General features: G+C 31.5%; 50 protein-coding genes and 1 pseudogene. 41 read left to right on the top strand and 10 right to left on the bottom strand.

The window, feature by feature from the left end; translation table 11 throughout:
- The first annotated feature begins 182 nt into the window (after window positions 1-182).
- The 5 genes from LGK97_RS15910 to LGK97_RS15890 all read left to right on the top strand — a co-directional run bounded on the left by LGK97_RS15910 (window position 183) and on the right by LGK97_RS15890 (window position 5,411).
- Window positions 183-1,244: an FAD:protein FMN transferase gene (locus tag LGK97_RS15910; RefSeq protein ID WP_226260735.1), complete on the top strand. Its 1,062-nt coding sequence runs from the start codon at window positions 183-185 to the stop codon at window positions 1,242-1,244.
- Between the two features lie 85 nt (window positions 1,245-1,329).
- Complete coding sequence (locus tag LGK97_RS15905) at window positions 1,330-2,202, top strand: tRNA 2-thiocytidine biosynthesis TtcA family protein (RefSeq protein ID WP_226260734.1); 873 nt, start codon at window positions 1,330-1,332, stop codon at window positions 2,200-2,202.
- Window positions 2,203-2,289: 87 nt separating this feature from the next.
- The gene (locus LGK97_RS15900; RefSeq protein WP_226260733.1) at window positions 2,290-3,450 is read left to right on the top strand and encodes an efflux RND transporter periplasmic adaptor subunit; all 1,161 of its coding nucleotides are present in this window, start codon (window positions 2,290-2,292) and stop codon (window positions 3,448-3,450) included.
- A 44-nt stretch (window positions 3,451-3,494) separates the two neighbouring features.
- Window positions 3,495-4,187: an ABC transporter ATP-binding protein gene (locus LGK97_RS15895; RefSeq protein ID WP_226260732.1), complete on the top strand. Its 693-nt coding sequence runs from the start codon at window positions 3,495-3,497 to the stop codon at window positions 4,185-4,187.
- 12 nt (window positions 4,188-4,199) lie between these two features.
- A complete protein-coding gene (locus LGK97_RS15890) occupies window positions 4,200-5,411 on the top strand; it encodes an ABC transporter permease (RefSeq protein ID WP_226260731.1) in 1,212 nt (403 codons plus the stop codon).
- A gap of 34 nt (window positions 5,412-5,445) precedes the next feature.
- Here the strand turns inward: LGK97_RS15890 and LGK97_RS15885 are convergent, their stop codons facing one another.
- Entirely contained in the window at window positions 5,446-5,718 is a 273-nt protein-coding gene (locus LGK97_RS15885) for a hypothetical protein (protein ID WP_226260730.1), read from the bottom strand.
- Window positions 5,719-6,035: 317 nt separating this feature from the next.
- Here LGK97_RS15885 and LGK97_RS15880 point away from each other — a divergent pair, with 317 nt between their 5' ends.
- Together LGK97_RS15880 and LGK97_RS15875 are read left to right on the top strand one after the other, a co-directional pair.
- Window positions 6,036-7,415, top strand: a complete 1,380-nt coding sequence (locus LGK97_RS15880) for a TRAP transporter permease (protein WP_226260729.1) — start codon at window positions 6,036-6,038, stop codon at window positions 7,413-7,415.
- A 50-nt stretch (window positions 7,416-7,465) separates the two neighbouring features.
- Complete coding sequence (locus LGK97_RS15875; protein WP_226260728.1) at window positions 7,466-7,804, top strand: arsenate reductase family protein; 339 nt, start codon at window positions 7,466-7,468, stop codon at window positions 7,802-7,804.
- 93 nt (window positions 7,805-7,897) lie between these two features.
- Here the strand turns inward: LGK97_RS15875 and LGK97_RS15870 are convergent, their stop codons facing one another.
- Window positions 7,898-8,446 carry a biotin transporter BioY gene (locus tag LGK97_RS15870; RefSeq protein WP_226260727.1) on the bottom strand — a complete coding sequence of 183 codons (549 nt, stop codon included), beginning with the start codon at window positions 8,444-8,446 and terminating at the stop codon, window positions 7,898-7,900.
- 319 nt (window positions 8,447-8,765) lie between these two features.
- Here LGK97_RS15870 and menA point away from each other — a divergent pair, with 319 nt between their 5' ends.
- From menA to LGK97_RS15830, 8 genes are all read left to right on the top strand, one after another.
- Window positions 8,766-9,713 carry a 1,4-dihydroxy-2-naphthoate polyprenyltransferase gene (menA, locus tag LGK97_RS15865; protein ID WP_226260726.1) on the top strand — a complete coding sequence of 316 codons (948 nt, stop codon included), beginning with the start codon at window positions 8,766-8,768 and terminating at the stop codon, window positions 9,711-9,713.
- A 228-nt stretch (window positions 9,714-9,941) separates the two neighbouring features.
- Window positions 9,942-10,877, top strand: a complete 936-nt coding sequence (gene rbsK, locus LGK97_RS15860; protein WP_226260725.1) for a ribokinase — start codon at window positions 9,942-9,944, stop codon at window positions 10,875-10,877.
- Window positions 10,878-10,911: 34 nt separating this feature from the next.
- Window positions 10,912-11,307, top strand: a complete 396-nt coding sequence (gene rbsD, locus LGK97_RS15855; RefSeq protein ID WP_226260724.1) for a D-ribose pyranase — start codon at window positions 10,912-10,914, stop codon at window positions 11,305-11,307.
- 170 nt (window positions 11,308-11,477) lie between these two features.
- Window positions 11,478-12,983, top strand: coding sequence for a sugar ABC transporter ATP-binding protein (locus tag LGK97_RS15850; RefSeq protein ID WP_226260723.1), 1,506 nt, complete (start codon window positions 11,478-11,480; stop codon window positions 12,981-12,983).
- A 73-nt stretch (window positions 12,984-13,056) separates the two neighbouring features.
- Window positions 13,057-13,986, top strand: a complete 930-nt coding sequence (locus LGK97_RS15845) for an ABC transporter permease subunit (RefSeq protein WP_226260722.1) — start codon at window positions 13,057-13,059, stop codon at window positions 13,984-13,986.
- Between the two features lie 20 nt (window positions 13,987-14,006).
- Window positions 14,007-14,915 carry a ribose ABC transporter substrate-binding protein RbsB gene (rbsB, locus tag LGK97_RS15840; RefSeq protein ID WP_226260721.1) on the top strand — a complete coding sequence of 303 codons (909 nt, stop codon included), beginning with the start codon at window positions 14,007-14,009 and terminating at the stop codon, window positions 14,913-14,915.
- 228 nt (window positions 14,916-15,143) lie between these two features.
- Window positions 15,144-16,142, top strand: coding sequence for a LacI family DNA-binding transcriptional regulator (locus LGK97_RS15835; RefSeq protein ID WP_226260720.1), 999 nt, complete (start codon window positions 15,144-15,146; stop codon window positions 16,140-16,142).
- A gap of 192 nt (window positions 16,143-16,334) precedes the next feature.
- Window positions 16,335-17,009 carry a CPBP family intramembrane glutamic endopeptidase gene (locus tag LGK97_RS15830; RefSeq protein ID WP_226260719.1) on the top strand — a complete coding sequence of 225 codons (675 nt, stop codon included), beginning with the start codon at window positions 16,335-16,337 and terminating at the stop codon, window positions 17,007-17,009.
- A gap of 59 nt (window positions 17,010-17,068) precedes the next feature.
- Here LGK97_RS15830 and LGK97_RS15825 read toward each other — a convergent pair whose 3' ends face one another.
- The 6 genes from LGK97_RS15825 to LGK97_RS15800 all read right to left on the bottom strand — a co-directional run bounded on the left by LGK97_RS15825 (window position 17,069) and on the right by LGK97_RS15800 (window position 25,030).
- Window positions 17,069-17,281, bottom strand: coding sequence for a helix-turn-helix domain-containing protein (locus LGK97_RS15825; RefSeq protein WP_226260718.1), 213 nt, complete (start codon window positions 17,279-17,281; stop codon window positions 17,069-17,071).
- A 146-nt stretch (window positions 17,282-17,427) separates the two neighbouring features.
- The gene (locus LGK97_RS15820; protein WP_319001576.1) at window positions 17,428-19,227 is read right to left on the bottom strand and encodes an ABC transporter ATP-binding protein; all 1,800 of its coding nucleotides are present in this window, start codon (window positions 19,225-19,227) and stop codon (window positions 17,428-17,430) included.
- On the bottom strand, window positions 19,166-20,920 hold the full coding sequence (locus tag LGK97_RS15815; RefSeq protein ID WP_226260717.1) for an ABC transporter ATP-binding protein: 1,755 nt from the start codon (window positions 20,918-20,920) through the stop codon (window positions 19,166-19,168). The genes LGK97_RS15820 and LGK97_RS15815 overlap by 62 nt, the downstream gene beginning before the upstream one ends.
- Window positions 20,921-21,068: 148 nt before the next feature.
- On the bottom strand, window positions 21,069-22,088 hold the full coding sequence (locus tag LGK97_RS15810) for a LacI family DNA-binding transcriptional regulator (protein ID WP_226260716.1): 1,020 nt from the start codon (window positions 22,086-22,088) through the stop codon (window positions 21,069-21,071).
- Window positions 22,089-22,295: 207 nt separating this feature from the next.
- Window positions 22,296-23,600, bottom strand: coding sequence for a metallopeptidase TldD-related protein (locus LGK97_RS15805; protein ID WP_226260715.1), 1,305 nt, complete (start codon window positions 23,598-23,600; stop codon window positions 22,296-22,298).
- Window positions 23,600-25,030: a TldD/PmbA family protein gene (locus LGK97_RS15800; RefSeq protein ID WP_226260714.1), complete on the bottom strand. Its 1,431-nt coding sequence runs from the start codon at window positions 25,028-25,030 to the stop codon at window positions 23,600-23,602. The genes LGK97_RS15805 and LGK97_RS15800 overlap by 1 nt, the downstream gene beginning before the upstream one ends.
- A 354-nt stretch (window positions 25,031-25,384) precedes the next feature.
- Here LGK97_RS15800 and LGK97_RS15795 point away from each other — a divergent pair, with 354 nt between their 5' ends.
- The 10 genes from LGK97_RS15795 (at window position 25,385) to LGK97_RS15750 (ending at window position 34,878) form a co-directional block, all read left to right on the top strand.
- On the top strand, window positions 25,385-26,779 hold the full coding sequence (locus LGK97_RS15795) for a radical SAM protein (RefSeq protein WP_226260713.1): 1,395 nt from the start codon (window positions 25,385-25,387) through the stop codon (window positions 26,777-26,779).
- Entirely contained in the window at window positions 26,766-27,368 is a 603-nt protein-coding gene (locus tag LGK97_RS19970; protein WP_226260712.1) for a methyltransferase family protein, read from the top strand. Before LGK97_RS15795 ends, LGK97_RS19970 begins: the two co-directional genes overlap by 14 nt.
- A gap of 16 nt (window positions 27,369-27,384) precedes the next feature.
- Complete coding sequence (locus LGK97_RS15785; RefSeq protein WP_226260711.1) at window positions 27,385-27,852, top strand: DUF4395 family protein; 468 nt, start codon at window positions 27,385-27,387, stop codon at window positions 27,850-27,852.
- Between the two features lie 16 nt (window positions 27,853-27,868).
- Entirely contained in the window at window positions 27,869-28,681 is an 813-nt protein-coding gene (locus LGK97_RS15780) for a prolipoprotein diacylglyceryl transferase (protein ID WP_226260710.1), read from the top strand.
- A gap of 26 nt (window positions 28,682-28,707) precedes the next feature.
- Entirely contained in the window at window positions 28,708-29,022 is a 315-nt protein-coding gene (locus LGK97_RS15775) for a hypothetical protein (RefSeq protein ID WP_226260709.1), read from the top strand.
- A gap of 36 nt (window positions 29,023-29,058) precedes the next feature.
- Window positions 29,059-29,802, top strand: a complete 744-nt coding sequence (locus LGK97_RS15770) for a flavodoxin family protein (RefSeq protein WP_226260708.1) — start codon at window positions 29,059-29,061, stop codon at window positions 29,800-29,802.
- A gap of 457 nt (window positions 29,803-30,259) precedes the next feature.
- Window positions 30,260-31,147: a hypothetical protein gene (locus LGK97_RS15765; RefSeq protein ID WP_226260707.1), complete on the top strand. Its 888-nt coding sequence runs from the start codon at window positions 30,260-30,262 to the stop codon at window positions 31,145-31,147.
- A 208-nt stretch (window positions 31,148-31,355) separates the two neighbouring features.
- Entirely contained in the window at window positions 31,356-32,408 is a 1,053-nt protein-coding gene (locus tag LGK97_RS15760) for a site-specific integrase (protein ID WP_319001575.1), read from the top strand.
- A 150-nt stretch (window positions 32,409-32,558) separates the two neighbouring features.
- Window positions 32,559-33,557, top strand: a complete 999-nt coding sequence (locus LGK97_RS15755) for a hypothetical protein (protein WP_226260706.1) — start codon at window positions 32,559-32,561, stop codon at window positions 33,555-33,557.
- Between the two features lie 280 nt (window positions 33,558-33,837).
- Window positions 33,838-34,878 (top strand): DUF5700 domain-containing putative Zn-dependent protease, encoded by a 1,041-nt coding sequence (locus LGK97_RS15750; protein WP_226260705.1) that lies wholly within the window; start codon window positions 33,838-33,840, stop codon window positions 34,876-34,878.
- A 214-nt stretch (window positions 34,879-35,092) separates the two neighbouring features.
- Here the strand turns inward: LGK97_RS15750 and LGK97_RS15745 are convergent, their stop codons facing one another.
- Together LGK97_RS15745 and LGK97_RS15740 are read right to left on the bottom strand one after the other, a co-directional pair.
- Window positions 35,093-35,398 (bottom strand): type II toxin-antitoxin system RelE/ParE family toxin, encoded by a 306-nt coding sequence (locus tag LGK97_RS15745; protein WP_226260704.1) that lies wholly within the window; start codon window positions 35,396-35,398, stop codon window positions 35,093-35,095.
- Window positions 35,391-35,657, bottom strand: coding sequence for a type II toxin-antitoxin system Phd/YefM family antitoxin (locus LGK97_RS15740; RefSeq protein WP_226260703.1), 267 nt, complete (start codon window positions 35,655-35,657; stop codon window positions 35,391-35,393). The genes LGK97_RS15745 and LGK97_RS15740 overlap by 8 nt, the downstream gene beginning before the upstream one ends.
- 370 nt (window positions 35,658-36,027) lie before the next feature.
- Here LGK97_RS15740 and LGK97_RS15735 point away from each other — a divergent pair, with 370 nt between their 5' ends.
- The 16 genes and pseudogenes from LGK97_RS15735 (at window position 36,028) to LGK97_RS15660 (ending at window position 53,178) form a co-directional block, all read left to right on the top strand.
- Window positions 36,028-36,852 (top strand): GNAT family N-acetyltransferase, encoded by an 825-nt coding sequence (locus tag LGK97_RS15735; protein WP_226260702.1) that lies wholly within the window; start codon window positions 36,028-36,030, stop codon window positions 36,850-36,852.
- Window positions 36,853-37,289: 437 nt separating this feature from the next.
- On the top strand, window positions 37,290-37,880 hold the full coding sequence (locus LGK97_RS15730) for a hypothetical protein (RefSeq protein WP_226260701.1): 591 nt from the start codon (window positions 37,290-37,292) through the stop codon (window positions 37,878-37,880).
- Between the two features lie 528 nt (window positions 37,881-38,408).
- Window positions 38,409-38,918 carry a 2'-5' RNA ligase family protein gene (locus tag LGK97_RS15725; protein ID WP_226260700.1) on the top strand — a complete coding sequence of 170 codons (510 nt, stop codon included), beginning with the start codon at window positions 38,409-38,411 and terminating at the stop codon, window positions 38,916-38,918.
- A gap of 491 nt (window positions 38,919-39,409) precedes the next feature.
- Window positions 39,410-40,264 (top strand): alpha/beta hydrolase, encoded by an 855-nt coding sequence (locus LGK97_RS15720; RefSeq protein ID WP_226260699.1) that lies wholly within the window; start codon window positions 39,410-39,412, stop codon window positions 40,262-40,264.
- A gap of 122 nt (window positions 40,265-40,386) precedes the next feature.
- Window positions 40,387-40,857, top strand: coding sequence for a GNAT family N-acetyltransferase (locus tag LGK97_RS15715; RefSeq protein ID WP_226260698.1), 471 nt, complete (start codon window positions 40,387-40,389; stop codon window positions 40,855-40,857).
- Between the two features lie 403 nt (window positions 40,858-41,260).
- On the top strand, window positions 41,261-42,109 hold the full coding sequence (locus LGK97_RS15710; protein ID WP_226260697.1) for a tyrosine-type recombinase/integrase: 849 nt from the start codon (window positions 41,261-41,263) through the stop codon (window positions 42,107-42,109).
- Entirely contained in the window at window positions 42,102-42,638 is a 537-nt protein-coding gene (locus tag LGK97_RS15705; RefSeq protein WP_226260696.1) for a transposase zinc-binding domain-containing protein, read from the top strand. The genes LGK97_RS15710 and LGK97_RS15705 overlap by 8 nt, the downstream gene beginning before the upstream one ends.
- Before the next feature lie 64 nt (window positions 42,639-42,702).
- Window positions 42,703-43,944, top strand: coding sequence for a site-specific integrase (locus LGK97_RS15700; protein WP_226260695.1), 1,242 nt, complete (start codon window positions 42,703-42,705; stop codon window positions 43,942-43,944).
- Window positions 43,941-44,906, top strand: a complete 966-nt coding sequence (locus LGK97_RS15695; RefSeq protein WP_226260694.1) for a tyrosine-type recombinase/integrase — start codon at window positions 43,941-43,943, stop codon at window positions 44,904-44,906. The genes LGK97_RS15700 and LGK97_RS15695 overlap by 4 nt, the downstream gene beginning before the upstream one ends.
- Complete coding sequence (locus tag LGK97_RS15690; protein WP_226260693.1) at window positions 44,906-45,958, top strand: tyrosine-type recombinase/integrase; 1,053 nt, start codon at window positions 44,906-44,908, stop codon at window positions 45,956-45,958. The genes LGK97_RS15695 and LGK97_RS15690 overlap by 1 nt, the downstream gene beginning before the upstream one ends.
- Before the next feature lie 152 nt (window positions 45,959-46,110).
- Window positions 46,111-46,609: pseudogene (locus tag LGK97_RS15685) on the top strand (transposase); the annotation flags it as partial.
- Window positions 46,610-47,309: 700 nt separating this feature from the next.
- A complete protein-coding gene (locus LGK97_RS15680; RefSeq protein ID WP_226260691.1) occupies window positions 47,310-47,624 on the top strand; it encodes a DUF3795 domain-containing protein in 315 nt (104 codons plus the stop codon).
- A gap of 532 nt (window positions 47,625-48,156) precedes the next feature.
- Complete coding sequence (locus LGK97_RS15675) at window positions 48,157-48,297, top strand: hypothetical protein (RefSeq protein WP_226260690.1); 141 nt, start codon at window positions 48,157-48,159, stop codon at window positions 48,295-48,297.
- Window positions 48,298-48,563: 266 nt separating this feature from the next.
- Window positions 48,564-50,432, top strand: a complete 1,869-nt coding sequence (gene ltrA / locus LGK97_RS15670; RefSeq protein WP_226260689.1) for a group II intron reverse transcriptase/maturase — start codon at window positions 48,564-48,566, stop codon at window positions 50,430-50,432.
- A gap of 316 nt (window positions 50,433-50,748) precedes the next feature.
- Window positions 50,749-51,348: an HD domain-containing protein gene (locus tag LGK97_RS15665; RefSeq protein ID WP_226260688.1), complete on the top strand. Its 600-nt coding sequence runs from the start codon at window positions 50,749-50,751 to the stop codon at window positions 51,346-51,348.
- 933 nt (window positions 51,349-52,281) lie between these two features.
- Window positions 52,282-53,178, top strand: a complete 897-nt coding sequence (locus LGK97_RS15660; protein ID WP_226260687.1) for a reverse transcriptase domain-containing protein — start codon at window positions 52,282-52,284, stop codon at window positions 53,176-53,178.
- Window positions 53,179-53,238: the final 60 nt, after the last annotated feature.

Genomic DNA, 53,238 nt, shown 5'->3' with positions numbered 1-53,238 from the left:
GAAAAATATTTATGATTAGGTAAATCTTATTGAACCGCCAAGTACCGAACGGTATGCTTGGTGGTGTGAGAGGTCGCTGAATAAATTAATTATTCAGCTCCTACTCGATTGATTACTATTGACATACCTTTATATTACACAACAAATATAATTAACTAAATGAAAAAAAGAGGGAGATAATTATGTTTTTTTTATCAAAAAGTAAAAAAATCAAAATAATAACAATATGTACTTTGCTTGCAATAACAGTATCTGGTTGCTCTAAAAAGGTTGCAGAACCAATAAAGCCAGTAGAGCCAATTTCAAGTACTGAGTTCTTAATGGGAACTGTTTGTTCTATTAAAATCTATGATAAATCTTCTACAGAAGTACTTGATAAAGCCTTTAAAAGGATTGCTGAAGTTGAGGATATAATGAGTATTAATAAAGGTAGTAGTCAGGTTATAGATATTAATAATGCATCTGGAGTAAATCCAGTTAAAATTTCTGATGAAACAATGGCAGTTCTAAAGGAAGGTTTAAAATTTGCAGGATTAACAGAGGGGAAAATGGATATAACAATAGGACCTCTTGTAAAGTTATGGGGCATTGGTACCGAAGGTGCAAAAGTACCTTCAAAAGAAGAAATTGAAGGAAAAAAAGCTTTAATAGGTTACAAAAATTTAATGCTAGACGAAAAAAATAAAACAGCATTTCTTAAAAACAAAGGAATGATAATAGATTTAGGTGCCGTAGCTAAAGGGTACACCGCAGATGAGGTAGCTAAGGTTTTGAAAGAAAATGGAGTTGAACATGCTATAATAAATCTTGGGGGTAACGTATTTGCTATGGGTAGCAATGTTACGGGTGCACCATGGAAGATAGGAATTCAAGACCCTTTTACCCAAAGAGGTGATATCATCGGATTAATTGAAGTTGAAAATAAATCTGTTGTTACTTCAGGTATTTATGAAAGATACTTTGAAAAGGATGGCAAGAAATATCACCATATTCTAAGTACTAGCACGGGTTATCCTTGTGATAATTCTATTGCAGGAGTATCAATCGTAAGTGAAAAATCAATTGATGGAGATGCGCTTTCTACTAGTGTATTTTCATTAGGAATTGAAGAGGGAATGAAGTTTATAAATACTATGCCTGGGATAGAGGCTATTTTTATAACTAAAGATAAAGAATTATATATTACTCCAGGTTTAAAAGGCAACTTTAAACTAACGGATTCACAATTTACTTTAAAAAATTAAAAATTTAAGAGCAATATAACATACCTATAGTAAGCTATACTTTTAGGTGTGTTATAATGCGCTAATGCAAATGAGGTGCAAGTTTATGAGTAGTATTGCAGGAGAAGGTTGCGAAATTTTAGTGCCATTTAATGAAAGAAAGCCACTAGCAGAAATTGAGCGCAGTCTTATTAAGACCTATAGAAAACCTATTTGGACAAAATTTATTAAAGCTATAAAGGATTATAAGCTAGTTTGCGAAGGTGATAAAATCGCTGTAGCTATTTCGGGTGGTAAAGATAGCCTAATAATGGCTAAATTATTTCAAGAGTTACAACGTTACAGTAAAGTTAATTTTGAATTAGAGTATATTGCAATGGATCCTGGTTATCATGATAATATAAAGGAACTACTAATTGATAATTGTAAACATTTGAATATTCCCGTTAAAATATTTGAGTCGCGTGTTTTTGATATTATTGATACTATAGCACAGGACTATCCTTGTTATATGTGTGCAAAAATGCGTCGTGGGGCCTTATATGCAAAGGCACAAGAACTTGGCTGCAATAAACTTGCCCTTGGGCACCATTTTAATGATGTTGTTGAAACAACTATGTTAAATGTTCTTTGCTCTGGAAATTTTAAGACAATGCTTCCCAAATTAAAAGCACAAAATTTCAAGGATATGGAATTAATTCGACCTCTTTACTATGTTGAAGAGCAATATATTGAAAACTTCACTCAAAATAGTGGAATCTGGCCATTAAATTGTGCTTGCATGGTTGCAGCTAAAAAAATAGGAAACAAGCGTCATGAAGTTAAAGCTTTAATAGATGAGCTTAGAAAAACATTTAGCGATGTTGATAAGTCTATTTTTAGATCATCACAAAATGTAAATATGGATTCAATTTTGGGTTGGAAAAAAGATGGAAAAGACTTCTCCTATTTAGATTTTTACAATGAAAATGAAAATTAAAAGGTAGCAGTAGAAAGATTTTTACACTCTACTGCTACCTTTTTAGTTTTTATGTATACTAACAGAAAGATATAAGGAGGAATAGTTTTGAAAAAGAAGGTAATAATATCCAGTTTAATTATAGTAGGTGTTTTAAGCGGTGCTTTCTTTATAAGTGAAAAAAAGAATAATAATAAAATTACAACTGTTAAAACTTCAATAGTACAGCTTGGAGAGCTTAAATCCTATATATCAACTACAGCAACAGTGAAGTCTAAAAATAGCAAGATGTATTATGGCCTTCAAGCTAAAATAAAAAAAGTTAATGTAACAGTAGGTGATAATGTTAAAATAGGAGATATATTAGTAACTTATGAAGAACAGGATTTAGGTTCAACTGTAAGCCAAGCACAAATTCAGTATGATAATGCAGTACTCTCTAAAAAAGATTTATATAATCAAAATGAGAGTATAAAAAATAAGATTACAGATTTAGGCAACGAAATTGTAATACTTGAGAAAAGTATAAATCCAGCAGATAAAGCAAAAGCTGAAACTCTAAGGCAACAAAAGAATGCATTATCACCGATTTCAAATGAAAAGTTAAAACAAGCAGACAATGCAGTAAAACTTTCAGAAATATCGTTAAGTTCTGCCAAACAAAGAGTAGCTGAAAACAAGAGTACCATTATTGCTGAGAATGCTGGGGTTGTAACAGATTTGAATGCAATTGAAGGATCAATAGGAAGTGGAATGCAGGCAGTGGTAGTAGTTCAAGACCTAGTAAACTTAAAAGCAACTGCATCACTTGGTAAATATGATGCTACAAAGGTTAAAATTGGTCAGGAAGTAACTATTAAAAGTGGAAATAACATCTATAAGGGAAGTGTTTTATTTATAGACCCTGCTGCGAAGAAAATGGTAGGAGTAACCGGAAGTGAAACCACCCTAGGAGTAGAAATATTAATTACAGACAATGCTCCAGCTTTAAAGATAGATTTTGATGTGGATATAGATATATTAGTGGAAAAGGTTGCAAATGCAGTTAAGATACCTTCCGAAGCATTAAAAGTGGAAAAGGGAGGAAAAAACTTAGTATACACTATTGAAGGAAATATCGTACATGAAAAAAATGTAAGTATTGGAGCGCAATCAGATACTGAAGTTCAAATAATTCAGGGAGTTAAAAGTGGCGAAAAAGTTATATTGAATCCTTCCACTTTAATAAAGGAAGGTATAAGAGTTAAAGAGGCATTAGCGAAAGATTAAGAATACTTGTTATGTGGCTTATAGGGATTCAAGGAGGAAGGCAAATGTTAGAGGTAAAAAATTTGATAAAAACATATAAAACTGGAGATTTTGAATTTACAGCTCTCAATAATATCAGTCTTAAAATTAAAAAGGGTGAATTTACAGCAATAATGGGGGCTTCTGGTTCAGGTAAATCTACTTTAATGAATATACTTGGATGCCTTGATAAAATGAATAGCGGCGAATACATTTTAAACGGACAAGATATTTCAATTCTAAATGATAGAGAACTTGCCTATATTAGAAACAAGGAAATAGGCTTCGTATTTCAGTCATTTAATCTTATTCCAAGAATTAGCTTGCTCGATAATGTACAACTCCCAATGATGTACGCTGGAATACCCGCTAAAGAGAGAAAAGAGAAGGCGCTTTTTGCACTTGAAAAGGTAGGTCTTTCTGATAGAATAAAGCATTTGCCAAATGAGATATCTGGTGGGCAAAAGCAAAGAGCTGCAATAGCGAGGGCAATAGTGAATGCTCCAGCGGTAATCATGGCTGATGAACCTACAGGGAACCTTGATTCTAAATCTTCAGAAGATATAATAAAGATATTTCAAGATTTGAATAATGAAGGTGCCACCATACTTATGGTAACTCACGAAAATGATATTGCATCTCATACAAATAGAATAGTAAGATTTAGAGATGGTGAAATTATATCTGATTCATTAGTTAAGAATAGGATTGTCTTATAAAGGAGCGAGAGTATGAATATATTTGAAAGTGTAAAATCAGCCTTATCAAGTATAAGGGCCAATAAAATGAGAGCCTTTCTTACCATGCTTGGAATAATAATTGGTATAAGTTCAGTTATAACAATTGTATCCCTTGGTCAAGGAGGACAATCAACTATCACAAGTGAATTTGAAAAACTTGGGTCAGCCTCCGTTACAGTTAAGGTAAGTGGCTCTGAAGCTCAATCAACGGATTACATTACATTAGAAGACGTTAAACAAATAAAACAGAAGTTAGAGAGCATTAAATATGCAAGTCCTTCTTATCAACTTCAAGGGGCTGTTATTTCTGAAAAGAGAAGTAAAAATGCTTTTATGAGAGGTGGCTCTCCCGATCTTGCCTATATAAATAATACAGAAATTCTTTTTGGAAGGTATTTTAATGAAAAGGAATATGAACAGGGAATAGCTGTAGGAATAATTGATGAAAGCGATGCACTTACTTTATTTGGGTATTCTGATGTAGTTGGTGAGAGTATTAAGATAGGCCAGGGAACTTTAATGAAAAAGATGACTATTGTGGGTGTGGAAAAAGGAATATCATCTCCTTTTGGCAATGGTAGAAATTCTGGAAAACCAATTATAGTAACTGCGCCAATAACTTTCTTAAGTACATTGCAATCCAATGAATTTAAAGTGAGTTCAATGACAGTTGTTGCTACTTCACAAGAAAATAGCGAAGCTGTTGGAAATGGTACAATAAAAATGTTGGAAGCAAGGCACAATAACAGAGGTAAGGAAATTTACTCTGCAGATAATGCATTAGCTATGCTTGAACAAATTAACAGCGTTCTTGGAATATTTACAGCATTTATAAGTGCTGTTGCAGCCATATCACTGTTAGTTGGGGGTATAGGTGTAATGAACATAATGCTTGTGTCAGTTACAGAAAGAACAAGAGAAATAGGGATAAGAAAGGCAGTGGGAGCAACGACTACGGTAATAATGATGCAATTTTTAATTGAATCAGTTATTTTATCCTCAATCGGAGGTATAATTGGAATGATTTTAGGGATTGTTGGCGCAGAAATAATAGGTGTTTTTGCAGGAATAGAACCAATTATTTCTTGGACATCTATAATTGGTTCTATTTTATTCTCTTCTGCAGTAGGAGTATTCTTTGGAATATACCCAGCTAAGAAAGCAGCGGAACTCGATCCAATTGATGCGCTTAGATATGAATAAACTTACTAAATATTAAAAATAGTGCACATCAGCACTATTTTTTTTGCGGTTTCAATTCTTCTATCATAAACTTATCAAAGGAAATTTCCTCTATAAAGTTATTTTCATCGAAGCTAGTTTTATGCCTTTTATTATATTCGTTAACGTTAGATTTTAGCCAGTATGGTGTTGAAATATCAAATTTATAACATAACTCTGTTATACAGGCATTTAAGTTTTTTTGGTAGCTACCCTGATTTTCAGACACTGATACTTCGTCCTTAATAATTCTATTATCGACGATTAACTTCCCCCAAATTTTTAACATAGTAACCTCCCTAATTGATTTTATATGTAGATAATAGTTTTAATATTTCAGCACCGAAGGTGATGATTGAACTTAGAATATATCATTGCTTTGCGAAATATTTTTTGTTAGTCATAAGTCTATCATAAATCATAGTTAAAGTCATTTAATATATTAGAGGGATTTTAGAAATAACTTTCATAATGCATGTTATTAATTTTTTAGTTAATAATAAAACTCATAGTATTAATTAACATGCAATGTTTTTAAAGAGTAATCTAATTCATATAACAAATACTGTTGGTATTATGTTATATGGATTTGGGGGTGAAAAGCGTATGATAAGTTTAGGGCTAATACATTACGTGTATATCATAATTATTTTAATAATTATTTTAATAATTGCACTAAAGAAAGATGTAATCCTTCCATGCATTTTAGGCATTGGGATAATAGGTTATGTGTATACAGGAAATATTCTAATGGCAGTTCAAACAATCTATAAGTCAATAGTGGTTTCCGGAAAAGAGTTCATGGAGGTAGTTGTAGTTATTGCTCTAGTCAATGCAATGTCTAGTGCATTAACGCAAATAGGAGCAGACCAGCTAATTATAAAACCTATTAAAAGATTAATGATAAACAAAACTATGTCCTTTTTTGTGCTAGGTATTACTATGACCTTGACTTCCTGGTTTGTTTGGCCTACGCCAGCAGTGGTTTTTATAGGTGCTTTAATGGTTCCTGCAGCTATAGAATCTGGGTTGCCACCAGTATGGGCTGCGGTAGTTTTATGTATATTCGGTAATGGGGCAGCCTTATCTAGCGATTTCGTTCTTCAAGCAGCACCATCAATAACTGCTAAGACTGCTAATCTGCCTAGTCCACTTGGAATTATTAATGAAAGCATTCCCTTTTGGGCGGTGATGAGTATAGTTACTATAACTACAGCATTTATACTTATGAAGAAAGATAAATATTCAGAAGTTGGGAATTACATTGAAAACGCTGAGAAATTAGATTCCACGAAACTTATGGCGAACCCATCAATAGGACCAAAAGCAATTGCAATAGTTACTCCTTTAGTGTTTATAATTGATATCATATTAATAAGAAAATTTTTATTAAAGGGATCAGAATCTACAGCTTTAATAGGTGGAACCGCAGCAATTATAATGATAATTTCATCAATAACTCACGCTGGCATTAAATCATCTTTAGGGTATGTTACTAAATACATCAAAAGTGGCTTTGTTTTTGGTATAAGTATATTTTCTCCAATTATAATCATAGGTGCTTTCTTTTTTCTTGGAAGTGAAGCTACTGCAAAGGGTATTCTAGGAACTAACGCTAGTGGCATCTTGAGTGATATAGGCATATATGTGGCAAACAAAATACCATTATCTAAATACTCTGTGGTAGGTATACAAACAGCAGTGAGCACGCTTCTCGGACTAAGTGGTTCGGGCTTCGCAGGGCTTCCCCTAGTTGGTACTTTAGCTGAAACCTTTTCTAATGCAATTAACATAAACAAAGAAAAGATCGCGGCATTTGGTCAAATTATAACTATATGGATAGGTGGAGGAACCATAATTCCTTGGAGTGTGGTCGCTGCAGCTGGAATATGTAACGTAGAGCCATTTGAAGTTGCCAGAAAAAATATTATACCAGTTACCTGTGGAATAGTTGCTACAGTTATACTTGCTATGATAATATTATAGTTTATATATATAAAAGATATACTAATACATTTTAAGGAGACTTACAACAAATGAATATTCAATTTTTCGGAACTAAGAAGTGTTTTGACACAAAAAAAACAGAAAGATACTTTAAAGAAAGAAATATAAAGTATCATTTCATAGATTTAAGTGTTAAAGGATTAAGTAAAGGTGAACTACAAAGCGTGAAAAATGCAGTAGGCCTTAATAATTTAATTAATGCAGCAGCGAAGGATTATAAAAAGCTAAATATGCATCAAATAAGAGGAGAGGAAACTAAAGAAGATATTTTATTGAAAAACCCACAACTTCTTAAAACTCCTATAGTTCGAAATGGAAAAGAAGCTACAGTGGGTTATGTACCTGAAGTATGGACAACCTGGGAATAGTTATAATAGTCCAGAAAGTTAAAGGGAGATAAATCTCATTATCTCCCTGGATACCATAGGAATTTATTTATATTATCTTTAAGATGAATATCCTTAATATGCATATCTTTCTAATCTAGGTATTAATTGTTTAGCTAAAATAATAGATATTGTAGCTTTTATAATGTCACCAGGTATAAATGGTATACAAGCATATTTAAGTGCTACATAAAAGTTTATGCTTTTTCCTAAATAATTGGTAAAAATAAAATAAAAATAGGGAACTCCAATAACATAGATTATCAAACTTCCTAAGATAACAGAATATATTATTCGAGAAAGAGACTTATTTTTTTCTGTAAGCTTACCAATTACATAAGCTGCAACAATAAAAGATATTAAAAATCCAAAAGTAGGGCTCACTATAGAAGTTAACCCTCCTGTACCACCAGAAAAAATAGGCAACCCAATTAAGCCTAAAGTAACATATGTAATTTGAGATAGCGCTCCTAGCTTAGCACCTAATATAAGTCCAGATAAAACAACAAAAATAGTTTGTAGCGTAACAGGTACTGGTCCTAAAGGGATGGAAATAAACCCACCTACTACAGTTAATGATGTAAATAATGCTGTAATTATTAAATCACGTGTAGATAATTTCAAAATAAGTTCCTCCTTAATAAGTTATAAATTTGTAGAATTTTGCTGAGCCTCTATGGAAATATGCTATGTGGATTATTGTAAACCGAAAGTGATATCTAGGTTTACAATAATATTATCATGAACTATTTTGAAAGTCAAACAAACTATAAAAAAATGTAAGTGTTGCGATTCTTAAGTATACCCCGCTAATATATTGAGAATTAAATTATGTTTAATTAGTAATTAGAAAGATGTGTTATAATAAACTCGCAAATAAATATATAGAATACAAGTGATTTTAATTTATACAGTATTCTATAGTACATAAGGGGGTACAAAAGTGTCATTAAGTAGTTTTTTAAAATACGTAGAGATTCAAACAAAATTGGCCAGTATCATACCTTTTATAGTAGGTACACTTTATTCATTATATCGATATAAAAGTTTTAATTTAAAAAACTTTATTATTATGGGAATATCACTATTAGCTTTTGACATGGCTACAACTGCAATTAACAATTACATTGATTATAAAAAAGCTTTAAAGGTTGAAGGCTGTAGTTATAAAGATGAAAATGCAATTGTAAAATATGGGATTAAAGAATCCACAGCGAAGTCTATAATTTTCACTTTACTTACAATTGCAATAGTTTTCGGAATTCTATTAACTTTAAATACTAATGTAATTGTACTATTAATCGGAATTATTTCATTCTTAGCAGGTATATTTTACACTTATGGACCAGTTCCAATTTCACGTATGCCACTGGGTGAAGTATTTTCTGGAGTATTCATGGGATTTATAATTTTATTTTTATCTTGTTACATTCATATATTTGATCATAATATAATTTCTTTAATGTACCATAATAATATGCTAAATATAAGTATAAACCTTATGGAAATATTTTATATTTTTTTAATATCTATCCCAACAATTAATGGAATAGCAAACATAATGCTTGCCAATAATATTTGTGATGTAGAAGATGATATACTAAATAACAGATTCACTCTACCTTACTATTTAGGTAAAAAGAATTCACTTAATCTATTTAAAACATTGTACTATATTGGGTATATGGACATTATAATTTTAGTTATATTAAATATCCTACCGATTATGTCACTATTAGTGATTTTAACTATACTACCCCTAAGTAAAAATATAAGGCTATTCTGCCAAAAACCAATTAAAAACGAAACCTTCATTCTCGCAGTGAAAAACTTTGCCACAATGAATGTAACTCATATCGTGGCATTACTAATAGTACTTTTATTGCTATAAGATTTAATGAGCATTTATTAAAATTGAATAGTTAGTTATTAAATAGCCCTTTTAAATAAGAATTATCCATGTTGGTAAACTTATTTAAGGGGTTATTTAAATTTTAAATATTATATATATATGCCATAAAATTATTCAGATTATGTATTGACAATATGAATTTAAACGATTACAATTTATTTAACCGGTTTACTTAATCGGTTAAGTAAAAAAGAGGTGATCTATTATATGAATAAAACTTGCATACTTGGAAGTTTAAATATGGATATAGTATTAGAGGTAGAAAAGATGGCTAAGGTTGGTGAAACTATTTTCGCAAAGAGTATCGCTACTATTCCTGGAGGAAAAGGAGCAAACCAAGCAGTTGCTGCTAAACGTATGGGTTCTGATGTCTCCATGATAGGTAAGGTTGGTCTAGATAGCAATGGTGATTTTTTAGTTAGAGAACTTGAAAAAAATTGCATAAATACAGACTATATTTTCAGAGATAATAAAGAAAGTACTGGCACAGCTATAATTAATGTTAACAGAGAAGGCAATAATTCAATAGTGGTAGTTGCTGGTGCTAACATGAATATAAGTACAGATGAGATTAAGAAAAGCTATTCCATTATAAAGAGCTCGGATGTAATAATTGCACAATTTGAAACACCTAGCGAAATCACGATGGAGGCCTTTATTTATGCAAAGTCTCATGGAATTATTACAATATTAAATCCAGCTCCAGCAAAAAAGATAGATAATGAATTATTTAAATATACAGATATAATAATTCCTAATGAAACAGAGGCCTACGAGCTTACAGGAATATTAGTTGAAGATCTCGAAAGTGCTAAAAAGGCAGCTGATAATTTCATAGCTATGGGAGTGAATTACATAATAATAACCTTAGGCTCAAAAGGTGCAGCATTAATAACTAAAGAAAAGTCAGAAATAATTCCTGCCATTAAGGTTAATGCCATTGATACAACAGCTGCAGGGGATAGTTTTATTGGAGCAGTATCAAGTAAACTAGGTACCAGAGAATTAAGTTATGAAAATCTTAAAAAGGCTATTGTTTTTGCTAATAAAGTTTCTTCAATAGTAGTTCAAAGATCAGGAGCACAACCTTCAATACCAACGATGAAAGAAGTAATAGACATTTACGGGGAAGACACTAATTAATTTTTCTCCTACAGTAATACAAGGAGGCTTAATCATGAAAAAAACTTCATTGCTAAATTCAGAAATATCTGAAGTAATTTCTAAAATGGGACACCAAGATACCTTAGCTATAGGGGACTGTGGTCTACCCATACCAAATAATACAAAAAGAATAGATATTGCATTATCTAAAAATATACCGGGATTTATTGAAACTTTAAAATGTATATTAACAGAACTTCAAATAGAGGAAGTAGTTGTTGCTAAAGAAACCTTCGAAGTTAGTCCTTATGTATTTGATGAAATAAAAAAGGCAGTAGGAGATGTGAAAATTACATTTGTTACTCATGAAAAGCTTAAGGCTCAATTAAATGAGTGTAAAGCTGTGGTGAGAACTGGAGAACAAACACCTTATGCAAATGTAATACTAAAATCAGGAGTTGTATTTTAACGACATTTCAGAAGGAAAGTCTCCCACTTCCATAAGTGTAGATCAACTACCTAGCAAAAATAAAACTTAAGTGGGAGTCTAAATCTCCTTTTGAAGTCGTTAATATTACAGCACCACAGGTGATGATTTAAATATAGAGAGATATAAGTAAGTTTTGAGGAGGAAATTCAATGGCTAATGTAACGCCTCTACTACAGATGAAAAATATTTCAAAAGCCTTTCCAGGTGTAAAAGCTCTTGATGATGTTAGATTAGAAGCTTTTAGTGGAGAAGTTTTAGCTCTCCTAGGAGAGAATGGGGCAGGGAAATCTACCTTAATGAAAATTTTAAGTGGAGTATATCATAAGGATTCAGGAAGCATTAATATTCAAGGTTTTGAAGTGGAAATAAACGGTATAAAGGACGCTGAAAAACATGGAATAGCAATTATTCATCAAGAACTAAGCCTACTTCCTAATTTAAGTGTATGGGAAAATATATTTTTAGGGAATGAAGGATTTAATGGAGTAACAAGAAGAATAAACAAGAAAGAGCTCAAAAAAAAGTCAGAAGTTCTACTTAAAGATATTGGTTTTAGTGTTGATGTAGATACCTTAGTTAAGGATTTGAATGTAGGCGAAAAACAACTTATAGAAATTGCGAAAGCACTGTCTAAAAACTCGAAATTAATAATAATGGATGAGCCTACAACTGCGTTAACTGATGTTGAAACAGATAATCTTTTCAAAGTAATTAGCAAGCTTAAAAGCGAAAACATGGGAATAATATACATCTCCCATAGGATAAATGAAATATTTCAAATCTGCGATAGAATAACAGTTTTGAGAGATGGTAAGCATGTTTCCGATGTTACTACAAAAGACATTACTAAAGATGATTTAATATCAATGATGGTGGGTCGGAAACTAGAAGAACAGTTTCCATATAGAAAATCACCTAAAGGTCATACTATTCTTAAAGTAGAAAATTTAAGTTTTGGTGAAAAGGTTTGCAATATTAGTTTTGAAGCAAAGAGTGGAGAAATCCTAGGTGTGTCAGGACTTATGGGTTCAGGACGTACTGAGATGGCAAAAACAATAATCGGAGAATATAAAAAAACTTCTGGTAAGATAATTGTTGATGGTGAAGAAGCTAATATATGCTCCCCTAAAGACTCAATTGAAAAAGGAATTTGCTATCTTTCTGAAGACAGAAAAAAAGAGGGTCTTATTCTAGGTATGTCAGTAGGAAGCAACATGACTTTAGCAAATCTTAAAAAATATGAAAATGGAGCTAAACGCATAAATAAAGTAGAAGAAGCTAAAGTAATACAAGAATATATAAAGAAACTTTCTATAAAGACTCCCAGTGCTGATCAGTTAATTAAAAACCTAAGTGGAGGAAATCAGCAAAAGGTTATATTGGCTAAATGGATTATGCTTGCTCCCAAAGTACTAATAATAGATGAGCCAACTAGAGGCATAGATGTAGGTGCTAAAAAGGAAATCTATGAGGTTTTAAATGAACTAAAGAACATGGGAAAAGCAATTATAATGATATCTTCGGATATGCCTGAAATACTCGGAATATGTGATAGAGTTTTAGTCATGCACGAAGGAGCAATATCTGGTGAACTCAGTCGTGAAGAAGCTTCACAAGAAGCAATAATGAAGTATGCTGTAGGCATAACAAATTAGTATTTTAAATGAATTTCTCATATAATGAGAAGACTCATTATATGAGAAATTCGTCAAGGAAGGAGCTTATATTGTGAAAATTAATTTGAAGAATATAGTTATAAAGTATAAATCTTTAATAGGTCTTTTAGTATTATGCATAGTTATATCACTTATTACACCTAGATTTTTAACCGTAGCAAATATTAAAAATGTACTAACTCAGGTTTCAGTAAATGCAGTTATAGCTGTAGGGATGTCCTTTGTAATCCTTACAGGAGGGATTGATTTATCAGTGGGGTCCATACTTGCTGTCAGCGGAGCTGCTGCTGCCAGTATAATGAAGTCAACAGGAAACTTGTTTTTGGCAATAATCGTTGCAATAGCAATTGGCTGCGCAATTGGTCTTATAAATGGTGCTCTTATTTCAAAAGGTAGGATACAAGCGTTCATAGTTACACTGGCTACAATGACTATCTTTAGAGGCGTAACCTATGTATATACAAATGGTACTCCCATTTCAGGCCTTGGGCAAAGTTTTTCAAGTATAGGAAATAAAATGATTTTAGGTGTACCAGTTCCCGTGGTATTTATGGTTATAGTTTTTGCTTTAGCATTTTATATTTTGAGTCAAACTAGATATGGTAGATATGTTTACGCACTTGGAGGAAATGAAGATTCAGCTAGGTTATCAGGTATTAATACTGACAAAATTAAAACACTTGTATATGTTATCAGTGGTGCTGCAGCAGCCTTAAGTGGAATAATTGTTACAAGTCGAATAGGGTCAGCTTCTCCAAATGCTGGAGTAGGTTTTGAGCTGGATGCTATTGCAGCCGTAGTAGTAGGTGGCACAAGCCTTGCAGGTGGAGCAGGAAGTGTAGTGGGCACAATGATAGGAGCCTTAATAATAGGTGTACTTAATAATGGATTGAATCTTATTAATGTATCTCCTTTTTATCAAGCAATAGTTAAGGGGTTAGTTATTTTATTAGCCGTAATGGTTAAGAAAAACAATAAATAAAACAATGGAGGATGATTTTAATGAAAAAAAGATCAAAATTATTATCAATGGTTTTATCAACAATGCTACTTATGGGAACACTTACTGGTTGTGCTGCTGAAAAAGCCGCTGAAGGTGGAAAGAAAATTGGGTTAGTACTTTCAACGCTTAATAACCCATTCTTTGTATCAATGAAAGAAGGCGCAGAGAAGAAGGCAAAGGAACTTGGATATGAAATTATAGTTCTTGATTCACAAAATGATGCTACAAAAGAAAGAGCTAATGTAGAAGATTTAGTTCAGCAAGGTATATCGGTTCTGATCATCAATCCAACAGATAGTGATGCGGTTGCTAACTCAATTGCAGTAGCAAATGATAAGAAAATAAAAGTTTTAACCGTGGATAGAAAAGCCAATGGTGGAGAAGTTATATCTCACATTGCCTCTGATAACGTAAAAGGTGGAGAAATGGCAGCAGAATTTATACTTGAAAAATTAGGCGGAAAGGGAAACCTAGTAGAATTGCAAGGTATTCCAGGAGCTTCTGCTACAAGAGATAGAGGTCAAGGGTTTCACAATATAGTAGATAATAAAGACGGTGTTAAAGTTGTTGCTAGTCAAGCGGCAGATTTCGACAGACAAAAGGGATTAACTGTTACTGAAAATGTAATTCAAGCAACTCCAACCTTTGATGCAATATTTGCACATAACGATGAAATGGCTCTTGGAGCTATACAAGCAATTAAAACAGCAAATAAAAATGTGATTATTGTAGGTTTTGACGGAAATGATGACGCAAAAGCAGCTGTTGCAAGTGGAGAACTGGCAGCTACAATAGCACAAAAACCTGATTTAATGGGAGAAATTGCAGTAGAAAATGCTGTAAAAGTTGCAAAAGGTGAGACTGTTGAAAAAGAAATTCCAGTAGAACTTCTTCTTATAAAAAAATAACAAATTTAAATTACGCCCCTAAGAATTTAATATAAGAGATATAACCCAGGGGATTATCCTCTGGGTTATATCTTTATAAAGTGTTTCAATATCAATTATATATTGGTATAATTTTAAGTGATTACGATTTTAAACTTAATGTTAAATTATACTTTTACATAGATAATAGAATACAACTAATAGTTTGTTAATCTATAATGAGTGGTTACTACAAATCGGAGGAGAATTATGAATAAGGTAACAATGAAGGATATAGCCGAAATGGCTGGGGTTTCAAAGGCAACAGTTTCCATGGTTATGAATAGAAAGGATAACAGTATAAGTGATGCAACCAGAAAAAGAGTGCTTGAAATTGCTAAGGAAATGAGTTATATTCCTAATTCAATAGCTAGAAGTCTTAGCACAAAGAAATCCGGTACTATTGGGGTAATACTTCCTGATATCACAAATCCCTTTTTCTCAGAAATGGCAAGAGCTATTGAGGATGAGGCAGAGAAATTAGAATATAATTTAATAATATGTAATACAGATAATGATATAGATAAAGAGCAAAAATATATTGAACTTCTTATAAGTAAACTTATAGATGGAATTATTTTTATGTCTGGTGGCAAAAGTAATGAAAGCATAACTATATTAAAAAACAACAATGTTCCTTTTGTATTAGTTGATAGGTATATTGAAGGATATGAAGAGGATTACGGAGTATTTTGCTTAAATAAGCAGGGTGTAAAAGATGGTATTAAATATTTATATGATAAAGGGAACCGTAAAATAGTTTTTGTAAAGGGAAGCGAACATGTAGAAGTATCAAAGCAAAGACTAGAAGGATATATTGAGGCAATGAAAGATTATGGAATATATGATAAAAGGAATGTATTTGAGGGAGACTTTAATATTAAAGGTGGAGTATTAGCCACTGAAAGAATAATAAATACTTTTAAAAGTCTAGATGCAATATTTTATAGTAATGACATGATGGCACTTGGCGGAATGAAAATTTTACTTAGACATGGATATAAAGTCCCACGAGATGTATCAATAATTGGCTTTGACAACATTCATATATCAGAGGTTATAGAACCAGAACTTACAACAATAGCACAACCTATCTATAAAATGGGTAAAAAAGCTTGCAGTTTATTGATAGCAGTAATAAATGGGGATTTGCCAGTTGAAAAACAAGTTTACTTTAAAACAGAGCTTATTGTTAGAGGAACTACATAAGGTATAGTGGTTACATAAAAAGATACACAACAATTATGGAATTATTTCCTTGGAAATATTAGTTAATATTTTCTTGGTTTAGTGATTAATTATAAAATTTTTCATAAAAAATTATTTATTCAAAACAATGAAATTTGCATAATTATTAATCTTTAATTAAATTATATGATGGGGGGACTGAAGGGAACTAATATGAAAAAAAGGTATATTATTTTGAGTTCTTTAATTGCTTGCATTATTTTATATTTCGTAGAGCAAGTACTAGTAGTTAATTATGTAGTTAAAACTGTAATAAAGCTCTTCTTTTTCATTATTATCCCGTGCATCTACGTGAAGTTTATCAAAAAACAACCACTATCAAAATCTATAAACAAGAAAAGCATAGATAAAAATCATCTAAAGATGGGTATTTTATTTGGAGCACTATCTTTTCTTATAATACTAATTGCATTCTATGTACTCAGAAATATTATAAATCTACAGGGTATATCAGAGGATCTTCAAAGTAAGTCAAGGATTACTGCGAACAGTTTTATTCTTGTTGGACTTTATATAACTTTAGGGAATTCTTTTGTAGAAGAATACTTTTTCAGAGGATTTATCTTTCTAAATTTGTATGAACTTAAATCAAAAAAAATTGCATATATATATTCTTCACTTCTATTTGGGTTATATCATATTGGGATTTTTAAAACCTGGTTTAATCTTAGATTAGTAGGGCTGGCGCTAATAGGACTAATTAGCATAGGTTTTGTATTTTGCTGGCTTGATACAAAATCTAATAATTTCATAAACTCTTGGATAGTTCACATTCTTGCAGACAGTGCAATTATCTTAATTGGGCTAAAAATGTTTGGAATAGTTTAATTTTAAAAAAAATTAAGGCCAATTAACTAATTATAGTTAATTGGCCTTTTGAGGTTATTTCAACTGGTTCTAAGTTCGTCTATGTTAACTCGTAAAATAATTGCGATAGTTTCAATAATATTAAAGGATGGATTTTTCTTACTTCCACGTTCTAGTTCTTCTAAATAAGTTTGTGACACATGTACATTTAATTCTTTTGATAAAGTTGATATATCCCTGCTTGTTAAAGATTTCTTTAGTCTTAATTCTCTAATCTTAGCACCATTAAGCATATAAAAACCCCCCTATAGTTTTCTAAAATAAATGATAATTATAAGTTGTTATCTATATCTTATTAAATTGTACAACTTAATTATACCATGAATATAAAGAAAAGCTACGTGAAATTTCTGTATTTTTTGTCAAAAGAATTACATCCTCAATTTGCGACTTTCATATCGCCTTGAATCATATCTTTATAATATCCATTGATGTCCATAAGTTCATCATGATTTCCAATTTCCATAATCTCTCCATGCTTTAGAACTACAATTTTATCGGCATTTCTTATAGTTGATAGCCTATGTGCAATAATAAGGGTAGTTCTACCCTCAGCCATTTCTTCGATTACCTTTTGTATTAGCTTTTCTGTATGTGTATCAATATTAGCAGTAGCTTCATCTAATATAAATATAGATGGTGAATGAGCAAGGGCTCTGGAAAATGATAAAAGTTGTTTCTGACCTGCTGAAAAGGTAGCGCCTCTTTCCATAACTGCTGCATGGATTCCACCTGGTAAATCATTTACGAAGTCTATAGCACAGGTAGTTTTAAGAGACTCAGTTAGTATTTTCTCGCTTATATTATCATTAAGCAAAACATTAGATTTTATATCTCCTGAAAATAAAAATACGTCTTGGAGCACAACGGATATATTTTTTCTTAAATCCTTCTTTTTTAAATCATTTATATTAATTCCATCGATTAGTATTTCCCCCTTTTGTATTTTGTAAAAACCACTTATAAGACTTATGATGGTAGTCTTTCCAGCACCAGTTTCTCCTATAAAAGCAAAGGTTTCGCCCTTATTAACTTTAAAATTTACATCCTTTAATATCCACTCTGAGTTATTATAGGAAAACCATACGTTTTTAAATTCTATATCTCCTTTTAAATCTTCTATGCTCATACCCTCATCTAAGTCTTCTAGGTTATCTTCTTCATCTAGAAGTTCAAAAATTCTTTCTGCTGAAACCAAAGCGGATTGAATAGTAGTATAATTATCTGCAAGATCAGAAATTGGATTAAAGAATTGTTTTATATAAGTGGTAAAAGCAAAAAGTACACCTATTTCTATGGTATGGTTAGCGATTTTACTCATGGAATACCAAAGTATAATTGCAATTGCAAGACTCTGAAAAATCTCCGCCGCTGGTCTTAATATACTGTTCATTCTAACTTGAAATACTGTGCTTTTAAAATATTGATCATTTAACTTCAAAAACTCTTGATTCTTTTCCTTTTCAGCTGTGAATATCTGTATTATTTTCATCCCTGAAATATTTTCTGCCATAAATCCATTAATTCTACCAATTAAGCTTTTCATTTTTGAAAAATTCTTCTTAATCTTGTTTTTTAACATAAAAACAATAAAAAACATCAAAGGCACAACTGCAAAGGATATAAGAGCCAATTTTACATCGAGTGCAAGCATAACATACACAATTCCTATAAGTAAGAAGACATCCTTAAACAGACTAATAATTACGTCGGTATACATTTCACTTAAAGCTTCTACATCATTTGTGGCTCTTGTTATTAGTCTTCCAGATGAAGTTTTGTCAAGATAGGGTATTGGAAGAAGTTGTATAGTCCTAAATACTCTTAGTCTAAGATTTCTCATGATTTCTTGACCAGCTTTATTTATTAAGTTTACTTGAGTAAAGGAAGATAACCCTCCAACAACCACAATAATAAAATATGCTATTGCCATAGATGTTATAGAGTAGGCACCACTTTGTGCTACTTTCTTTATTAAAAAATCATCTATAACAACCTTTAGTATAAAGGGTTTTAAAAGTTCTGCCGCATTTACAATCATTACACATAGTGCTGCTAAAATTATTTTTTTAAGATGTGGCCTTGTTAAAGATAAAAGTCTTTTAAAACTATTAACTTTATGAAGCTTCCCCCTGATAATTTCCTTGTCCATTTTTATGTTGGGACTTGTAAGTTTCATAATATAAGCCTCCTTTCTCTAGGAGCTCATTATGAGTTCCGCTTTCACATATCATGCCTTTATCAAGCACTATAATAAAATCTGCATGTTTTATTGTGGAAATTCTATGAGCAATAATTATTGTAGTTTTTCCTATTCTTGATTTCTTTATATTTTTTAGAAGTATTGATTCAGTAATAGTATCCACTGCTGAAAGGGCATCATCTAAAATAAGTATTGGTGGATTTTTAATAATAGCCCTTGCTATTGAAATACGCTGTTTTTGACCTCCAGATAAATTAACGCCTCTCTCTCCTAGAATGGTATCAAATCCCATAGGTAAATCTATAATACTTTGATATATAGCACTTTTTTTCGTTGCTTCTTCAACCTCTTTATCTGTATACTCATCTTTGAAAAACTTTATATTATCTTTAATGGATGCAGAAAATAAGAAGTTATCCTGTGGTACATACCCCATGCTGCTACGCAAGGTTTCTAGAGAATAATCTGTTATGTCTACTGAGTCAATAAATATTTCTCCCGGAGATGACATATAAAGCTTTAATAATAGGTTCGAAAGAGTGGTTTTACCCGAGCCGGTTTTTCCGATAATTCCTATAGTATGGCCTTTGGGTATTTTAAGGCTAATATTGTCTAAAGCTTTTTTAGTAGAATCACCATAAGAAAAACTTAAGTTGTTAAATTCTATTTCACCTACTATGGTGCTATTTATCATTTTTACTCCATCCTGAATTCCAGGCTCCACATTAAATATTTCATCTAATCTTTTCATTGAAGCGCTGCCTCTTTGGAATATGTTTATAACTCGACCTATGGAAATTATAGGTCTCATAATCATAGTTAAGTATCCATTAAAGGCGATAAAATCTCCTAGAGATATCTTTCCGTTTAACACCATGTTACCACCAATAATAAGATTCATAACAAAGCTGATACTAAAGGAGATTTCAATTACAGGGGAGATAAAGGAAGATATCTTTACCATATCGATATTAGAATCCATCATAGTGTCATTTAGCACTTCGAATTTCTTAGCTTCTGATTCCTCTTGAACATAAGACTTTATTACTCTGATTCCATTTATGTTTTCTTGAACTCTACCTGATATTGAAGCAAAATTTTCTTGAACCTTTCTAAATTGCTTTTGTACAAGTTTCCCTATTTTTAGCATAAAAAATATGATAAAGGGGATGGGGATTAGTACAATCAATGTAAATTTTAAATTCACAATCTTTGACATTGAATAAATAGAAATGCCACATATTAGGAATATATTTATTGTCATAGCTGTTGCTGGTCCTAATGCCATTCTAACCGCAGAAACGTCATTGATGGCATAAGCAATCAAATCCCCAGTTTTTCTTTGGTTGTAAAACTCAGGAGATAATTTTTGGAATTGTCCATACAGTTTTTCACGAAGGTGACATTCAAGATTTCTAGCATTAACTACAATTAAATTTCGCCATACATAAGTACTAATAAATGTTCCAATTGCAATTAAAAGTATATACATTATTTTAGTTTTTACAACGCCGAAAACAAAATTATCAGCTTTCAATATATCAATTGTATCACCTAGAACTCTAGGGAAAAGCGACTGAATATATGATGTTAAAAGCATAAACAAAATACCTATAATATAGGATATTTTATGTTGTTTTATAAACTTTACTATTATACTCTTTCCCAATTAACCCCGCTCCTTTATGAATTTAATAAAATCAGGTTAAGTCTTTAACAACATTTTGGAAGCTTCAAGACTTACATCTTCTATAAGTGGCAGACTTGAAGCCTAGAAAGGTTGCTTTGGTGACAATCTAAATTTGCTTACAAAGTTGTTAATGTTGCAGCATCGCAGATGATGATTTAACAGATTCCCTTAGAACCAATGTGCTATTGATAGTTATGCTTTCGCAAGGTTTATCTGGGTTATTAATCCTTTTTAAAAGTAGTTCTACTGCAATGCTACATGAATATTCAATGTTTAAATCTAAGGTTGTAAGTGTTGGAATGGTCATTGAAGCCATTTCTGTATTACCACTACTGATTATTGATATATCCTCTGGAACTTTAATTCCTTTTTTATAAAGGAGATTAATTAATTTTACAGCTATAAAATCACCCTGACATATTATTGCTGTGGGTTTACGCTTGGCTGAAAGTAGATTCATAACTGAAGCTTCAAAGTTTTCTTCGAAATTTTCTTCAATATATATAAAAAACTCTGGTATCATAGTTATTTCATACTCTTCAAGAGCTGATGTTATCCCAAGAACCTTTTCTTTATTTCTAAACAAAATGCTACGCCTACCTAAAAATCCAATATCTCTATGTCCTTTTTTTATCAAATATTCGCACTGCTTGTAACCTCCATTGTTGAAATTAAACCAAACACTATCAACATCACAAGAAGGGGAGTAACCCGTATAAAAGATATGATTTTTAACTTTCTGTTTTAAAAGATCTATATAATCATCATTAAACTTTCCAATAAGGATCATTCCATCAAAATTATTATCCTTTAGTAGTTTATGTGGAAGTTGCATCATATCCTGGTTTTCCTTATCTACAAACTCTGTATGATAAGGTATATCTATATTTTGCAATACACGTTCAATTCCCTGAATCATATAAGCAAAATTGCTGTTATCTTGCACAAGAGGTCTTTGATGAAGCACCAAAATTTTATAAGTGGTTTGTTTTGTATTCTTTATATATCCCATTTCTTTTGCTTTCATTAATATCTTTTCTCTTAAATCTTCTCCAACACCAATTTTGCCGGTTAAAGCTCTACTTACAGAAATAGCCGATATGTCTAAAGCAGAGGCAATATCGGCTATGGTCACTTTATTACTCAAATAATTCACCCCCAAGATTATGTTCTAATTCTATTATAAGTAATTAAGGATATAAATACAACGCTTATAATATATATTTATAACGTTACAAATATATATTTATAACGTTGAGTTAAAATCTTAAAAAAAAGACCTATAATATAAACGCTCCTTACTTGCATTTATACTATAGATCCAAGTTTAACAACTTACTTATATTTTTAGGTTTTACTGGATTCCAGCTACACTTACATTTAAAAGCTTGATGACTTTAGGACCAACAAAATTATTATCCCTTTGAAGTTCTTTGGATAAATACATTGATTTTTGTAAATCTTTAATGTTACCAGATACAGAACCACCAGTAACTGGAATTGTACTTGTACCATCAAAGTACCAGCCTAACCTAATTTCACCAGCAAAATCTCCTGTTAAAGTATCCATTTGAAAATCAGAAAAAGCTATTATTTCTAGGTAGCAATCTGTTTTTAAATCATCAATACTGCACGTGCCACCTTCTATAATAGAATTTGATATAGTTCCTGTAGGCTCTATATTTAAATAATGACAATGACGAATATCACCGTGATACATATTCAAAATACCGTTGTTATATATCTTAGCAGATTTCAATGGAAAACCATCGGCATCATAGGTAGAAGATTTAGTAGAGTTTTTCATAAAAGGGTCCAAAGTAATTGTTATTAAATCACCACATACATCGTTTCCCTGAATGTTATCACCGATTTTTGCGCTGGACATTCCATTATATACAGTTTTAGCTGAGGCTTTAGCTAAGTAATAATTTAATAGTTCTATTACTGGTGCCCCATTTAATAACACGGTGTATTTGCCAAGAGCTGGAGTAGGGGATGCTATTGCTTTTTCTTTACTAATAATAAGCATCTCTTTTACTTTTTCATCTATTAAGTCATAATCCATATCCGAAAAGTTTATATGTTTGTAAAGTTCAATTTCCTCAGTATCTTCTTTCCAATTAGTTATAAACTCTATTTCTCCCTTATAGGTATTAAAAGATACATCTACACCTTTTGAATTGACGATACGGGTATAGACCCTATTAAGGAATATTTCCGAAGAATTTATTCCTCCATTATCATAAATATCTGAATGGTAAAGAGCATCAGTTAATGTAGGAAGCCATTCACTTAGTGGCTTTTCAGAAAAGTTACTTGTTATTTCAGGCTGAACGATATCTGAAGGCTCCGCTAAAGGATAATATTTATTTTTTATAAAGCTTGCTGCAAAGGAAGCTTCTTCAATAACTGAAAGGACTTCTTCATCACTCATAGTAGGGTGAATCACAGCAGAAGAGGAGCCAGTATAGGCTACATTTTCTTCCTCAAAGTTTTTATAAATTGTTATATTAAAATTATGAACATCCTTAGCTCTATACATATCTAAACCTTTCTTTACAAAGAAAAGTTCGCTAGCAGTTATTTTATTCTCTATTATCTTATAACCGTCTATTTTTGAACAACCTGCAATCAGACTTTTAATTCTTTCTATCATTATCCTAACCTCACTTTTGCTTTTATATATGGGCCACCATCTGAAACTTTAACTAATTCTTTATATCCCTTGCCACAAGCCCCAGAACCCGACAATTCAACAGTTTGTGATAGCATAGATATGGATTCTAAAACATCAGGCACATACCCTGTCATAATTACAGGTGATACTATTTCACCAGTTAGTTTTCCATCTTTAATTTCCATGCCTTTTAATATCATGCACTGAATTCCCCAGTTCTTAGGATCTTCCATACCACTCATAGTTCCATCTAAAAGGTAACCAAACTTTATAGAAGCTATCATATCTTCTAAAGTATCTTTTCCAGCAGTAAAGAAGGTATTAGTCATCCTTGCATATGCCTTTCTCTCAAAGGATTGTCTTTTGCCATTGCCAGTGGGCTTAGTTCCAAGATTAAGCGCGGATAATATATCCGAGATTCCTGTTTTAAGTATTCCTTTTTCTATAACAATAGTATCTGTTCCAAGTACTCCTTCATCATCAAACAAATAAGATGACATATTATTAGCTGCCGTAGCACCATCATGCATTGTAACTAGTTCTGACGCTACTCCCTTACCTAGATATTCTAAAGCCTTAGCTCTTTTCTTTACAAACATGTCCATTTCTACTCCATGTCCAAAAGCTTCATGAGCTATTAATCCTGATATTTCTGGTGAACAAATCACTTCATATTCCCCAGGTGTTATGCTCTTAGCATCTAAAAGTTTTATACTAGTATCTACTGCTTTTTCTATGTTACTTGTCATCTCATCAAGCAATTCTACAGCCTTTAACCCAGAAAAAGAGCTATGTGCATATTTAGTATTTCCATCTCTACGTACTATGCTTACTAGATATCCTTCGCTCCATATATAGGATTGTTCTAGTTCTTTCTTATTAGAAATAAATATTTTCGATACATGAACTTCATGATAAGCTACTTTAAAATCTACAATTAATTCAGATAAGCTTAAAGCAGTATCTTTAATAAAACACATTTTCTCTATTTTTTCTTTTGACGTTAAAGTTGACGGTAGTGCTAAGACCTCACCTAAAAACTGCTCCTTGATTAAAGTTTCCTCTATTAAATCATAAGGATTTACAGTTATTGAAGCACTTTTCAAAGATTCAAGAGTGGTAGCCATTTTTAAGTGTATTTCATCCACAATGGAATTTAAACTCTCTTCGCTTATTTCGTTAAAAGAAAACTCAGAGTAGTTTACACCATTATGAACTCTTATAACAAAACCACGTTCTGACCAAAAGGAATCACTTAGATCTATACCAGTTCTTTGCACATTATACATTTTTCCTTTAGTATCAGTTCCCAAAATTGATACGTACTTATAGTTTTCAGAAAGAATGTTTATTATTTTTTTCAAAATAGGTTTCTGACTTATTAAAAAACTCGACATTGATACTTTCATTAAATTACCCCCCCAATATTTCCTTTGCTTTGCTATAAAATTCTCCAATTGTCATATAAACGTTTACAAATATAACTTTATGATAAATAGTGTATTGCTATTTATTCCTTCGTAAAAGCCTATTTAATTTTAATTATATACTAGTACTATAATTAAATCCATAAAATTGAAACCATGAGCAATTATTAAATCAACATCAATAAATCATTTTATATGTAATCATATTGAATATTTGATATATAAATTAATCTTGTGTATAATTAAGTAAATTAGAATATTGTAATTGTTCTGAATGTTATTAATGAATATTATATACAACTTACATAAAACATATAAATTGAGAGGGGTAAATTAATGAACAGAGACTATATTTTCCATGAATTTACTAATAGTTTATGTCCAGAATGCCTTCAGATGGTTCCTGCAAAGATTATTTTAAAGGATAAAATGGTTTATTTACTAAAATACTGTCCTAATCATGGTGAACAAATGGAGTTATTAGAGGAAGTGGCTGATTATCATTTAAAGAAAAAGCAGTATGATAAACCTGGAACACCAATGAAGATTTATTCAAAAGCAGAAAAGGGGTGTCCTTATGATTGCGGAGTATCTGGAATCTGTGAGCAACATGACCAACATGGATGCATATGTCTAATAGAGATAACCACAAAGTGTAATCTGAAATGTCCCTTATGTTTTGCAAATGCAGGCGAAGGAGAATTTTTGCCAATAGATACAATAGAAAAAATGATGGATTTTTTTATAGACTCAGAATATGGACAAGGGGAGATATTGCAAATAAGTGGTGGAGAACCAACTATCCATCCCGATATTATAGAAATCATAAGAATGGCTAAATCTAAAAACTTTAAATATGTAATGTTAAACACCAATGGTGTAAGAATTGCTGAAGATGAAGAATTTGTTAAAGAGTTACAACAATTTGTGGGAGGTTTTGAGGTTTATCTACAATTTGATGGTTTTAAAGAATCAACTTACAATACCTTAAGAGGGAAGAATCTACTGCGTATTAAGCAAAAGGCCTTATCAAATTTATCAAAATATAAAATACCTACAACTTTGGTTTCTACAATTACTGCAGGAGTGAATGATGATGAAGTTGGTGAAATATTTACTTTTGGTATTAACACTCCCTATGTTCGCGGCATTAATTTTCAACCAGCAGCCTTTTTTGGCAGGATGGACCATATAAATAGAAGTAATAGAACTACACTTTCGGGAATATTAAAGAAAGTGGAGAAGCAATCTGCAGGAATGCTTAAAATGGATGATTTTATTCCACTTCCATGTGACAGCGAAAGAGTAGCAATCACCTATATGTACAAAACCTCGAAGGGTGGATTTACTCCAATAACAAGGAATGCAAAAATACAGGAGTATCTTCACCTAATTAATAATACCTTTGTATTTACTATAGAAGATGCATTAAAAAATGCAGGTGGAAGCATAACTGATATAAAAACCACTTGTGACTGTTTAAAATTTCTAAAAGACTTTAAACAAATTGTACCATTGAACTTTTTTATGAAATCAAAAGAAAAGAAAATGGAATATGTAGATGAGAATACATTTAGAATTAGTGTAAGCTCCTTTGTAGATGCTTACAATTTTGATACTAGATCAATGCAGAAGGAATGTGTTCATGTGGTAACAGAAGATTTGCGTAAAATACCATTTTCAGCTTATAACACTATTCATAGAAGTAGGTGTAATAGTGCTACAAATTAAAATCCCGAATATGTTCTCATTTATAATTCAACTAATTATATGTAGTAGTGTAATAGCTTTATTTCTTTCAATACTTATAGACTTTACATTATACACAAGACATGAACATATAAAAAAAGAAAAGAAGTCTATCGTAGAAACAGGTACTATGACAGTGTTTTTGTTTGTTTTTTATTTGCTGCTTATGAGTAAAATAGGCGTAATTCCTGTATATAATATGGACCTTAAAAATATTCTTATTATTATAGGTACAGTAGCTATTGTAGGTGGATGTATTCTTAATATAATGGGTAGATTTAATTTGGGTAGTAATTGGGCTAACCATATAAAAATATACGATGAACATACCTTGGTTCAAAATGGAATGTATAAAATTGTTAGGCATCCTTTATACGCTTCCATTATGTTGATGTTTTACGGTGCATGTTTGGTTTATAGAAATTTATTATGTTTTTTAGCAGTTACATTTATATTTATACCTTTTATGTATTATAGGGCAAAACAAGAAGAAACCCTATTAATTCAAAATTTTGATGAATACGAGGAATATAAAAAAACAACTGGAATGTTTTTTCCGAAAATACTATAGGGAAAGGATTGATTATATGAAAGAGTGTAGACCAGTTGCAGTTTCCCATTGTGCCTTTAATTTCTGCAAATACACAATGGCAGCGATATTTTGGCTTTCGTTAATGCTACATAGTAAATTATTGGTAGTACTTGGTTTTTCAATACTTATATTATCTGCAATATTAAAAGTAAAAAATGCTCCTTTAGTTTTTCTTTATACCCATAGCATTGATAAGCTGTTTCCTTCTAAAAAAGAAATATTAGATGAAAAAGCAGTTTGTTTTGCTCATATTGTAGGATCGGTAATGTCTGGAATATCACTGTTATTTCTTTTTTTTATCCATCCTTTGACTGGATGGATATTAATTGGAATATTGGCAGTATTAAAGACCTCTGCATCATTTGGATTTTGTGGTGCTATGAAACTTTATGGATGTCTAACCAATCCAAATGGGCAATGCTGCAGAGTAGGTAGCAAAGTAAAGCAGTACAAGGCAAAATAGAATAGGGTGTGAGCTATTGTTGAATCTAAATAATTTTTTTAAATCTTTGCCTTTACAGTTAAAGGCTCCTCAAAACGAAGCATGGGGGTTAAAACCTGTACTTTTTAAAATAGGAGAGTTTCCTATTGAGTCATATCCGGTAATGTTATTTCTGGCATTATTAACAGGAATTTTGATATATGTTTGGCAACTTAAAAAAGATGGTATTAAAAGTTCAAATGCATTTTATATTGCCTTATTTGGAATAGTAGGTGGAACTATTGGTGCAAAATTACCTCTTATATTTATGTATTGGAACGAACTAAATTCCAATACAAATTCTATTAATGCTGTACTTCAGGGAAGAACTATAGTTGGTGGATTAATTGGGGGAACTGTAAGTATATTAATAGCTAAAAGGTTATTTAATATTAAAGAAAGAATGGGAAATCAGTTAGCAATTCCAATAACGGTGGCAATGGCAATTGGCCGAGTAGGTTGCTTGTTACGTGGATGTTGCTATGGAAAAGAAACGCATTTAAGATGGGGTATTGATTTTGGAGATCATATATTAAGACATCCTACTCAAATATATGAAATAATATTTGATATTGTTATGGTTATTTACTTATCTATAAGAAAAAGAAAAGGTGTAAATCCAGGTCAACTTTACAGTATTTTTTTAAATGGATATCTTAGTTTCAGATTCCTATTAGAATTTATAAGAGTTGAAAAAGTGTCCTTCATTATTTTCACTGATTTTCAGATACTTTGTATCGTTGGATTACTGTTTATTAATAGGAAATATTTACTATCCTCATTTAAGAGAAAATCTAGTGTAGTTAATTAGATATAAAAGAAGGGAAGTGTAGTAACATGAGTATGCATAATGAAAATCAACAAGATCCAAACTTAAAACCTCCTAAAAAAAGCCCATGGGGAGATATATTTTTAGGTCTAGGATTATCTCTCCTACTCATTTTATCAATGATTGCAACTTTATATATTGGAAAGTTAGGAATAACTTCTATTATTGTATTGATTCTAATATCCTGTGCTACATTTTTGTCGGTAAAATTCATTAGAAAAGAACGCCCAATAGTTGGTAAAATACTTCTTGCAACAATAATACCTTTGACATTGATATTATTACTTTTTGGAGCATGCTTTATATCTCTAGGTGTATTATAAAATAATTATCATTAATATATAAGGTGGTGTTTGCGTTTGGTTAGAAAAGTTATTGCAATTAATAGTAGTAAAAGAAAAAAGAATACTTATAACTTAATTTTAAATTTAAAAGAATCATTATCAAAACATGATATATCGGTAGAAATAGTGAATCTTTTTGAGTATGATATTAAGCCTTGCCTAGGTTGTGAGCATTGCTTAATCCATGGAGGGTGTGTTATACATGATGATGCACAACTACTAATGGATAAACTAAAGTCATGTGATGGAATTATTTTGAGTACCCCTGTATATCTAAACAATCTATCAGGTACTCTAAAGACTTTCGTGGATAGAACTTGTAGTTGGTTCCATAGACCAGAACTACAGGGCAAGCCTATTTTGTTACTGGCAAGTACTGCGGCATCTGGGTTAAAAAATACTTTGAGCTATCTTGAAAATATTTCGATTCAGTGGGGCGCATTTCCTACAAATAAAATAGGGCGAAAAGTAACTACATTAAAAGATCCTATTTTATATAAAGAATATAGCAGCTTTCTAAAACACTTAACTATACCTAAAAAAGATTATAAGCCTAAACTTAATCAATTAATAACTTTTCAAGTTCAAAGGGTGATGGCACAAAAGCTTTTTCCGATAGATAATACGTACTGGGCAGAAAAAGGTTGGTTAGATAAGTCATACTTTTATGATTGTAAAGTAATATTAACTAAAAAAACAGTTTCTAAGTTGTTCCACAAAATGTTATATAGCAAGATTAAAAATGTAAACGAAGAATAATTACAAGAACCTAAGTGCTTCCTCTTTTTGTGTTTCATATTAACTTTAATCCTAGTGAATTCTTACTGCATTCTTCCTGCATTCTTCCTATGCTCTTTTATACTTATCATGTTATTTTACGATAATAACTAGAAATTTTCATAATTAACGAAAACAAAACCATTCAATATAATAAAAGTTATATTGAATGGTTTTGTTTTTACTGGAAATCACTCTTTTTTTTATAAATTTTATATGCATTTTTATTGATCATATGGTATACTTAAGTTGTAAACATAATGTTTACAATACGATTATGTTAGTAAACATAGGTGTACACATGTATACAATATATAAAAATTGAAATTTATATGAAATTATTAACTTTTATACGAATATATTTATATAAGTTTATTGAAATAAGTTATATTTACTTTATAAATAATCAAAAATACAGAGTTGTGAGGGGAAATAAACCATGGATGCAATATTAAGTGTAAGAATCAGCGATGAACTTAAACAAAAATTCAATGAATTAGCTCAGAATGAGGGTATAAACAATAAGGAGTTAATGGAACAGGTAGTTAAATACTATGAATTAAATAGGGCAAGAGAAGAAAATACTAGTATGTCCGAGGATATAAAAGAGTTACAAACAATAACCAGTAGAATGGCGGATATTTATATAAATATAGTAGAAAGAAATAATGTTAAAGCTTTAGAACTAAAAAATACTCATAAAAGTGAGTTAATAGATAATAATATACAAATTGAAAAACTAAAAGAGGAAATCACATTATTAAAGGAAGATAATAAAAAGATAAACTCCCTGGGAAAAGAGCTAGCTGAGGCGAAACATATAAATAAAGAACTACAAGAAAACATTAAAAGTTTAAAAACTCTAAATAATATGCAAGAAGAAAAGATAGTTAAGTTATCAGCTATCAATGAGGAGTATATCAAATACAAGGATGAAATTTTGGAGCTTAAGATAGATATAGATAAATCAAAAATAGAAAACCAAAAGCTTTATAATGAATTATCAATTAAAAAAAATGATGAAGATAGACTAAAAAAACTAATAGGAACCTTAGAGGAATCTGCTAAAAATAAAATAGATGAACTACAAATTAAAGCTATACAAGATATAGAAATGCAAAAGGAAAGAACAAAGCTTCAAATGTCTAATGAAATTTTAAAATTAAAAGAAGAACAGCAATTTAAAATACAGGAATTACACGAGAACTATAGTGATAGAATTAATAATTTATTAAAGGAAAAAGAGGAAGTGACAGAGAAATTTAAAAATATGATTTTTGAAATGAATAGAAAAGAAGCTATGTCTACAGAAATAAAAAATAAATAAAAAAATAAGCTATTTAATCTCAAAAACAACCTGATTTAACAAAAGTTAAACCAGGTTATTTCTATTATAATACAATATTACATTTTAATTGGAATATATACTGCTTTTCAATGAACATAAATTGAAATCTATGGTATAATATGCTTATGCTTTGGTAACTATAAGGTTATGAACATATGTTCTTATCTTATAGAAAGAAGGTATTGCCATGAGCGTCAATATATCCAAACGTCAGAATGAACTAATTGTATCATTTGATTATTCACAAGAAAGAATAGCAAAAGTCAAAAGTATAAAAGGTTATAAATGGAATGTAACTGAAAAAATATGGACTATGCCATTTACAGAAGAAAATCTCTTATTGCTCAAAGATTTATTTAGGAATGAACAAAAAAATATTGATATTGAAACTAACTTACGAAATAAAGATATATATAAGCAAATGGAAGAAGAAATCAAGCTCAAGGGCTATAGTTTTAAAACAAAAAAATCTTATATGTCACACATAAAAAGATTTTCTAGTTTTATAAATAAAAATTTAGATGAAATAGAAAATCAAGATGTAAGACAATATACATTGTTTCTACTTGAAAGTGGAAAACTATCACATTCCTATGTAAATCAAGCTATAAGTGCTATAAAATTTTTATGCAATGAGGTATTAAGACAGAATAAGATTATAGAATTAATGTCTAGACCAAAGAAAGAAAACAAATTACCCAATGTTTTAAGCTTTGAAGATGTAACAAAAATATTAGGCTCATTAAAAAATGAAAAGCATAAAACCATTTTATTTCTGACATATTCAGCAGGTTTAAGAGTTGGGGAAGTTATAAAACTTAAATCTCAGGATATAAATAGCCAAAGGATGCTTATTCATGTTGTGCAAGGAAAAGGCAAAAAAGACCGCTACACAGTTTTGTCAGAAATTGCATTAGAGCAGCTTAGAAAATATTATAAGTTATATAAACCTGAAAAGTGGCTGTTCCCAGGGCAAAATAGTAAGGAATATATAACGGAAAGAACAGTGCAGAGAATATTTGAAAATGCATGTATTGCAGCAAAAATAACAAAAAAAGCAACTGTACACACATTAAGGCACTCTTTTGCAACTCACTTACTCGAAGGTGGAATAGATTTAAGGTATATCCAGGAGTTACTGGGACATTCCAGTTCTAAAACTACAGAGATTTACACACATGTTACACAAAAGAGCATAAGTAATATACAAAGTCCACTTGATAAACTAACAAAGAAATAATTAATGCCGGATGTTATAACTACAGCTAGAGTTGTATTACACGACACCAACGTCGGCAATCCGTATGTTTTTTAGGGATACCCAGACATTGGTGTCGTGGTGATAAGAGTTAAGTGAAATTAATTATCTGCTTATGAAAGGGAGAATATGATGAAGATAAGGAAGTATTTATCTGAATTCAGAATTAATGTATTTACTAGCTTTAAAACTATAATACCGGTTGAACATCTTGATATCGTCAATGATGGAAGAAGTTATCACATTTATAGTATTATGGCAACGCCTAAGATGAGAATATTGCATGACTCAATAGTTCAAGAGAAGAACAGATTACGAGTACGAATAGAAAAGCAAGTAGAAGATAACTTTGAAGAGATTCAAGTTGGCGATATTATGTTAGATCCGAACTTGGATCATACTAAACTAAGCATCAGTACTAAGTATCCTTATAACAATATGATTATAGAAATTACAGATAGTGTATGGTTAATTACCTATGGTAAGACTTTGAGGAACAATAAATTTTTACTAGATGCACAAGGAATACTAAATATCTCAAATACAAGAAGTATATTGGAACTTGAAGTTCTATACGTAGGTCAGGCATTTGGTAAGGATGGAGAGAGGTTAGCTACAGACAGGTTGAAATCTCACTCAACTTTCCAGAAGATATTAACAGATTATCACAGTTCACATCCTGATAAGCGGCTATATATTTTTCTATATGAATTTACACCACAAATGCAGATAAGTTTTGATGGCTTAAGTGGTGTTTACTCTACAACAAAAGATGAAGATGAAAGACATTTCAATGAAGTCATGAATAATCCATTGAAGTATAATCAAGTAATTAATATAACTGAGGCAGCAATGATTAACTACTTTAAGCCACCTTATAATGTTAACTTTGTTGAGAACTTTCCAGATGAGGGCCACAAAGGATATTCTCAATACTATGATTTGGACTATAATAATTTAGTTGTTGAAATTGATTTAGAATTTGATGGTAATTCAGCTGTACAGTTATGGTCAGAGACGAATAAAATTAGAAGTTCATGGGATTTCATTAGATATGATTTGCATAATGATCCAAACAGAAAAAGTATGTATGATATTTTTGATGTTCATCGTAAAGGGGACGATAATTAACTTCACTTAACAAAATATCTCCGTTCGCTACGCACACCTCTTCACTGGGTGCAAGCACCGTCAGGGAGAAGGGCTACGAGGGTCCAGTTCAGAGGCGTCGGATATAAGAAACGTTATCTGAAAGGATATGTTTGTGAGAGTTTAGTTCCATTACGAAAAAAAGTGATAGTGTGCATCTGTAGGATATTATGTATTAAAAAAGGGAGAGTACATGTTGATATTAAAAAATCTTCTTATATTTAATATATAAAAATATATAATCTTTTTTGGGGGAGATACTATGAAAATAAACATAAATTATGAAACAGCGCCTAGGATGTTTGAATTATGCAAAAAGCACAAGGAAGGAAAATTAAAGAGAAACGAACTTGAAGCACTACTTGACCATAAGGATTATCAAGTAGAATTTGAAAGATATAATAATGAATGTGGACCAAATGGGAAATTTTCTAAGAAAGAATATGCTGATTTCTTTATGAATTTTTTTGATTTAGAGGAAAGTAATATTAAGCAAAAGATGCTTAGGAATAGGTATAGCCAGTTGAAACATTTCTTTGATAATATTGATATATATGAGAAAAAAATTGATAATATAAAAAATATTACCGAGGATGATATTAGGAAAGCCCTAGAGTATACACATATGGGATTACCTGACGATATAAGATTTGATGAACTAAATCTTATTTTCTCCATTGGTCTAGGGGCATCAGGGGGATGGTTTTATAAAAATTACTCCCACTTTGATTTAGTTAAGTTCTTAGAAGAAATTGATAGTATACCTACTGTAATAGCCCACGAGTGTCATCATATTGGATTTAATAAAATGTTTGAGAATTTAGATATAACCGAAATTTCACCTGAAGAATTTCTCTATCTATTTATTGCTGGAGAAGGATTAGCAATTAAGTATTGTAATAATGGCGAAGGCGTTTTAACAAAAAAGATATACGATGATACAGCAAACATTGGACTAGATGAATTTACATGGGACTACTTATCAAAGGATTTTCACAATATATATACAAACTTTAAGTCACAAATAGGTAAGATTAGAAGTGGAGAAATAAAAGATATTAATGACTTAAACAAATATATAAGTGATTATTGGATGAACCCCTATACTGAAGAGCAAGATAGAAATGAAGTACCTAAGCTTAAGCATACAAGAAATTACTCCTTTGGTAATGAAGTGTGGGGATTAATTCATGATGTATATGGCAGAGAGAAAGTATTTGATACACTAAAAAATCTTAAGCAATTTCCAAAGATATTTAATAGCGCATTAAAAGAAATTGGAAGAACAGATTTATTCATATAGTATTCAATAAGCAGTTGTTGGGTAAGAGATAACGATTAAAATAAGCGGAGAACATATCCCATCAGATAACAAAAAATTCCCATTCAGCTTGGCTTAAAAAGATAGCCAAGCTACACCTGCGAAGCAAAGCGAAGTCTCGCTAAGCTTCTCGGCGTTGGGAATTAGAAACGTTATCGGAAATCTAGTAGTAGTAGTAGTAGTAGTAGTATCAAACTTATAAAAGAAATTGATATTTGCGTTTTCCGTGAAGTATACGTCTAATTTCAACATATTCATCTTTTACCACATAGAAAACTAAATAACTGCTTACTACAACAACCCTATAGTTAAATCGTTGTAGGCGAGTATCTTTAAGATTTATGCCCATAAAAGGGAATTCTTCTAACTTAGAGATTGATTCATCAATCTCTTCTAGAAGCTTCAGCGCTGATTGTGGACTGTCAAGAGTAATATATTCAATTATATCTGAAAGATCTTTTTCTGCTATTGGCAGGTAGTCTATTCTGTACTTTTTACTCATTTATATTAGCCCTCATTTTGGCCATTAAGTCTTTATGTGAAATTCTTGTTTTAGTCGTTTGGCTTTCAAACTCAGCCTCTGCAAGCTTTTGATATAATTCAATAAGGGCCTGTTGTTGTTCATAAAGCGCTTGACTCATGATAACCATATTGCCATGACCGTTCTTAGTGATAAAGATGGGTTCTGCATTAGTATGGCATATATCGGATATCATATTAAAGTTATTCCTTAAATCAGAAATTGGTCTAATTATAGGCAAATTAATCACTTCCTCTAAAAGTATAGTTGATTTATCACTATTATATCATTATTATGATATAATCTCTATTGATTTATTCAGCAAATTTAATAAAAGGTATATTAAAATAATGAAATATTTATCGGTGAGCGGAGGACTTCCGATAACAAAAATTTGCTGTTCACCTTGGCTTGTGAAGATAGCCAAGGCATACCTGCGATACTAAGCCAAGTCTGGCTAAGTATCTCGGTATCAGCAATTAAAAACGTTATACGGAATTTAGAACAAAAAATGATTCATCATAAGTTATATATATTTCTGAATGTAATCTATTAAGCGCGAGGTTAGGTACAAACTTCCAGAAAATTAAGTTGAAAAATAGGGGGATATTATGATATATAAAATTAGAGATAGTAAAAGAAAACATATGTTAGAAGCTTATGACAAAGATAATAGCTTAGTAGGTGAAGCTGTAATTTCACCTTTTATGGACTCAGATTTATCTGAAAAACCTAGATTAAATATTTATATTGATATTGAGGTGACAGATGTTGCAAATAAGGTTGAGCTAAAAGATCAAATGTTTGATGAAATAATGAAGCGTGCGCGTGCTATAAAAGAAGAAAACAAAGATATTGATGTAAGGGTATATCATTGTTGTTTTTCGGATAACAAAGAGAATATTGCATATTATTCATCTAAAGAAGGCTTCAATCATGATGAGGGTATGCATATAATAAAAAAAGATATAACTGAGGAAAATTTCGAGATTACAGATATTAATGGCATTGATTTTGTTAAACTTGAACTTATAGACGAAGATGAGATAATCCAGTTAGTAGAAAAGCAAAATAAAGTATTTATTTCAGGTTATTCCTTAGAGGATTTAAAAAAATTAAAAATCGAAAATGAGTGGTTCAGTATAGCAGCCAAGCATGAAGGTGAAATCCTAGGTAATATCATAATTATTATAAAGGAAAATGAATCAAACATTAAGTATGGTTGGATAGACGATTTATTTGTTTCAAAGGAATGGAGAAACCGAGGTATTGGTGAAAATTTAATACTTAGAGCCTTAAAAGATTTAAAAGCTTTGAGTATCAAGGAATCAAGCTTGGAAGTGTGGAGTGCAAATAAAAGAGCATCATCGGTTTATAGTAGTTTAGGATATAAGTTTCATGAAGAGACACAGTCATCAATTGGGATGTTTCTTTAGTATTTATGTGGTTTTATTATTAAAACTTGGCATTTTAAAATTATTATAAGTGATTATTCAAAAGTTAATCACTCTAAAATTATTTAATCTAGTAATAAAGTGAGTTCAAATTATTATTTAATATAAATCATATTTAAGAAAAATGTAGTAAGTATTGCTCAAAGTGTAGTGGCTAAACTCCGTATAACAAAATACTCCAGTTCGCTTTGCATGAGAAGACTGCAAAGCACACCTGCGAAGCTAAGAGAAGAGCTCTCTAAGCTTCTCGGTGTCTGTAGTAAGACACGTTATGTGATATTTCAGGTCTAACTGAAATTTTCTTACACAGCTAGTGATTTTCAGATATTCAAATACAAAATATAATTCACAATGGTAAAATAAGACGTCACAAATAGTATAAATGATAGTTAAAATTAAAAAAGTAAGGATGGTATTTTATGTGGATATTTTATGCTGCTTTTATATTATTAGTTTCTCTAGTACCCTTATTGTTCCTAGTTGATTATTATGTTTTCTTTTGGGGAAATTATATATATAATTTAATAGCTGGATTCGGTTTTTTAATAACAGCTCTAATTATTATTAAAAATGATGTCGTAATTTTAAGGAAAAGAAGAAAACAAAATAATAATCCAATTAAGGATTCTATAAATAAAAGATTTAAAAATAAAAGGAAGGAAAAAAATTTAAAATCAACTAAAACTATAGTATTCGATTTAATTTGTTCAATAGCCATCATAGGAATGAGCACTATATTTTTTGAACAAATCTATACTTTGTCTATAGATTTACCAAATATAATTAATAAGGATTACGTAAAGGCATCTGTAGAAGTTATAGAGTCTGTTAAAGCTTCTTCAAAAGGCGACCACCATACCCAATATATTATAGCTGAAGATTTGGACACCAACGATATAATTGAAATTGAATTTAGACATAAATATGGAAGAATATTAAAAGATAAACATTATGATATCTGGTATCTGCCGCACTCTCATCTTGGATACAGGGCAGATATAATTAAATAATAGATTGTTAATTTAATGGACTTATTGGTTATTAATGATGTTGCACAATATTCTTTTACATCGAAGTAAATAATAATAGGGTAGTGAAAATCGCAGGCACCATAGAGGTGCAAGATCTGAAACATCACATAACAAAATGTTGCCATTCGCCTTGGCTGGTGAGTACTTTTAATGGGTCCAGTTCAGTATTCATGTATATCTTTTAAATCATAACACTCTTCAACTCATCGCCAAGGCACATTCTTTCACTAAGCGCGTCGCGCTAAGGTTCAGAAATGTCGGCAACCTGAAACGTTATAGGTCATTTAGAACAAAAAAATGATTGCTCATAGGTTATTGGGATTTATTTTTTAAGACACAGTTGTAGAACATTATGAATTACGATTTATTTTCCCTTTTATTCTTATGAACTTTTAATAGTATTCTTGACTTAACTTGTAAACTCAATGAAATATTTATTTTATTGCATAGAAAAAAATAAAAGATGAATAATTACAGAATTCTACGGATTACAAAGGGGTGATTTAATTGAAAAGGGCAGTAATTTTATTTCCGAAATTTAATAACATTGATACTATTAATGATATAAGAAAAAAATACGACCCACTTGCAAATTACATTGGTCCGCATATTTCAATCGTTTTCCCATTTGAAAGTGATTTGACAATAAATGAATTAAAAGAGCACTTCACTAAGTCATTGAAAGGCATAAAAAAATTCAACATCATGCTTAATAACATTACAGGTGATTATAGAGATGGATATTTATTTCTTAATGTAAAGAAGGGTAATGATAATATTATTGAATTACATGATAAGTTATATAGTGGATTATTAGAAAAGTTTATATTTAGAAAGGTAACATATTGTCCTCATTTAACTGTTGGCAAGATATTTGACCAGAAGGAATTTGATGATGCAGTTGATGAATTAAGTTGCCATAATGAAATTTATGAAACAGTAATTGATAAAATATTTGTAGAAAATATTGATTTGGATGATAGTTCAATAATTGAGTTTATATTTGATTTAGAATAAATTTTATAATGTTTATAAATTTGATAAAATATAGAATTTATTCTATTAGGAGTTAGCGAATAATTAACAATGTTCTTATATTATGCAACAATCGTTAAGGAGTAAAGATCATATTCCAGGATATCTAGGGTAGCTCTTGCTCAAAGTCTAGTTGCTAAACGACCTATAACAAAATGTTGCCATTCGCCTTGGCTGGTGAGTACTTTTAATTGGGCCAGTTTAGTATTCATATATATCTTTTAAATTATGGCACTGTTGAACTCATCGCCAAAGCACATTCCTTCACCAATCGCGTCGCGCTAAGGTTCAGAAATGTCGGCAACATGAAACGTTATGTGACATTTCAGGTCTATCTAGAATTCTATTACACAATTAGTTATTTTTAGCCGGCCTATTATAAATGATAATTCACAGTGCTAGAATAAAGCGAAAGTTGATTATATATTAAAAAATTTGATTAGGAAAGGCTGATAGTTATGAAGGAATTAGATTTGGAATACAAAATTTTTGGTAAGGGTAAAACTGTGCTTGTTATAGAAACAGGGATAGGAAGCTCATTTTATGATTGGTATTCTATTGTACAAGAGCTAAGAGAAGACTTTACTATTGTCTTATATCATAGACTTGGTTATGGAAAAAGCCAAGCCCCAAACACTTCTCGAACTACAAAAAACATTGCAGAAGAACTAAATCACCTCGTGGAAAAGATTGAGATAAAAGATAAATTCATTTTAATGGGACATTCATTTGGTGGATTATGCGTACAGCAGTATGCAAGAATGTATCCTTATAAATTGAAAGGTGTAATACTAATTGACTCTACCTCCTTTAATTTCAAACAACTATATATGCTTGATACACCTGTGATGAACTCTCTCATTACAATAGATAGAATGGTAGAGAGTAATGTTAATTCTTCGAAGAAATCAAAAGAAGAATTAAAGCTGCAGAATAAAAATATAATTTCAGCTTATGAAAATCGTATAAGTGATGTAGATATGAAATCTGTAGAAGAATTTTTCACAAGTTCCACACTTCATAAAATTATTGCAGAAGAATTTCAAAATTGGGATATAGATAGTAACGAAATTAAGAGTACTCCTGAATTTCCTAATATTCCACTTATAGTATTAGCAAGAGATAATACGGTAGCTGAAAAAGGATGGGTGAAATACAATATTCCAGAGGTGGAAGCAATTTTATATGAAAATGAGTGGCGTAAACTACAAGTAGAGTTATCAAAGATCTCATGCAAAGGAAATTTAATAATTGCTGAAAATAGTGACCACGAGATTTATTTAGATAGACCCGATATAGTAATTGAGTATTTAAAGACACTACTATAATGGAGAACGTTTGAGTGATAAATGCACATTATCTTGAGTCAGCCGCTTCACATTTTTCATAAATTTCAAAGATAAAGTTAAAATATTAATATAGCTTAATTGCTAAGTAGGCGGGGTGAACATTGAATTATAAATTTGTACCTATGAATAAAGAGTATGCAAATGAGATCGCATATCATTGGAAGTATAACGGAGTTTACTCATTTTATGACATGACAGCTGATGAGGATGATTTAATGGAGTTTCTTAATGAGGACAGTTGGACAAACCGATATTTCGCAGTATTAGATGATAAAAGTGAATTAGTTGGTTTTTATTCATTATTCTTTGAATGTGGAATTATGAGTATAGGGTTGGGTCTCAAACCTGCGTTAACAGGAAGAAGAATTGGACCTGAATTTGTGATTGCAGGTATTAACTTTGGAGTGGAAAAGTTTAATTATAAACAGAACTGTATTATGCTGGCTGTTGCTTCATTTAATAAACGAGCAATAAAAGCATATGAGAAGCTAGGGTTTCAATATATAGATAAATACATGCAAAAAACAAATGGTGGTGAATTTGAATTTATTAGAATGAAAAAAGTTATATAAATACATAAATTGCCTAATTCACAATTCTCATCTACTGCTTCATGTGTGGATTAGTGGAATTGCAAGCTATATATAGAATACAAGACCTGAAACATCACATAACAAAATGTTGCCATTCGCCTTGGCTGGATATTACTTTTAATGGGGCCGGTTTAGTATTAATGTATATCTTTTAAATCATAACACTCTTGAACTCATCGCCAAGGCACATTCCTTCACCAAGCGCGTCGCGCTAAGGTTCAGAAATGTTGGCAACACGAAACGTTGAACTAAACCGCTCTAGCGGTGGCAAGGTATTAGATAAACTCAAAATTCAGATAAAAGTAAAATTAATATAATGTTTTGTAACTCTTTTATATGTTTTGGCAATAATGCTAAATAAAACATATGGAGGAGTGATTTTATGTCTATATTAAAAGACAATATGACTATGGATTTACAGTTGAAAGGATTTAGTGAGAAAACACAAAAGACTTATATATCTCATGTTAAAGCTTATGCAAAACATTTTGGACAATCCCCAGATAACCTTGGAATGAATGAAATTAAACAATATCTACACTATCTAATTATGGAAAGAAAATTAAGTAAGTCTTATATTAATACTACATATAGTGCTTTGAAATTTTTCTATACCATTACTCTCGGCAGAGAGTGGGAAATGAAACAAATTCCTAGAGTGAAAAGAGATAAAAAACTACCTACGGTAATGTCAAAAGCCGAAGTTAAGAAATTATTTGATGCAACAACTAATATAAAACACAAAGCTATTTTAATGACAGTTTATGGTGCAGGCCTCAGAGTTAGTGAAGTAGCAAATCTTAAACCAAGTGATATTGATAGTGAAAATATGCAAATCCATATTCGATTAGCAAAGGGGAATAAGGATAGGTATACAATTTTGTCTAAGATTAACTTAATGATGTTAAGGGAATATTGGAAATTATATAGACCTGGGATTTGGTTATTTCCAAGTGTCAATCCAGAAAATCACTTAAGCACCCGGACAATGGAAAGAGTATTTGAACAATCAAAACAGAAAGCAGGAATAAAAAAGACTGCCTCAATTCATACCCTACGTCACAGCTTCGCTACACATATGCTTGAGTCAGGAGTTGATATTAATTATATTCAACTTCTTTTGGGACATACTAGTGTCAAAACTACATGTATTTATATTCATTTAGCAAGAACGGATGCCTTAAACTTTAAAAGCCCACTAGATACCTTCGGAGATAATAACAATGATTGAAGTTGCGAATATCTTTAAAGAATATGGTGAAGCCTACAGAAATAAATATAAACTTCCGCTGCAGCATTTAAAAGTTATGAGTGCAATTGAAGATTGCCGAACTTCAAAACTAGGAGGACATATTGAAGTATGTGATAAATGTAGACATATAAAGATATCCTATAATTCTTGTAGAAATAGGCACTGTCCAAAGTGCCAAAGCCTCTCTAAAGAACGATGGTTGGAGGCCAGAATGAAGGATTTAATGCCAATTCAATATTTCCACATAGTTTTCACTATTCCTAGTGAACTTAATGCGTTAGTACTTCAAAATAAAAAACTTCTATATTCTATATTGTTTAGAGCAAGTTCAGAAACTCTTATTGAACTTTCAAGAGATTATAAACATCTAGGTGCAGAAATAGGCTTTATATCTTTGCTCCATACCTGTTATTCCTACTTATTTATTATTCCGATTTTTATTCTGAGTTGCTTGAAATCATCATGTATAAACAAATGGAACCTGGTTTGGTTAAATATATCGGAATAATATATTGACTAACTATTTTAGCTTATGGAAAAACTTACAATAAGATAAAATAGGAGGAGTTAATATGGGACAAGTAACATTAGATGAAATAATCCAACAGGCATTAGATTTAATGAAAGATTTAGGTAATAGTAAATCTAATTTAATAAGATCCAACAATCGTCACTTTAGACATATTCAAAAATATTATGCTGAGCATGGTGAAACCTTGTTTAGTATGGATTTATTGGAATGTTATCAAAAATATCAAGAGAATCGGCTAAAGTGTAAACTAATAGGAAGTTGTTACTATACGGTACTGATTAGATCCGTCAAAATACTTATTGAAGTCTATCAGGCTGGTACATTTAAGTGGCAATACTATGGGTCAGGACCTAAGTTTAAGGTAAATTCATATTTTCAAAACTGTGCAGATATATTCTTAAGTACTTTGTACCGAAGCACGGAAACCAAGAGACATGTGGGTTCAAAAATTCAAAGATTTATGAATTTTCTTGGGAACAGGGGTCAAGAAAATTTTTCATTGTTAGCCTCAAGCGATTTGACAGAATATCTATCATTTATCTATCCATTTAATAAAGGAGACATGGGACATACCGTTCATGCATTGCGTATTTTTATTGATTTTCTTATTAGTAGTGGCATTGTGACAAATAAAAATTTAACTGCTCCATTACAAAAACCAGCGGCTCCCAGAAAACATGTAGCACCATGTTTTACACAAGATGAAGTCCTGAGAATTATGAATGAGGCAGACAGAAAGTCACTAATTGGCAAACGGGATTACGCTATAATGTATCTAGCATCACATACTGGGCTAAGAGCTATTGATATTGCAAATTTAAAGTTTAAAAATATTGATTGGATAAATGACAAAATCAACATTACCCAGAAAAAGACGGGTGGGTACTTATCTCTTCCACTGGAATCTAATACAGGTAATGCAATAGCTGATTACATATTAAACGCGAGACCTGAATCAGAATCAGAATATATTTTTTTAAGAATATTTTCTCCATATACAAAACTAGGTAACAACCGTTCTGTAGGTATTATTATTGAAAAATATATGAGAATGGCAAACATTATCCATAAAGCATATGATGGGAAAAGTTTTCATGCTTTACGTAGGTCAATTGCAACATGGATGCTAGAATCTGATATTCCGCTTTCAGCTATTTCACAGGTGCTTGGACATAAATCTATGAATTCAGCCAAGCCTTATCTTTCAATGAGCGAGAGAAAACTCTCTGAATGTGCACTCGGATTTGAATTCATCCCTATTGAGAGAGGGATATATTCATGAATACATTATTTAAAAGCGGATTAGCAGCATCTATGGAAGCCATGATAAAATACAAGGAGTCTTTAGGATATTCCAGAGTTACTTATGAACCATACTTCAGAATGATTGACAAATTTTGCTTCGAATATTACCCTCAAGAAGCTAGTCTAACAAAGGAACTAGTGTTGAAATGGTCGCAGTTACACCCTCGGGAACAACCCAATGGATTTAGAAGAAGAATGATTGCTATTCGTGAATTGGGAAAATATTTAAATACTGTTGGTATCGACGCGTATATATATCCTTCTGAATTCCTAAGTAAAACCCAAAGGTTCGAGCCATATATATTTACGGATTATGAATTAAAAGCATTTTTCAATGCCACCGACATCTTTCCTTGGAGTAAAAATGCTCAATACAATCATTATGTTGTACCAGTTATTTATCGATTAATTTATACCTGCGGATTAAGACCAGGTGAAGTAAGAAATATTAAATGCACAGATGTTAATCTATCAACTGGGAGGATCTATATACGTGAAAGCAAGTCATATAAAGACCGTATTGTAATCATGTCGAAAGACATGCTACTGCTGTGTAATAAATATGAAGAAACAATTAAATCAATATTTATTAATCGGGAATACTTCTTTACTAATTCAAAAGGTTCAATTATCGGCAAGCAGTCATTAATAGATCATTTTAAGAGATGCTGTACAAATGCAGGGATAATTTGCCCCCATGGGAACAAAAAAATACGAGTATACGATCTCCGTCATAATTATGCTACAAGAAGATTTATGAAATGGCTCGAGGAAGGGCGGGATTTATATACCGTATTACCTTATCTGAGCACATATATGGGACACTATGACTTTTCACAAACTTCTTATTATATTCACCTGATTCCTGAAAGGCTTATCCATTCAAAAGCAATAGATTGGAACCGCTTCTCAAATTTAATACCGGAGGTGCAGCTGTGATGAAAAAACTCAATGATGAAGGATTATTCCGGTTGATTCATGACTTTTTGAAAATATATATGCCCATTCAGAAACATACAAGTACCAACACTATTAAATCATACAAAGAAACTTTAAATCTCCTTTTCGATTACATCACAAAGGTTAAAGGCATTCGTATGGCTGATATATCATTCTCAAAAATCAATAGTCAAATTCTTTTCTGCTTTCTTGATTGGATTGAAAACGAACGCCATTGCAGCGTATCCACAAGAAATCAAAGATTAGCGTGTATACGTTCATTCTATAAATATGCTAGTACAATGGATTTCACCCTTATGGCTTATAGAAATGAAATCTTAAAAGTTCCACTCAAAAACGGTGATCACAAGAATATGGTAGTAAAATACATGTCCGAAAAAGCAGTAAAGGCAATACTAAAACAACCGGATATTAGCACAGATAAAGGCATTCGGGATCAGTTCTTCATGATTCTCATGTATGATACAGGTATAAGAGACCGTGAGATATTAGATCTTCACCTTAGAGATTTTGATGTTGAATCAAAAACTCCATGTGTTCATGTAACAGGTAAAGGCAATAAACAGAGAATCTTACCCCTCATGCCGAAAACCGTCGAGCATTTTAAGAAATATGTGAAAACCTATCATCTAGAGAATAATCCTGACCAATATCTGTTCTATACAGTAAGGCATAGAATAATTCAACAGATGTCTGACGACAACGTAGCAAGATTCATGGACATCTATAGCCGTAAAGCAAAGCTTGAATGCAATGAAGTCCCAGATAATGTATATCCACATATGTGGCGACACTCGCGCGCCCTTCATCTTTACAGGGCTGGAATGCCACTACCTCTGTTGGCAGAATGGCTGGGTCATGCACAACTGGAAACTACCCAGATCTATGCTTATGCCGATACAGAAATGAAACGGGATGCAATAAAAAAAGCAACGGATAAAATGAATCCCCTTATGGGAATAGAAGAAAAACCATGTTGGAAAAACGAAAATAGTGAAGATCTCATCAGAAAGCTCTACGGATTAAGATAATATTATTCCGATTTTATATATAAAGAAAACTCATAGTTAACTATATTTTGATACTTTTAACTTTTCAATGGATTAAAATCGGAATAATAAATAAGTAGGAATAACAAGTATTATTCCGACATCGGAATAATACCTGGGGACAGAATTTAATGGATCACCCTCATGTTCATTGTATAGTCACCGGAGGTGGTTTATCATTAGATTCTTCTAAGTGGATATCATGTAGGGAGGACTTTTTTATTCACGTTAAAGTTCTTTCCCGAGTATTTAGAGGGAAGTTGTTAGACTACCTAAAAAAATCATACTATTCTAATAAACTAAATTTTAGTGGCCAAATTAGCATCTTAGGAAGTAGACAGGAATTTAAAATACTTATAGATAAACTTTATAAAACAGAATGGGTAGTTTATAGCAAACCTCCATTTAAAAGTCCTGAACATGTGCTAGAGTATCTGGGAAATTATACTCATAAAGTAGCAATATCAAACAGTAGAATAACTGATTTAAAAGATGGCAAAGTTACATTTAAGTGGCGAGACTATAAAGATAATAATAATCCTAAATTAATGACATTAGATGCTTTTGAATTTATTAGAAGGTTTTTATTTCATATTCTACCTAATGGCTTTGTTAAAATACGACACTACGGAATTTTAAGCAATAGAAATAGGAAAACTAAGTTAGAAAAGTGTAAAAAACTTCTTGGAGTGCCTACTCAAAATAAGCTAAAGTCTAAAGTTAAAGAAACTTGGGAGGAACTACTTCTAAGGATTAGTCAAGTTGATGCTAGAATATGTCCTTGCTGTAGAAACGGACATATGGTACTAAAGGAAACTATATTTCCACATTCGGGTTCTCCACCGAATAAAAAAGCAACTATCGCTTAATTTTTTTTAATTATTAGTATTCAAGGGATAAGTGGGTCCTTTTTTAAGAATAACTGTTAATATAAAGGCCGTTATGCTAAAATATAGTAAATAGTTTTATATTTATTGATTTTTTGTTAGTTTATTTATGCATAATAGTTATAAATTAAAATTATTTTCTTTATTTAGGGGGAAAAGATATGGATTGAAATTCCATAGTGTAGTGCTAACGCGGCATCGTTCAACTAAAGTGTTTCTGAAATTGAGAATTATAATTTTTAAATCAGCTCCTTGGCTAATAAGGGGCTAGATTATAATTCACTCAACTTCAGAAACACTCCTAAGAGTTATATGAAATTCCCTGCATCAGGCCTCGCGTCCTGCGAGGATTTTGCAAGCAGGGCTTTGAGGGACTATTTTCATTATTGTTATATATTATGATGATTGCTAAAATAGATTTTTAAATCAATAGGGGGGTAATTAATTTGGACAAACATATGATTGGTAGGTGTGGAACATACTGTGGAGTTTGTGAATGGAGAGAAAAAACAAACTGCCCTGGTTGTCAAAAATGTAATGGTAAGCCATTTTGGGGAGATTGTTCAGTTGCAAAATGTTCAATTGAAAAAGGAATTCATCATTGTGGACATTGTTCTGATCTGCCATGTGAAGTATTAGTGGCTGCTTATAATACACCAGGACACGAGGACAATGGAGAGAGATTATTAAATTTGAAGAATTGGGCAAGTGGCAAAGAGGAGTATTTAGAATTAAGAACTTTGAAATCAGAAGACAAATAGAAATTCATTAAGTATCACAAACGACTCATAAGAGAAGACAGATTATATATACTGTATATAATCTATTAACATACGGATTGCAACCGTAAAAAGGGTGGATTTGAGGAGCCTTCGTCCATGATGGCTTTGGCTTCGCGGGGCAGGGAACTTCATATAACAAGGCACTCAAGTTCGCTTTGGCATTAAAAAAACTGCCAAAGCACATCCATTCACCAAGCCAAGTCTGGCTAGGTTCATGGACGTCTTGAGTGCAAAACGTTGTGCGCCGCGTTGCGCCATAAGTTCTGAGCTAGTAACTCAGACAAACGCGCCAGCTAATTTTAGCTGAACTATCCTGCTGAGTTCAGAGGTGAAATCCCTCTGACATACAGAGTTAATATCTTAGCCTATACTAAAAGATAGATAGTATGAACATTAATACTTCCCTGTGCTTCTACAACTGTCATTGTAGTTGGTACTAAGCGGGATGAAGTCGTAGCCTGATGACCTAACCCTTCGGGCATGGTCTATATGGAGCGGATGTCTGTAAGGTATGGTGAAGGAAACTGAATCTGTGGTTGAAGCTTCGTTACGCACTGCCAGTGAAAGCTGGAATTTTAGAAGAACTGTATATGTTACTAACGTTTTAACATATACTCTTTGGTTTGAAATAACTTTAGAAGATATCTTATAACTGTAACTCAAAAGATGTCTAGGTTTTCTCGGAGTATAGCAGGCACCTAACCTTTACATAAAAGGATAAGCAGGATGGAACACGGGAGAGCGCATAATTGGAGTTTGACAGAATGATGAATCTTATGCGAAGTCAGAGGTATCATAGTAGTCCGAGTTTAGGAAAGCTAAGCACATGGCGAAGGGTACCAGACAGATAAATATGAAATAAATTTTCGTTGAAGTTTAGAGTCTTTGAAATATAAGTAGTGTACCTTAGGTAATCCTATGCATTTAAAACACAACTTCAAGAGCGAAGCTGAACTTAAAGATAAACTTGATTTTATATATCTTAAAAGTTCTGAAGGTAAATCATTCCATGGAATTATAGAAGTTGCTTTTAATGAAGTAACTATTATTACCGCAATTCATAATATAAAATCCAATAAAGGTTCTAAAACCGCAGGTGTCGATAAAGTAGTGATTGATTCATATTTACAAATAGATAAAGACACTCTAATTCAGATAGTGAGAAAATCAGTAAATCAATACAAGGCGAAGCCAGCAAGAAGAAAATATATACAAAAGCAAAATGGAAAAATGCGCCCACTAGGAATTCCTACAATACTTGATAGGATAATCCAAGAGTGTATAAGAATAGTCTTGGAGCCTATAGCAGAAGCCAAATTTTATCCTAATAGTTATGGATTTAGACCATATCGAGCAACAAAACATGCTGTTAAGGATATAACTACTCTTATTAATGGAAGCAAGAAAAATAAACCCATATATGCGATTGAAGGTGACATTCAAGGTTATTTCGATAATATTAATCACAAAATTCTCCTAAAGAAACTTTGGAGAATTGGAGTCCATGATAAAAGAATTATTGCAATAATTAAAGAAATGCTTACCGCAGGATATATTGAAAGCGAAATACACCATAATACTGATACTGGAACCATCCAAGGCGGAATTATCTCGCCATTGTTGGCAAATATATATCTCAATTCCTTTGACTGGATGTTAGGTAAAATGTATCACTATCCTAAGCAAACTTGTAAATATTTAGAATCCGACAGAAGAAGGATGAAAAACAGAGGTGTACTACCTAAATTTCTTATCCGCTATTGTGACGATTGGATTATATTAACAACCAAAGAGCAAGAAGCCGCTAGGCTTTTAAAATACTTAAACAAGTATTTTAAGCATAAACTAAAGCTAGAACTCTCTAATGAGAAAACACTAATAACAAACCTAACGGTTAAACCAGCAAGGTTTCTAGGTTTTCTCATAAAAGCTGAATTACCAAGAAAAACTCCACAAAACCCTAATCCTCAAAATATAGTAGGCAAACCCTATCCAGATATGAGCAAAATAAAAGCTAAGGTTAAACTAATAAATAAAGAAATTAGAAAACTTAGAATTATGAAAACCACCCGAGAACAAGCTACGCATATTGAGAAGGTAAACTCTATGATTACAGGGGTAACTCAATATCATAGAACTGCAATATGCAGTAAGGCATTTAGCTACATTGATGATAAAATATTTAAATGTGCTAATGCAGTTTTCAAGAAAAAGTATAACAGAAACTATAATCAATATAAAGTACCTTTGGATAAATTAACAAATAGACCTCAAAGGCACAAAGGTTATAAATCAAAAACCTATGCAATTAAACATGAAGGAATGTATATTGGAATAACAAAAGCATTTCTTACACATAGCCAATGGGAACAATATTGTTTCAATCAAAAGACTACACCATATTCACAAGAAGGAAGGAACCTATATTTGCAGAAATACAAAATGAAGAAGAAACTTCCAATGGATAGACCACCACTTTACGATGTAGAAGCATTAGTACATCTTAAAGATGAAAAGCTAAATAATTTTGAGTATTTTATGAATAGGGAATATGCTTATAATAGGGATAAAGGTAAATGTAAAATATGTGGATGTTATTTAAACTCAAACAATAGGCACTGTCATAGAATTGATGGAGGTTTATTACTAAATAAAATAAATAAAGTGCCAAATCTAGCATGGTTGTGCAAAAGTTGCGATAAATACATACATGGAAATGAACTGCCGTTAGGCTATAATACTAGTAAAATCAAGAAAATTGAAAGGTATAAAGCTAAGCTAATATAAAATTTATTTCATGCACAAATCTATCGTGAGGTAGCTAAGTGTTGAAAGCCCAAAGAGGTAAGTAAGTTTATTTGTTGGCAAGCTGGATGCGGTGAAAGTCGCATGTCCAGTTTTGAGGCGGGGAAAAGGCGGAGATGACTTCAAATCCTTACCTATGCCTATAGTTGAAATGGCATATTAATAAAAGTGTTAGTTACGATTTAAGTTTTTTTATTAATAAATATTTATAGAATACTATAAAATAAACATAATGAGTATAATCAGACAATAAATATATTATCTTTTAATGAAAATATTTGATATAGGGGATGAACCCATGAAAAACTACTTGGATTTTCAAATAACAGATGACCTAAAAAAAGATATACAAGACTACTTTTTTAAATATGACAGGAAAGATACATTTGAACACACATTAGATGTAATTAATGAATTGTTTAAAATGAAGAATCAATTTGGAGGTATTGAGCCAGGGAGTGAAATTGCATGCTACTGCCACGATTTAGGAAGGGTTGTTAGTAGTGATAACATAATTGAATTTTGTGATGAAAATAGCATTGATATTTCTAATGAAGAGAAAGAACTTCCATCAATTTTGCATCAGAAAATATCATGTTTCATAGCTGAAAAAGTATTTAAAATAAAAGATGAAATGGTATTAAATGCAATCAGGTATCATTCAACTTCAAGAAAAAATCCCAGTATGACGGAAATAGAAGTGTTTTTAGCCGATAAAATGAGTTGGAATGAGGATGGGTATAAAGAATTAGCTAATGATATTAGACAAGCATTGAAGTATTCGAAGGAAAATGCAATATTATATTACTTATCTGACTTAAATAATAACAGTGAAAATTTAAAGTTATATCATTCACATTCAAGAGAAGCTTTTGAATTTTTTAGGCAGAAAGAATGAAAAGGTTTAATTAACGAATATAGTGTAGTGTAAATATGCCACTTCAACTAACAAAATGTTGCTGTCCGCCTTGTCTGGTGGGCTCTCTTTATATAGCTATGTGTAAATTTATGGTTTATGATCTATGTATAGGTTAACGGTTTAGCAATCGCCAAGGCACATTCCAAAACCTAAGATAGGAGCTATCTAAGGTTTTGGAACGTCAGCAACAAGAAACGTGTGCGCCATGTTGCGCAACAAGTTTGGATTAGTAATCCAAATGAAATGAGCTTACAAAGAATATTTTTGTAAAACTCTTCTATCAAATTCAGAGGTGAAACTCCTCTGCCGTGCAGAACTAACATCGTAGCACCGTAGGTGATAATTAATGCATACTAAAGCATGAGATGGCACGAGTGCTAATACTTCCCCATGCGTTTTATATCTGTAAATATAAAGGGTGTGAGAGCGGGATGAAGGCGTAGCTTGAAAATCTAAACCTATGCAAATAGGCATGATTCATAGATAGAGCGGGCATCCAGAACCTATGGTAAATGAAAGTGAAGTTATGGTCTACGCATCGTTATGTTGCCTTGCGAAAGCAAGAAAAGTTGAAGACGGAGTATATGCCTACGTTTTGCATATATCCCCTCAGATTTGAAATAATCTGAGTAAACACTAAATAACTATAGTTCAAAAGTGTTAGGGTTTTCCGGTGTAAAGTAACTACCTAAGGGTTCCAGTAAAAGGATAGATAGAAGGGAACGTGGGAGAGCCTTCATATGGAGCTATGCAGAGTTATGAAGTATGAAGGAAGTCAGCGCCATCATAGTAGTCAGAGATAGGGAGAGCCTATTACGTGGCAAAGGGTGGCAGACAAACGAATGATAACAACTTTAAACGTGAATTTGATAGTGCCTGAAATATTGGCTAACGAACCATAGGAGGTGTCCTATGCACTTAAACGGCAAATTCACATCAGAAAAGGAACTCAAGAATAAATTAGACTATATCTATTTAAATAGTCAAAAGGGACACAGTTTTTACGGTATTATAGAAGTTGCATTTAATGAAGTTACTATAATTACAGCAATACACAATATAAAAGCTAATAAAGGTTCACAAACAGCAGGAATTGACCAACTCAAGATGGACAAATACTTGCAAATGGACAAGGATTCTCTAATAAAGCTTATTAAAAACTCTGTTAAAAAATATAGACCAAAACCAGTTAAGCGAGTCTACATAGAAAAATCAAATGGTAAAATGCGCCCTTTAGGTATTCCTACTATTTTTGATAGAATCATACAAGAATGTCTGAGAATAGTGCTAGAACCTATGATGGAAGCTAGATTTTATCCGAATTCTTACGGATTCAGGCCATATAGGGCAACAAAACATGCAATTAAAGATATAATCAACCTAATTAACTGTAATAAAAATAATACGCCTATATACGCCATTGAAGGTGATATAAAAGCTTATTTTGACACCATAAACCACAGGCTACTATTAAAGAAGCTTTGGAAAATGGGAATTAGAGATAAGCGTGTATTATCAATAATAAAGGAAATGCTGAAGGTTGGATATATAGATAACGAATTGCATAGTATTACAAAAGATGGAACTGCGCAAGGTTCCACTATCTCACCGTTGCTTGCTAATTGTTATCTAAACAGCTTTGACTGGACTGTGGGAAGAATGTATCAAACTCCTGTACAAAAATGTAAATGTATAACGAACGATAGAAGAAGATTATCTCAACATGGTGTAAAACCTAAATATCTTGTGAGATACGCAGACGACTGTGCGCCACGAAAGCGTGGTAAGCAACTCGTAAGAGTGGCTTAATATAGCTGTGCTATACAGATGATGGAGGAAGGCCCTCCGAAATCGCCATGCAGGTGGAGA

This window comes from Clostridium sp. CS001, assembly GCF_020443565.1.
GTDB lineage: Bacteria > Bacillota > Clostridia > Clostridiales > Clostridiaceae > Clostridium_AD.
This window is presented reverse-complemented; position numbering and strand designations above follow the sequence as displayed.

Coding starts and splice junctions, on each gene's coding strand:
- LGK97_RS15890 (WP_226260731.1), top strand. CDS start 4,200: ATGAATATATTTGAAAGTGTAAAATCAGCCTTATCAAGTATAAGGGCC.
- LGK97_RS15710 (WP_226260697.1), top strand. CDS start 41,261: ATGTCTATATTAAAAGACAATATGACTATGGATTTACAGTTGAAAGGA.
- LGK97_RS15895 (WP_226260732.1), top strand. CDS start 3,495: ATGTTAGAGGTAAAAAATTTGATAAAAACATATAAAACTGGAGATTTT.
- LGK97_RS15805 (WP_226260715.1), bottom strand. CDS start 23,600: ATGATAGAAAGAATTAAAAGTCTGATTGCAGGTTGTTCAAAAATAGAC.
- LGK97_RS15880 (WP_226260729.1), top strand. CDS start 6,036: ATGATAAGTTTAGGGCTAATACATTACGTGTATATCATAATTATTTTA.
- LGK97_RS15745 (WP_226260704.1), bottom strand. CDS start 35,398: ATGAGTAAAAAGTACAGAATAGACTACCTGCCAATAGCAGAAAAAGAT.
- rbsD (WP_226260724.1), top strand. CDS start 10,912: ATGAAAAAAACTTCATTGCTAAATTCAGAAATATCTGAAGTAATTTCT.
- rbsK (WP_226260725.1), top strand. CDS start 9,942: ATGAATAAAACTTGCATACTTGGAAGTTTAAATATGGATATAGTATTA.
- LGK97_RS15705 (WP_226260696.1), top strand. CDS start 42,102: ATGATTGAAGTTGCGAATATCTTTAAAGAATATGGTGAAGCCTACAGA.
- LGK97_RS15800 (WP_226260714.1), bottom strand. CDS start 25,030: ATGAAAGTATCAATGTCGAGTTTTTTAATAAGTCAGAAACCTATTTTG.
- LGK97_RS15830 (WP_226260719.1), top strand. CDS start 16,335: ATGAAAAAAAGGTATATTATTTTGAGTTCTTTAATTGCTTGCATTATT.
- LGK97_RS15910 (WP_226260735.1), top strand. CDS start 183: ATGTTTTTTTTATCAAAAAGTAAAAAAATCAAAATAATAACAATATGT.
- LGK97_RS15885 (WP_226260730.1), bottom strand. CDS start 5,718: ATGTTAAAAATTTGGGGGAAGTTAATCGTCGATAATAGAATTATTAAG.
- LGK97_RS15905 (WP_226260734.1), top strand. CDS start 1,330: ATGAGTAGTATTGCAGGAGAAGGTTGCGAAATTTTAGTGCCATTTAAT.
- LGK97_RS15835 (WP_226260720.1), top strand. CDS start 15,144: ATGAATAAGGTAACAATGAAGGATATAGCCGAAATGGCTGGGGTTTCA.
- LGK97_RS15690 (WP_226260693.1), top strand. CDS start 44,906: ATGAAAAAACTCAATGATGAAGGATTATTCCGGTTGATTCATGACTTT.
- LGK97_RS15795 (WP_226260713.1), top strand. CDS start 25,385: ATGAACAGAGACTATATTTTCCATGAATTTACTAATAGTTTATGTCCA.
- LGK97_RS15850 (WP_226260723.1), top strand. CDS start 11,478: ATGGCTAATGTAACGCCTCTACTACAGATGAAAAATATTTCAAAAGCC.
- LGK97_RS15665 (WP_226260688.1), top strand. CDS start 50,749: ATGAAAAACTACTTGGATTTTCAAATAACAGATGACCTAAAAAAAGAT.
- LGK97_RS15730 (WP_226260701.1), top strand. CDS start 37,290: ATGTGGATATTTTATGCTGCTTTTATATTATTAGTTTCTCTAGTACCC.
- LGK97_RS15750 (WP_226260705.1), top strand. CDS start 33,838: ATGAAAATAAACATAAATTATGAAACAGCGCCTAGGATGTTTGAATTA.
- ltrA (WP_226260689.1), top strand. CDS start 48,564: ATGCATTTAAAACACAACTTCAAGAGCGAAGCTGAACTTAAAGATAAA.
- LGK97_RS15775 (WP_226260709.1), top strand. CDS start 28,708: ATGAGTATGCATAATGAAAATCAACAAGATCCAAACTTAAAACCTCCT.
- LGK97_RS15765 (WP_226260707.1), top strand. CDS start 30,260: ATGGATGCAATATTAAGTGTAAGAATCAGCGATGAACTTAAACAAAAA.
- LGK97_RS15660 (WP_226260687.1), top strand. CDS start 52,282: ATGCACTTAAACGGCAAATTCACATCAGAAAAGGAACTCAAGAATAAA.
- LGK97_RS15820 (WP_319001576.1), bottom strand. CDS start 19,227: ATGAAACTTACAAGTCCCAACATAAAAATGGACAAGGAAATTATCAGG.
- LGK97_RS15875 (WP_226260728.1), top strand. CDS start 7,466: ATGAATATTCAATTTTTCGGAACTAAGAAGTGTTTTGACACAAAAAAA.
- LGK97_RS15695 (WP_226260694.1), top strand. CDS start 43,941: ATGAATACATTATTTAAAAGCGGATTAGCAGCATCTATGGAAGCCATG.
- LGK97_RS15760 (WP_319001575.1), top strand. CDS start 31,356: ATGAGCGTCAATATATCCAAACGTCAGAATGAACTAATTGTATCATTT.
- LGK97_RS15825 (WP_226260718.1), bottom strand. CDS start 17,281: ATGCTTAATGGTGCTAAGATTAGAGAATTAAGACTAAAGAAATCTTTA.
- LGK97_RS15700 (WP_226260695.1), top strand. CDS start 42,703: ATGGGACAAGTAACATTAGATGAAATAATCCAACAGGCATTAGATTTA.
- rbsB (WP_226260721.1), top strand. CDS start 14,007: ATGAAAAAAAGATCAAAATTATTATCAATGGTTTTATCAACAATGCTA.
- LGK97_RS15755 (WP_226260706.1), top strand. CDS start 32,559: ATGAAGATAAGGAAGTATTTATCTGAATTCAGAATTAATGTATTTACT.
- LGK97_RS15735 (WP_226260702.1), top strand. CDS start 36,028: ATGATATATAAAATTAGAGATAGTAAAAGAAAACATATGTTAGAAGCT.
- LGK97_RS15675 (WP_226260690.1), top strand. CDS start 48,157: ATGGTGAAGGAAACTGAATCTGTGGTTGAAGCTTCGTTACGCACTGCC.
- LGK97_RS15785 (WP_226260711.1), top strand. CDS start 27,385: ATGAAAGAGTGTAGACCAGTTGCAGTTTCCCATTGTGCCTTTAATTTC.